Source organism: Algoriphagus locisalis (assembly GCF_900116615.1).
GTDB classification, from domain to species: Bacteria; Bacteroidota; Bacteroidia; order Cytophagales; family Cyclobacteriaceae; genus Algoriphagus; species Algoriphagus locisalis.
Genome location: NZ_FPBF01000001.1, coordinates 988,012 through 1,045,682, shown reverse-complemented (window position 1 = coordinate 1,045,682; position 57,671 = coordinate 988,012). Strand labels below are relative to the sequence as shown.

48 protein-coding genes and 2 tRNA genes (2 of these 50 only partly in view) are annotated in these 57,671 nt (G+C 39.4%); 28 read left to right on the top strand and 22 right to left on the bottom strand.

Annotation, left to right across the window (positions count from 1 at the left end):
- The 11 genes from BM386_RS04570 to BM386_RS04515 form a co-directional block, all read left to right on the top strand.
- A protein-coding gene (locus BM386_RS04570; RefSeq protein ID WP_091691846.1) for a DUF5686 and carboxypeptidase-like regulatory domain-containing protein crosses the window boundary here: on the top strand, nt 1-361 show its end. 2,117 nt of this gene lie to the left of the window's left edge; only the last 361 of its 2,478 coding nucleotides appear in the window; its start codon lies beyond the left edge, outside the window; the stop codon is at nt 359-361.
- 30 nt (nt 362-391) lie between these two features.
- Nucleotides 392-1,609, top strand: a complete 1,218-nt coding sequence (locus BM386_RS04565; protein WP_091691845.1) for a 6-bladed beta-propeller — start codon at nt 392-394, stop codon at nt 1,607-1,609.
- A gap of 118 nt (nt 1,610-1,727) precedes the next feature.
- Nucleotides 1,728-1,970, top strand: a complete 243-nt coding sequence (locus BM386_RS04560; RefSeq protein WP_091691844.1) for a hypothetical protein — start codon at nt 1,728-1,730, stop codon at nt 1,968-1,970.
- Between the two features lie 477 nt (nt 1,971-2,447).
- A complete protein-coding gene (thrS, locus tag BM386_RS04550; protein WP_091691843.1) occupies nt 2,448-4,394 on the top strand; it encodes a threonine--tRNA ligase in 1,947 nt (648 codons plus the stop codon).
- 87 nt (nt 4,395-4,481) lie between these two features.
- Nucleotides 4,482-5,036, top strand: coding sequence for a translation initiation factor IF-3 (gene infC, locus BM386_RS04545; RefSeq protein ID WP_091691842.1), 555 nt, complete (start codon nt 4,482-4,484; stop codon nt 5,034-5,036).
- A gap of 25 nt (nt 5,037-5,061) precedes the next feature.
- Nucleotides 5,062-5,256 carry a 50S ribosomal protein L35 gene (gene rpmI, locus BM386_RS04540; protein WP_091691841.1) on the top strand — a complete coding sequence of 65 codons (195 nt, stop codon included), beginning with the start codon at nt 5,062-5,064 and terminating at the stop codon, nt 5,254-5,256.
- Between the two features lie 111 nt (nt 5,257-5,367).
- Entirely contained in the window at nt 5,368-5,712 is a 345-nt protein-coding gene (gene rplT / locus BM386_RS04535) for a 50S ribosomal protein L20 (RefSeq protein WP_091691840.1), read from the top strand.
- A 142-nt stretch (nt 5,713-5,854) separates the two neighbouring features.
- On the top strand, nt 5,855-7,012 hold the full coding sequence (locus BM386_RS04530; RefSeq protein ID WP_091691839.1) for a 6-bladed beta-propeller: 1,158 nt from the start codon (nt 5,855-5,857) through the stop codon (nt 7,010-7,012).
- Nucleotides 7,013-7,119: 107 nt separating this feature from the next.
- Nucleotides 7,120-8,391, top strand: coding sequence for a carboxypeptidase-like regulatory domain-containing protein (locus BM386_RS04525; RefSeq protein ID WP_091691838.1), 1,272 nt, complete (start codon nt 7,120-7,122; stop codon nt 8,389-8,391).
- Nucleotides 8,378-9,193: a hypothetical protein gene (locus tag BM386_RS04520; RefSeq protein ID WP_091691837.1), complete on the top strand. Its 816-nt coding sequence runs from the start codon at nt 8,378-8,380 to the stop codon at nt 9,191-9,193. The genes BM386_RS04525 and BM386_RS04520 overlap by 14 nt, the downstream gene beginning before the upstream one ends.
- 24 nt (nt 9,194-9,217) lie before the next feature.
- The gene (locus BM386_RS04515) at nt 9,218-9,829 is read left to right on the top strand and encodes a TlpA family protein disulfide reductase (RefSeq protein WP_091691836.1); all 612 of its coding nucleotides are present in this window, start codon (nt 9,218-9,220) and stop codon (nt 9,827-9,829) included.
- An 89-nt stretch (nt 9,830-9,918) separates the two neighbouring features.
- On the opposite strand, the gene BM386_RS04510 is transcribed toward BM386_RS04515, so the two are convergent.
- On the bottom strand, nt 9,919-10,179 hold the full coding sequence (locus tag BM386_RS04510) for a GIY-YIG nuclease family protein (RefSeq protein ID WP_091691961.1): 261 nt from the start codon (nt 10,177-10,179) through the stop codon (nt 9,919-9,921).
- A gap of 247 nt (nt 10,180-10,426) precedes the next feature.
- A tRNA-Met gene (locus BM386_RS04505) sits at nt 10,427-10,500 on the bottom strand.
- A gap of 357 nt (nt 10,501-10,857) precedes the next feature.
- On the opposite strand from BM386_RS04505, the gene BM386_RS04500 reads away from it, so the two are divergent.
- The 8 genes from BM386_RS04500 to bshB1 all read left to right on the top strand — a co-directional run bounded on the left by BM386_RS04500 (nt 10,858) and on the right by bshB1 (nt 19,545).
- Nucleotides 10,858-11,253 carry an START-like domain-containing protein gene (locus tag BM386_RS04500; protein ID WP_091691835.1) on the top strand — a complete coding sequence of 132 codons (396 nt, stop codon included), beginning with the start codon at nt 10,858-10,860 and terminating at the stop codon, nt 11,251-11,253.
- 71 nt (nt 11,254-11,324) lie between these two features.
- The gene (locus BM386_RS04495; protein WP_091691834.1) at nt 11,325-13,124 is read left to right on the top strand and encodes an LptF/LptG family permease; all 1,800 of its coding nucleotides are present in this window, start codon (nt 11,325-11,327) and stop codon (nt 13,122-13,124) included.
- Nucleotides 13,125-13,184: 60 nt separating this feature from the next.
- On the top strand, nt 13,185-13,460 hold the full coding sequence (gene rpsO / locus BM386_RS04490; RefSeq protein WP_057936311.1) for a 30S ribosomal protein S15: 276 nt from the start codon (nt 13,185-13,187) through the stop codon (nt 13,458-13,460).
- Between the two features lie 98 nt (nt 13,461-13,558).
- Nucleotides 13,559-15,697: a polyribonucleotide nucleotidyltransferase gene (pnp, locus tag BM386_RS04485; RefSeq protein ID WP_091691833.1), complete on the top strand. Its 2,139-nt coding sequence runs from the start codon at nt 13,559-13,561 to the stop codon at nt 15,695-15,697.
- Between the two features lie 70 nt (nt 15,698-15,767).
- Nucleotides 15,768-16,631 carry a sigma-70 family RNA polymerase sigma factor gene (locus BM386_RS04480; protein WP_057936313.1) on the top strand — a complete coding sequence of 288 codons (864 nt, stop codon included), beginning with the start codon at nt 15,768-15,770 and terminating at the stop codon, nt 16,629-16,631.
- Nucleotides 16,632-16,813: 182 nt separating this feature from the next.
- Nucleotides 16,814-17,758, top strand: a complete 945-nt coding sequence (gene trxB, locus BM386_RS04475; protein ID WP_091691832.1) for a thioredoxin-disulfide reductase — start codon at nt 16,814-16,816, stop codon at nt 17,756-17,758.
- Between the two features lie 9 nt (nt 17,759-17,767).
- Nucleotides 17,768-18,811 (top strand): M23 family metallopeptidase, encoded by a 1,044-nt coding sequence (locus tag BM386_RS04470; RefSeq protein ID WP_091691831.1) that lies wholly within the window; start codon nt 17,768-17,770, stop codon nt 18,809-18,811.
- Nucleotides 18,812-18,825: 14 nt separating this feature from the next.
- Nucleotides 18,826-19,545 (top strand): bacillithiol biosynthesis deacetylase BshB1, encoded by a 720-nt coding sequence (gene bshB1, locus BM386_RS04465; RefSeq protein ID WP_091691830.1) that lies wholly within the window; start codon nt 18,826-18,828, stop codon nt 19,543-19,545.
- Here the strand turns inward: bshB1 and pdxH are convergent, their stop codons facing one another.
- Entirely contained in the window at nt 19,546-20,178 is a 633-nt protein-coding gene (gene pdxH / locus BM386_RS04460) for a pyridoxamine 5'-phosphate oxidase (RefSeq protein ID WP_091691829.1), read from the bottom strand.
- A gap of 103 nt (nt 20,179-20,281) precedes the next feature.
- Here pdxH and BM386_RS04455 point away from each other — a divergent pair, with 103 nt between their 5' ends.
- The 3 genes from BM386_RS04455 (at nt 20,282) to BM386_RS04445 (ending at nt 23,213) form a co-directional block, all read left to right on the top strand.
- Nucleotides 20,282-20,851, top strand: a complete 570-nt coding sequence (locus tag BM386_RS04455) for a YqgE/AlgH family protein (RefSeq protein ID WP_091691828.1) — start codon at nt 20,282-20,284, stop codon at nt 20,849-20,851.
- A 48-nt stretch (nt 20,852-20,899) separates the two neighbouring features.
- Complete coding sequence (locus tag BM386_RS04450; RefSeq protein WP_091691827.1) at nt 20,900-23,041, top strand: DUF349 domain-containing protein; 2,142 nt, start codon at nt 20,900-20,902, stop codon at nt 23,039-23,041.
- 99 nt (nt 23,042-23,140) lie between these two features.
- Nucleotides 23,141-23,213, top strand: a tRNA-Thr gene (locus BM386_RS04445).
- Nucleotides 23,214-23,310: 97 nt separating this feature from the next.
- Here the strand turns inward: BM386_RS04445 and BM386_RS04440 are convergent.
- The 6 genes from BM386_RS04440 to BM386_RS04410 all read right to left on the bottom strand — a co-directional run bounded on the left by BM386_RS04440 (nt 23,311) and on the right by BM386_RS04410 (nt 33,993).
- Nucleotides 23,311-23,988 carry a fibrobacter succinogenes major paralogous domain-containing protein gene (locus BM386_RS04440; RefSeq protein WP_091691826.1) on the bottom strand — a complete coding sequence of 226 codons (678 nt, stop codon included), beginning with the start codon at nt 23,986-23,988 and terminating at the stop codon, nt 23,311-23,313.
- Between the two features lie 898 nt (nt 23,989-24,886).
- Nucleotides 24,887-26,440, bottom strand: coding sequence for a SusD/RagB family nutrient-binding outer membrane lipoprotein (locus BM386_RS04430; protein ID WP_091691960.1), 1,554 nt, complete (start codon nt 26,438-26,440; stop codon nt 24,887-24,889).
- A 4-nt stretch (nt 26,441-26,444) separates the two neighbouring features.
- Nucleotides 26,445-29,708: a SusC/RagA family TonB-linked outer membrane protein gene (locus BM386_RS04425; protein WP_211482882.1), complete on the bottom strand. Its 3,264-nt coding sequence runs from the start codon at nt 29,706-29,708 to the stop codon at nt 26,445-26,447.
- Nucleotides 29,709-30,032: 324 nt separating this feature from the next.
- Nucleotides 30,033-31,553 (bottom strand): gluconokinase, encoded by a 1,521-nt coding sequence (locus BM386_RS04420; RefSeq protein WP_091691958.1) that lies wholly within the window; start codon nt 31,551-31,553, stop codon nt 30,033-30,035.
- A 13-nt stretch (nt 31,554-31,566) separates the two neighbouring features.
- Nucleotides 31,567-32,460, bottom strand: coding sequence for a helix-turn-helix domain-containing protein (locus BM386_RS04415; RefSeq protein WP_091691824.1), 894 nt, complete (start codon nt 32,458-32,460; stop codon nt 31,567-31,569).
- 483 nt (nt 32,461-32,943) lie between these two features.
- The gene (locus BM386_RS04410) at nt 32,944-33,993 is read right to left on the bottom strand and encodes a family 43 glycosylhydrolase (protein ID WP_091691823.1); all 1,050 of its coding nucleotides are present in this window, start codon (nt 33,991-33,993) and stop codon (nt 32,944-32,946) included.
- Between the two features lie 165 nt (nt 33,994-34,158).
- Between BM386_RS04410 and BM386_RS04405 the strand changes: the two genes are divergently transcribed.
- Entirely contained in the window at nt 34,159-35,031 is an 873-nt protein-coding gene (locus BM386_RS04405) for an AraC family transcriptional regulator (RefSeq protein ID WP_091691822.1), read from the top strand.
- A gap of 2 nt (nt 35,032-35,033) precedes the next feature.
- Here BM386_RS04405 and BM386_RS04400 read toward each other — a convergent pair whose 3' ends face one another.
- The 3 genes from BM386_RS04400 to BM386_RS04390 form a co-directional block, all read right to left on the bottom strand.
- Nucleotides 35,034-35,717 (bottom strand): LytR/AlgR family response regulator transcription factor, encoded by a 684-nt coding sequence (locus tag BM386_RS04400; protein ID WP_091691821.1) that lies wholly within the window; start codon nt 35,715-35,717, stop codon nt 35,034-35,036.
- Nucleotide 35,718: 1 nt separating this feature from the next.
- Complete coding sequence (locus BM386_RS04395) at nt 35,719-37,122, bottom strand: sensor histidine kinase (protein ID WP_091691820.1); 1,404 nt, start codon at nt 37,120-37,122, stop codon at nt 35,719-35,721.
- A gap of 576 nt (nt 37,123-37,698) precedes the next feature.
- Nucleotides 37,699-39,165 carry an SLC13 family permease gene (locus BM386_RS04390; protein WP_091691819.1) on the bottom strand — a complete coding sequence of 489 codons (1,467 nt, stop codon included), beginning with the start codon at nt 39,163-39,165 and terminating at the stop codon, nt 37,699-37,701.
- A 425-nt stretch (nt 39,166-39,590) separates the two neighbouring features.
- On the opposite strand from BM386_RS04390, the gene greB reads away from it, so the two are divergent.
- Nucleotides 39,591-40,106 (top strand): transcription elongation factor GreB, encoded by a 516-nt coding sequence (gene greB, locus BM386_RS04385; protein WP_091691818.1) that lies wholly within the window; start codon nt 39,591-39,593, stop codon nt 40,104-40,106.
- Between the two features lie 212 nt (nt 40,107-40,318).
- Nucleotides 40,319-40,858, top strand: coding sequence for a fasciclin domain-containing protein (locus tag BM386_RS04380; RefSeq protein ID WP_091691817.1), 540 nt, complete (start codon nt 40,319-40,321; stop codon nt 40,856-40,858).
- 166 nt (nt 40,859-41,024) lie between these two features.
- Here the strand turns inward: BM386_RS04380 and BM386_RS04375 are convergent, their stop codons facing one another.
- From BM386_RS04375 to BM386_RS04360, 4 genes are all read right to left on the bottom strand, one after another.
- Nucleotides 41,025-41,435: a response regulator gene (locus tag BM386_RS04375; RefSeq protein ID WP_091691816.1), complete on the bottom strand. Its 411-nt coding sequence runs from the start codon at nt 41,433-41,435 to the stop codon at nt 41,025-41,027.
- On the bottom strand, nt 41,425-42,990 hold the full coding sequence (locus BM386_RS04370; protein WP_170857032.1) for a GAF domain-containing sensor histidine kinase: 1,566 nt from the start codon (nt 42,988-42,990) through the stop codon (nt 41,425-41,427). The genes BM386_RS04375 and BM386_RS04370 overlap by 11 nt, the downstream gene beginning before the upstream one ends.
- A gap of 94 nt (nt 42,991-43,084) precedes the next feature.
- Nucleotides 43,085-43,483 (bottom strand): response regulator, encoded by a 399-nt coding sequence (locus BM386_RS04365; RefSeq protein ID WP_091691814.1) that lies wholly within the window; start codon nt 43,481-43,483, stop codon nt 43,085-43,087.
- Between the two features lie 13 nt (nt 43,484-43,496).
- Nucleotides 43,497-47,231 carry a PAS domain S-box protein gene (locus BM386_RS04360; protein WP_170857031.1) on the bottom strand — a complete coding sequence of 1,245 codons (3,735 nt, stop codon included), beginning with the start codon at nt 47,229-47,231 and terminating at the stop codon, nt 43,497-43,499.
- A gap of 465 nt (nt 47,232-47,696) precedes the next feature.
- On the opposite strand from BM386_RS04360, the gene BM386_RS04355 reads away from it, so the two are divergent.
- Nucleotides 47,697-48,452 carry a sulfite exporter TauE/SafE family protein gene (locus tag BM386_RS04355; protein ID WP_091691812.1) on the top strand — a complete coding sequence of 252 codons (756 nt, stop codon included), beginning with the start codon at nt 47,697-47,699 and terminating at the stop codon, nt 48,450-48,452.
- 88 nt (nt 48,453-48,540) lie between these two features.
- Nucleotides 48,541-49,206 carry a M48 family metalloprotease gene (locus BM386_RS04350; protein WP_091691811.1) on the top strand — a complete coding sequence of 222 codons (666 nt, stop codon included), beginning with the start codon at nt 48,541-48,543 and terminating at the stop codon, nt 49,204-49,206.
- Here the strand turns inward: BM386_RS04350 and BM386_RS04345 are convergent.
- The gene (locus BM386_RS04345) at nt 49,190-50,710 is read right to left on the bottom strand and encodes a GH3 family acyl-acid amido synthetase (RefSeq protein WP_091691810.1); all 1,521 of its coding nucleotides are present in this window, start codon (nt 50,708-50,710) and stop codon (nt 49,190-49,192) included. The two genes, BM386_RS04350 and BM386_RS04345, sit on opposite strands and share 17 nt — an antisense overlap.
- 376 nt (nt 50,711-51,086) lie before the next feature.
- Between BM386_RS04345 and BM386_RS04335 the strand changes: the two genes are divergently transcribed.
- Entirely contained in the window at nt 51,087-53,132 is a 2,046-nt protein-coding gene (locus tag BM386_RS04335; RefSeq protein ID WP_091691808.1) for a glutamine--tRNA ligase/YqeY domain fusion protein, read from the top strand.
- A gap of 86 nt (nt 53,133-53,218) precedes the next feature.
- On the opposite strand, the gene BM386_RS04330 is transcribed toward BM386_RS04335, so the two are convergent.
- The 5 genes from BM386_RS04330 to BM386_RS04310 all read right to left on the bottom strand — a co-directional run.
- A complete protein-coding gene (locus BM386_RS04330; RefSeq protein ID WP_091691807.1) occupies nt 53,219-53,554 on the bottom strand; it encodes a type II toxin-antitoxin system PemK/MazF family toxin in 336 nt (111 codons plus the stop codon).
- Nucleotides 53,551-53,844, bottom strand: a complete 294-nt coding sequence (locus BM386_RS04325; RefSeq protein ID WP_091691806.1) for an AbrB/MazE/SpoVT family DNA-binding domain-containing protein — start codon at nt 53,842-53,844, stop codon at nt 53,551-53,553. The genes BM386_RS04330 and BM386_RS04325 overlap by 4 nt, the downstream gene beginning before the upstream one ends.
- Before the next feature lie 210 nt (nt 53,845-54,054).
- Nucleotides 54,055-56,898 (bottom strand): M16 family metallopeptidase, encoded by a 2,844-nt coding sequence (locus BM386_RS04320; protein WP_091691805.1) that lies wholly within the window; start codon nt 56,896-56,898, stop codon nt 54,055-54,057.
- 122 nt (nt 56,899-57,020) lie between these two features.
- Entirely contained in the window at nt 57,021-57,275 is a 255-nt protein-coding gene (locus tag BM386_RS04315) for a hypothetical protein (RefSeq protein ID WP_091691804.1), read from the bottom strand.
- Between the two features lie 187 nt (nt 57,276-57,462).
- Nucleotides 57,463-57,671: the 3' end of a M13 family metallopeptidase gene (locus BM386_RS04310; RefSeq protein WP_091691803.1), read on the bottom strand. The gene runs 1,816 nt beyond the window's last position; the window shows 209 of its 2,025 coding nt (coding positions 1,817-2,025); its start codon lies off the right edge, out of view — the gene reads right to left on this strand; its stop codon occupies nt 57,463-57,465.

Sequence of the window (57,671 nt, the reverse complement as noted above, 5' to 3'; positions counted from 1 at the left end):
CAATGAATTTGCCTCAGATCAGTATGCAAGCTTGAGGTACAGGCATTATTTCGAGGGATTTCTTCTCAACAAAGTTCCGTTGCTAAAGAAGCTTAAATGGCGGGCTGTAGGAAATGCAAATATTCTATATGGATCTGTCAGCAATAAAAATATAGCTAATGCACCTACAGTGGACCCAGATGGCAATACTATAGAAACGTTTGGAAGGTTGGATCCGACCAAGCCCTATATAGAGTTGGGATATGGGATCGAGAATATTTTCAAATTCTTCAGAATAGACTTTTTCCATAGAATGACCTATTTGGATAATCCTGGAGCTAAACCGTTTGCAGTAAAAATATCAGGACAAATTATTCTTTAGTTTTTGGATTCTATTCATTAGTTTGGGTAGATGAAGAAACTACGGCTATTTTTAATTTGTTTGCTTTCCAGCTTTTTAGCATCCTGCTCATCTAGTGATGAAACGAAGTCAGAAGTATCCAGTGATGGACTTGAAATCATCAAAGTTGATCTCTCAGAAGCTAGAGAGGGAAAACTCTCCGAATTCTTTGAGCCTGAGATAGAATATATCTGGTTGAAAGATGATTCTGAAGAGGCGCAATTGGGAGGATTGAATAAGGTATTCTTCCATGAAGACAAGATAGTTACTTTGGACGTTTTTGACTGTGAATGTGTTAAGCTATTTGACAAGGCTGGAAAATATCTCTCAAAACTCGATGCTTATGGTGAAGGGCCTGGACAATATTTGGAATTTGATGATGCTATAATAGTTGGAGAGGAAATTTTGCTATTAGGTATTTATCCTCCCAAGCTGATGTGGTTTGATTTGGATGGTAAATTTCTCAGGGAAGAAAAGTTGGCTAGGCCGACTGATACTGGAGTGTTTTCCGAAGATGAAAAGCGATATTACTTTTTTAATGACACAAGAGAACCAGGTGAGCACTTTGTGGAAAGTGTATCGGAGACATTTCAGGATACAGTGAAAGTTCTACCTTATAAAAAAGAGGGATTTTACGGAAATTTCTCTACCAGGAAAGTTTTTCAAAAAACTGAAAAATGGATGTATTTCGCAATGCCCTTCAATGATACAATTTACCAGATAAATTCAAAGATTTTTAGCCCTAAACTTGTATTTGACTACGGAGATTACGCGCAAAGCATAGATGAACTAAGAAGTAATAGCGAAACTCTAGATCCATTGCAAGAGCTTGATTTTATTAACAAAAAAGCACAATTATACTTCGTGCCTAACAAATGGTTTATACATGAATCCCAGCTTTATTCGGGATTTAGCTACCAAGAAAAAAGTTATAATGTGTTTTTTGATAGACGAAGCCAAAACGTTAGCGTAATCAAGGGAAGGATTTCTGATGATCTTAATGAAGGTTTCGATCCCTATTCAATTCTTTATCAATATGAAGAAGGGAAGGTAGGTTTTACAATACCAGGAAAAACCCTTTTTCAAGAACTACAAAAAAAGAAAGCAGAACTAGGTCAGGAGGGCTTTGAAGAATATGTGAAAGGGAAGGGGAAAAACTTTGCTGAAGCAGCTTTTGCTGCTAAAGACTCTGAAAATCCTGTGCTGATTGTATATACAGTTAAAAAATAACCTCTCATTCCATATTCCAGAAAGCGTATTTGCTACTAAGTTAATTGACCAAGAACAGCTAAACCAATTTGGAATGAATCTAAAATTTTCGACCTTTAATAATAAATAAGGACTTGAAATGGCTACAGTTGATAACTTAAAAAATGGATTGATCGATAAAATACTTTCAATCAAAAACAGAGAATTTTTAGAAGCTCTTGATAAACTGATTTCCTCAAGTTCGCCTGAATTAGATAATGTGAAATTGACGGATGAGCAAAAAATGATGCTGGAAATGAGTGAGGAGGATATTAAATATGGCAAACTGATTTCCCAAGAAGCGATGGATAAAAGAAATCTTGAATGGCTAAACGCGATGTAATTTGGACGAAAACGGCAGATATCCAATTTATTGGCGTTTTAGAATATTGGGTAAATAGAAATAGGTCTGCCGCTTATTCCAAAAAGCTTGTAAAGCTAGTTTAAAAAAAACTAATCAAATCGCCCAGAAACCTTTAATATTCCAAGCAACAGATTTCAAGGGTATCAGAGTTGCTTCAATGGGCAATTTTAGCATTTATTACAAAGTAACTAACGTGCAAATTATAATTGTAGCATTTTGGGATAACCGTCAAGACCCTAAAAAACTTCTAGATACATTACTAGGCATGCAATAACTTTGCTGAAGCAGCTTTTGCAGCCCAAGACTCTGAAAATCCAGTTCTAATCGTTTATACAGTGAAGAAATAAAGATTCATTACCATATTCCCTTCCCATATATTTTTTGATTGCCTCTCTCTTGTGCATATTTGCAACTTAATCTTTATGCCTTTTTGTATGGGCAGAACTAATTTTACACATGTCACAACTTATTAAAATTACCCTTCCAGATGGCACTGTGAAGGAGTACGAAAAAGGAACTACCGGACTACAGATTGCTGCAAGTATCAGCGAGGGTTTAGCGAGAAACGTTCTAGCCGCAAAAGTAAACGGACAGGTTTGGGATGCTACCCGAGCTATCAACGAGGATTCCTCCATTCAATTATTGACTTGGAACGACGGAGAAGGCAAAAACACCTTTTGGCACTCATCCGCTCACTTGCTTGCAGAAGCATTGGAAGCACTACATCCAGGCATCAAGTTCGGAATTGGACCTCCCATCGAAACAGGTTTCTACTACGATGTAGATTTCGGTGATAAGACTCTTGACGGCTCGGAACTCGAAGCCATCGAGAAGAAAATGATCGAGTTGGCCCGTGAGAAGAATGAGTACATCCGTACTGATATTTCCAAGAAAGATGCAGTTGACTATTTCCAGAAGAAAGGTGATGAATACAAGCTGGACCTATTAGAAGGACTTGAAGATGGTTCAATCACGTTTTATCAGCAGGGAAACTTCGTCGATCTTTGTCGTGGACCACACATTCCTAACACAGGTTTTGTAAAAGCTGTTAAGCTGACTAACATCGCAGGAGCGTATTGGAGAGGGGATGAGAAACGTAAAATGCTTACCCGTATCTACGGTGTTACTTTCCCGAAAGCCAAGGAGCTTTCGGATTATCTGACATTGCTTGAAGAAGCAAAAAAACGCGATCACAGGAAACTGGGACGTGAACTTGAGCTTTTCACTTTCTCTGAAAAAGTAGGAGCGGGGCTTCCGCTTTGGCTACCAAAAGGCACCTTGCTAAGAGAGCGTCTGGTGAATTTCCTGAAAAAGGCACAGGACAAAGCAGGTTATCAGCAAGTAATCACTCCGCATATCGGTCACAAAGTCCTTTATGAGACTTCTGGTCACTACGAGAAATATGGCAAGGATTCTTTTCAGCCCATTGCGACTCCGCATGAAGGCGAGGAGTTTTTGCTAAAACCAATGAACTGTCCGCATCACTGCGAGATCTATAAGCATAAGCCACATTCATATAAGGAATTGCCGATTCGTTATGCCGAATTCGGTACCGTATATCGCTATGAGCAAAGTGGTGAGCTACACGGATTGACCCGGGTTCGAGGTTTTACTCAGGATGATGCGCATATCTTCTGTCGCCCAGATCAGGTGAAAGAGGAGTTTGTCAAGGTAATTGACTTGGTATTGTATGTGTTCAAGGCTTTAGGTTTTGAAGATTTCACCGCTCAGATTTCCTTGAGAGATCCGGAGAATCCTTCCAAGTATATTGGCGGTGATGAAAACTGGAACAAGGCAGAATCTGCGATTATCGAAGCAGCAGCAGAGAAAGGACTGGATACTGTTACTGAACTTGGCGAGGCAGCATTTTACGGGCCGAAGTTGGACTTTATGGTCAAAGATGCTTTGGGAAGAAAATGGCAGTTGGGAACTATCCAGGTAGATTATAACTTACCAGAACGATTCGAACTTGAATATATAGGTTCAGATAATCAAAAACACAGACCTGTGATGATTCACAGAGCGCCTTTTGGTTCTCTTGAGAGATTCGTAGCAGTGCTTATTGAGCACTGTGCAGGCAATTTCCCACTATGGCTTTCTCCTGAGCAGATCAATATTTTACCTATTTCTGAGAAATATGTAGAATATGCTGAAGAAATAAAATCGATCCTCGAAGAGGGGGGTATATCAGGTTCTATAGACAACAGAGATGAAAAGATCGGGCGAAAAATCCGTGACTCTGAAGTCAAAAAAGTGCCTTTTATGCTGATAGTGGGGGAAAAGGAGCAGGAAGAGCGAAAGCTTTCTGTCCGAAAGCATGGTGAAGGAGATCTAGGTAACTTCTCTCCAGAGGAGTTTATAAACTATTTTCAAGGTATTATTTCAGCATCATTGAGTAAGTAATTATACTGTATTATTTAATTCAGTTTTTCTTAATTAGAAATAATTCCGATATTTGCATCCAATTTCATAAAAACAATCAACGCAAACTTGAGAAACAACAGACAACCCTATAGAGGTAGACAAGAAGAACCTTATAAAGTAAACCAGAAAATCAGAGCTCGTGAGGTACGGGTGGTTGGTGATTTTGTAGAAGGTGGAAATGCATTACTTCCTACAGACAAAGCCATCAAACTCGCACAGGAAAATGACCTGGATCTGGTAGAGATTTCTCCTAATGTTGATCCTCCCGTTTGTAAAATTCTTGACTACGCAAAGTTTAAGTACGAGCAGAAAAAGAAGCAGAAGGAGATCAAGTCCAATGCCGCGAAGATTGTTTTGAAGGAGATCAGATTCGGACCGAATACGGATGATCATGATTACAATTTCAAATTGAAGCATGCCATCAACTTCTTGAAAGAAGGCGCAAAGGTAAAGGCTTACGTTCACTTCGTCGGCCGTAGCATTGTGTTTAAAGAAAGAGGAGAGATGCTACTTCTGAAATTTGCTCAGGCGCTGGCAGAGTACGGTGCAGTAGAGCAGCTTCCAAAAATGGAAGGTAAACGAATGAACATCTTCATCGCTCCGAAGGCAGGAAAGAAATAAATTTCAACTAAATAAATACAGCAAAATGCCAAAGGTAAAAACCAAATCCAGTGCAAAGAAGAGGTTCGCTTTAACGGGAACCGGCAAAATCAAAAGGAAACACGCTTTCAAAAGCCACATCCTGACCAAAAAATCTACTAAAAGAAAGCATAACTTGACTAAAACTGGTCTAGTACATGAGTCTGACGAGGGTAGAGTAAGAGACATGTTGAGAATCTGATTCTCCGCAGTTGCTTAAAAATCAATTAATTAAGGTTTATTTATTCACCAGACATTTTGGTAAACAAGATCTCGATCACTCGGGGCACCAACTGTCAAAAAACAAAACACTATGCCTAGATCGGTAAACGCGGTAGCGTCCAGAGCAAGAAGAAAAAAAGTGCTAAAAGCCACAAGAGGTTACTTCGGAAGAGGTAGCAACGTATGGACAGTAGCCAAAAACAAGTATGAGAAAGGTCTTCAGTATGCGTACAGAGACCGTAAAGCGAAGAAAAGAGAATTCAGAGCTTTGTGGATTCAGCGTATCAACGCAGGTGCAAGAATGCACGGCGTATCTTATTCTCAATTGATGGGATTATTGAAGAAAGGCGAAATCGAACTTAACCGTAAGGTTTTGGCAGATTTAGCCATGAATCACCCAGAAGCATTCAAAGCTGTAGTTGAAAGAGTAAAATAAGGTTGCACTGTCTTATTTTATTGGAAGCCTTCCCTCGGGAAGGCTTTTTTGGTTTATAAGTAGCAGTTAAGGCATTTTATGAGGCTGTTTTTTAAACTAATAGTATATTGCTAAACATTAGATTTTTAGCTAAAAGATCATTATGAGACCGAAAGCCCATTCTTACTCCTATGCTTTGAAGGTTGTAACTGTAGTTTTATTGTGCGTTAGTTGCAAAAAAAACATTGAAAAAGAAGTATCAGTAACTCATGAAGGTGCTTATACCATAAAACTGGATAAAGATGTTTCAGAATATGCTGAAATAAAAAAGTTTGAAATTCAGGATATAATTCAACTTGAAACCAATGCGGAATCCTTGTTAGGGAAAATTTCAAAAGTCCAGCAAATTGAAGGACAATGGTACATACATTCCATGTCAAAATTGTTTGTTTTCAATGCAAATGGCGAGTTTATCCATACGATTGGAGAAATTGGGAATGGGCCAGGGGAGATCTCTGAGGTGACCAATTTTTGGTTTGATTCTGGGCAACAGCAAATTATTGTACTTGACAACAATGGGAGAAAGATTGTGTCATTTAATCTGAATGGGGAGTTTCAGAAAGAAATAAGGATAAATTCATTCCCCCAAGGTATAGCTAAATTTAACAACGAATTTTTACTGTTTTTGAATAGATCTGCCTCTGATTTTGAATTAAATGAATCCTATGATGTTGCATCAATGGATGAAAACGGCATTGTCAAAAGAACTTACTTTCCGAGTACGCCGGAGTACAAAACTTGGTATTTGCCAAACATGATATTTTATGAATTCGATGGAAAAGTAAATTACTTCGACTATTGGCGCAATCAAATTTACACTTGGACTGAAGATGAATTTATCCCATATCTAAAAATTGATTTTGGCGATAGTAATTTTCCATATGAGTTCACTAAAAGCGCAGAGGGTTATGATGAAAAGAAAAGGGATTACAGGTTTATTCATATGGGGCTGGTAGAGTCAGAAAATTATCTGTATTTCGACATTTACGATAAAGGGGAGTTAGCTTATTTTTTTTATGATAAGCAAAACAATGAGCTCAATTTTTTGAACAAAGACAGATATAATCCTGAGAATCTTTTCATACAACCAATCGCTACGTTGTCTAACGACCGTTTTGTAAGTACTATCGAGCCTGAACACGTTAAAGTTCTACGTGAGCATAAGAGGCTCACCAATCCATTATTAATTGATTTGGCAGACGCTATGGATAAGTATGACAATCCTTCATTGCTGGTTTTTACTGTGAAATTGTCGGATTAAAATTTATTGGCAGTGAATCTTACGAAATAGTCAGGTAACGGAATCGTTACTACCATTCCAAATTAAGTAGGTGTTGAGAAATTGCATTATTTTTATTTTATTAGGTGATGCGATTTTTAGTATTCTCTTTCTTTTTCCTTTGTGCTCATTTTGTAACCGCACAAAACCGGCAAGCAAATAGCATTTCTGGTACCGTCATAGACAGCGAAGATTTGGCTCCTGTGCAGTATGCATACCTGTACTTAAAGAACTACCCTGATTTTTCTGCTTTGGCAGATGAACAAGGAGAGTTTAAGTTCTTTTTCCCCTCTCAGTTCTTGGATGAAACTGTCGTGATCTCATCTATTGGATTTGAAAAGAAGGAAGTGTCAATCTCTTCGCTAGCAAAAACTGGAAATACACTTAGGCTCCAAAGACAGCTACTTTCTTTGAATGAGGTTACGGTAATGCCAGAAGATAATTTTATCGAGGAGATGATTTCGAAAGCGATTGATAATATCCCGAATAACTATCCAGACAAGCGTCACCAGCTGAGAGGGTTTTACAGAAAAGTATCTACGAACTATGAGGAATTCACCAAGCTCGTTGAGGCAGCTGTGGTGGTAGAAGAAGTTAGCTATTTCAAAGAAGGAGTGGATATTCGGATTAAACTTGAATCACTAAGACAAAGCGACGAATTGGGTGAGGTTGATTCTTCAATGACAATACTGAAGCATCGAATTAGAGAGCATATTAAATCAACAGGAAGTACTCTCGGACCATCAAACCAAGTTATTAAAACCTATCAACATAATAATGGATTTCGAGGTGATGCTTACCATTCCAAAACTTGGTTCGGCAAAGACGGGGATCGATTTATGGGGATTCCAGAGTTGCCAACATACCGCAGATTGATGGGAGAGGAGATTGTGGGAAATGATACGATCTATCAAATAGCATTCAGTAGTAAAGATCCTCCTAATGGCAGTAGTTACTTGAAAATAAACGCTAGAAACCATGCGATTGTAGAATATCAAATAGGGTGGCTATCAGGTGAATACCAAACTTTTGCCAAGTTTAGGGAAGTCGATGGAGTCTATTATCCGGAAATGTTTCGAAATAAGGAATTAAGATTGATTAACCGAGATGTGGGCACGCACCAAATGGATATTTCTACTATTTGGTTTGATGTTCCAGTGACTGAGGATTTTAAAAAGATTCGAGTGAAAAATGCACTTGGCAGAGATGAAGAAGTCGAATCCAATAAATATGAACTTGATTCAAGTTTTTGGAAAACTTATGATTTCATCAAAAAACACCCACTGGATTCAGCAATTATCAGGAGTTTGGAAATGAATAAAAGTCTGGAACAACAATTTAAGCGCAATGCGAAAGACTAATATCAAGGTTTATTTCATATGCCTTTTTCTGGGGCTTATTGGTCTTTGTTCTTGCAATTCGGATGAAAAAGGGAAGGGAATAGGAGAAGTTACCGACTCTGATCAAATCGTTTTAGTTTTTGAAGATAGTGTAGCGCACCAGTTTTTTCGGCAGCGTAAGGCAGTATTCAAATACATGGTTGATAAAATGTTACCTGTTGAAATCTCATTGAATTCTGCGGAGTCAAGCAAAGACCTTATCATCAACACTAAAAGGGAATCTCTGGATTTAGTTTATCGAGACAATAGTCAGGTTGAGTTTACCTATTTTCTCCAAAAAGGAGACTCTATCCTGATTCAGGTGAAAGACAATAAACCATGGTTTACTTCCATCAATAAGGAAAGCTCATCCTACGCTTACAATCTGGAGCTTCAAAGGAATGCTGAGCTATTTGATAAATCCTATTCAAAATCCCAGGATTTCTATTTTTTGTGGAATGAGACCAAGGCGTTTCCATTCGAATTAGGTATGAATGAGGACTTAAAGCGAATTAAAGACGAAGCCATTCAAGGATTTCAAAAGGAGTTGAATTTGTTTGATTCCTTGGCAAATTCCCGATTAATTACAGAAAAAGTCAAAGCTTTTTATGCTGCTAAAAATAGATTGGCGCAAAAGAAATTGGAAACTTATGCTACTGAAAGTTTGGAGATCAATACCCAATTGGCTGTTAATTCAATTCTGGAAATAGATAATTCTGAGTTAGCCAACAGCGTGTATTTGGATGAGTTTTCCGAATTAATTATTGCCAATCAATCTCAGTAGGAATCCGATGGGTTATTAGATTCATTGATAGCTGGAGATGAACTGAATTCTATCGAAAAAACTCTGCTCTTTCACTATTTACAAAAGGAAATCCCAAACCTATCATTTATTGAAGCAGATGAAGTTCTGGAGCGATATAATGACAAATTAGCTAATCCAGCCCAGTTGGATTATTTGAATTCTTCGAATAAGGCTCTTCAAAAAATAGAACCGGATATAGAATTGATGGGGCTGGGCAAAAGCTTCAGTAGATTTGAAGAGCTTCTAGATCAAAAGCGAGGTAAGTATTTATACGTTGATCTTTGGGCGGCTTGGTGTATTCCTTGTATTAAAGCATTCCCGGCATCTTTGGCCTTAAATGAAGCCTATAAAAGCAAAGGAGTTGAAGTAATCTTCTTATCAGTTGACGACAATTATAAGTTTTGGGAAGAAGTTGCTGTGAAATATGACATTGCAATTCCAGACCAATCTTTTGTTGCCATGAACAAAGAGGAGTCAGAATACCTAAAAGCATTGAACGTGGCGCTGATTCCAAGGTATTTGATTTTTGATCCAGAGAGAAAATTAATTCATCCTAATGCTCCAAGGCCAGATTCTGAGGAGATTAAGATGTTTTTGGATAATCTTTTTAGATGAGAAATGTGTTTGGGTCATACGCAACACTTCAAAACTAAACTAGAATAAAAATTGGCTCCTGTCCGCCGCGGCTGATATGAATCCTGCGTTTAAAAATAATTTGGAAGGATATTTAGTCTTAACCAATTTCTACCTTTTCCTGATTTAAGTTCTTTTTCACGAATCAATGCTTCTTTTTTACTTTTAAAAAACTCCACATGAATTACAGTCCATGGTCTGTACCTTAATGTATATCCCTTAGTTGATTTGGAATTATGAAAATGAAATCTTGTAATCAAATCCGAAGTCATTCCCGTGTAGGTTTTGCCCGATGATGAGGAAAGCAGAATATATACAACGAATTCGTTCATTAGTAAAAATAAAAAAAGGCTTCCGTTTCCGAAAGCCTTTGAGTAGCGAGAGGGAGATTTGAACTCCCGTCCGCCGCGGCGGATTTGAATCCTGGCCACTAAAGACGGAAACCAAAAAAGGCTTCCGTTTCCGAAAGCCTTTGAGTAGCGAGAGGGAGATTTGAACTCCCGTCCGCCGCGGCGGATTTGAATCCTGGCCACTAAAGACGGAAACCAAAAAAGGCTTCCGTTTCCGAAAGCCTTTGAGTAGCGAGAGGGAGATTTGAACTCCCGACCTCAGGGTTATGAATCCTGCGCTCTAACCAACTGAGCTACCTCGCCATTAATAATTTATCTCAACATTTCAATCAGAGGGAGATTTGAACTCCCGTCCGCCGCGGCGGATAAGAATCCTGCTCCCGATAGCCATCGGGATACCTCGCCAAATATTAATATGAATGGTTACACTACTTCAAACAGTTTCTAAATACCCAGAAACATTTTTTGGTATTGAATTTTGAAATTAATGCCTATATTAAAGCACATTCATCAGTCAATAAGATTAGTTGACAATCGTTTATTATCAACCTGGAAAACCTCCCTTTCGAATGGGAATGCAAATATGAGGTCTTGTAATGTGAAATGCAAGTTGACGTTCTTTAAAAAAATGAATTTTTACACAGAGTAAAAGCGATTATCATGGTTAAAAATAAGTTTGTGGCTGATTATCAAATCAATGCCTCCAAAAAAATAGTTTTCCACTATTTGAGTACTGCAAGTGGATTAGAGGAGTGGTTTGCCGATGAAGTGAAAATAAACGAGGATAAGAATTATATTTTCAATTTTGATAGTGAAGACCATTATGCTCGCCTTGCTTCTCAGCGAAGTAATTCGCACGTGAAATTTGAATTTTACGATCCAAAAAATCCCGATGAGGCCGATCATGCCTTCATAGAATTCAAGTTGGAAGAAAATGATCTCACCCAAACCCTTTTTCTTAAAGTAATTGACTACTCGGATAGCTATGAAGACGATGAGCTAGCCGCTATCTGGGAAGGACTGATCGGAAGATTGAAAGATATTATTGGTGGGTAATCTCAATTCATTTTACCAAATTTGAACTTCGACTCCTAGGCTTCGTATTTGCCTTGGGAGTAGTTTGAATAATGAAGAAACTAGATAAACTTATACTTGGGTCTTTTATAGGCCCATTTTTATTGACTTTTATTGTCGTGGATTTCATCCTGTTGACGGTCAACATGCTGAAATACTTCGATGAAATTTTTGGTAAAGGCCTGAGCTTTTGGATCTATGCAGAGCTGATCGGCTATTTTGTGATCAGTATTTCACCTATGGCTTTGCCACTTGCAGTATTGCTTTCCAGTTTGATGACTTTTGGGAATCTGGGAGAACATTTCGAACTCACAGCCATCAAAAGCAGCGGAATCTCCCTTCTGCGTGCATTACGCCCCATAGGTGTATTTGTGATTATTTTATCATTTGCTGCTTATCTGTCCAATAATTACCTGGTGCCTAAGGTGAACCTTAAGACATTTAGCTTACTCTACGATATTCGGATGAAATCTCCGGCATTGGAGATAAAAGCAGGCGTGTTCTATGCAGGAATTCCAGGATACAGCATCAAGGTCAACGAGAAAATTGGAGAGCACGGACTTAAGGATATAATAATTTATAGTCACGCTGGAGGATCATCAGGCAATTTGAATATGACTTTGGCAGATTCTGGTAGGATGGAACCCTTTTTCAATGAAAATTACATGAAGCTATCCTTGTTTCATGGTACCAATTACAGTGAAGAGAGACAAACAAGAGGGATCAAGGAAAAGCCCGTTGAATTTAACCGGACCTCTTTTGATACAAATGAGATCGTATTTGACCTGAATAACACTTTCAAACTCAATAGAACGGCAGAAGAGGCTTGGTCAACCAACAGGTCTATAAAAAATATTTCCGAGATCAAACTAGGGCTAGACTCTATCAACACACTCTTGAATGATAAGATTTATCAAAATTACCAAAGTACCGAAAGTATTTACCCATTCTTCACCAGAGATAGAAAGCTAAGTCCTCCTGTTGATATTAAGGAACGAAAAGCCCTTGATGATTCAATCAGAAGGGTAAAGTTAGAACGCAAACAAACTTCGACTGACTCACTTGAAAATATTCGGAGCCAGGCTAAGAAGGATACTTCTGTTGTTTTGGCTGACCATCCAGAGTCACGTTTATTGATTAACGCTGCTAAGGATTCTGCCATTTCATCTTTAAGTTCAAGTCAAAAATCTTCTAAATCAACAGGCAGAGACTCTCTTATAGCAACTTCCGCAGGGAAAAAGCAGATTGATAATAAATCTAAGAAGGAAGATGATCAAGATACGGTCAAGAATGCTAAGTTAAAAACCGTACTAAAGCAGCCTAGAACTACACCATTAACTGATAAAGAGCGCAAACAGATCGATTCCTTAGTAGAGAATCGTGGCTACACAAGGCAGTCGGTTACTATAGCCTTGAGTAATTCAAGGAGCTTGAAAAACAATTTTTCTATCAGAAAGACAGAAATAGATAATTATAAGAGAGACTACCGAAGATTTCAGATTGCCTGGTATCAGAAATACACCCAAGCATTTGCTTGTTTTGCGATGTTTTTGATTGGAGCGCCATTGGGCGCTATCATTAAGAAAGGAGGATTGGGAATGCCAGTCCTGGTGTCTATTATTTTTTTTATAATCTATTACATGCTCACAATAACGGGTGAAAAATGGGCTAAGGAGGGAATTGCCGATCCATTATTCGGAACCTGGTTTTCAATTTTATGTCTTCTTCCCTTCGGATTGTTTTTTGTGAAACAGGCCAGAAAGGATGCCAGATTATTCGAACCGGACTTTTATCTGAGCCTTTGGAAAAGTGTACAAGACCGATTTAAAGTTCTTCGTTCAAAAGCGAATTAAGCTTTCATTTTCTTAAATTAAATCTTACCTTTGTGGTTGTTTTACAAAATTTAGCTAAACATGTATTTATCCTCAGAGATTAAAGAAGAGTTATTTAAGAATCATGGACGGTTAAAATCTGCTACTGACACAGGATCTCCTGAGTCTCAGATTGCCCTCTTTACACACAGAATCAAGCATTTGACTGAGCATTTGAAGTCAAATAAGAAGGATCACTCCTCAAGACTTGGTTTGTTGAAGCTAGTAGGTAAGAGAAGAAGCCTATTGGATTACCTTCACAAAAAAGAAATCGAGCGATACAGATCAATCATCGCCGAGCTAGGAATCAGAAAATAACCAAACTAGTAAGGTTCTCTTGAGTGAGAACCTTACTTTTTTATTTTTAAGGTTATACGAAGACTTTTATCACTAACGACGCAAACTAACAATTATTTATGTTACCGAATTTAATCACCAAGACCATCACACTAGAAGATGGCAGAGAAATTACAATAGAAACTGGTGCCTTAGCCAAGCAGGCTGACGGGTCAGTAGTAGTGAAGATGGGAAAGGCTATGCTTTTGGCTACAGTAGTATCCAAAAAAGAAGCTGGAGAAGGGGTGGATTTTTTACCTATGTCTGTTGACTACCAAGAGAAATTTGCTTCTTCGGGAAAGATCCCTGGAGGATTTTTGAAGAGAGAAGGAAGACTTTCTGATTACGAAATTTTGATTAGCCGTATTGTAGATAGAGCTATTCGTCCAATTTTCCCAGATGATTATCATGCAGACACTCAGATCGCTATCACACTTATAAGTGGTGATGAGGATGTACTACCTGATGCTTTGGCTGGTCTTGCTGCTTCTGCAGCTCTAGCTGTATCTGATATCCCTTTCAATGGCCCTATCTCTGAAGTTCGCGTTGCGAAAATCGATGGGAAGTTGAAAATCAACCCAACTCCAACTGAGTTGGAAACTGCTTCTTTGGAGTTTATCGTTGCGGGTTCACTTGACTTTATCCTGATGGTAGAAGGTGAAGCTAACGAGATCCAGGAAGAAGAAATGCTGGAAGCAATGCAGTATGCTCATGAGGAAATCAAGAGACATTGCCAGGCTCAAATCGAGCTGACTAAGCTTGTTGGCAAAGAAGTGAAAAGAGAATACAATCACGAGAAGTCAGATCCAGCACTTTTCGATAAAATGAGAGCTGAAGTTTACGACAAATTGTATGCTTCGGTAGGAAAGCAAATTGCTAACAAATCTGAGCGTTCTGCTCTTATCAAAGAAATCAAAGATGAATTCGTGGCTAGCCTTGGTGAAGAGCATGAGTTCGAAGCAAGTCTTATAGGTCCATATTTCAGCAAAATCCATAAAGAAGCTGCTAGAAATTTGACTTTGGATGAAAAGAAAAGACTTGACGGTAGAAAGCTTGACGAAGTAAGACCAATCTGGTCAGTAGTCGATTACTTGCCATCTGCTCACGGATCTGCAGTATTTACCCGAGGAGAAACTCAATCGTTGACTACCTGTACCTTGGGTACAAAGATGGACGAGATGATGGTAGATGGAGCGACTATTTCTGGCTACAACAAATTCTACCTACACTATAATTTTCCAGGGTTCTCTACAGGCGAAGTAAAGCCTAACAGAGGTCCAGGAAGAAGAGAAGTAGGACATGGTAATCTTGCCATGAGAGCTTTGAAGAAAGTTCTTCCTCCAGCTGACCAGAATCCATATACTATCCGTATCGTTTCTGATATCTTAGAATCAAATGGTTCCTCTTCAATGGCAACTGTGTGTGCTGGTTCTTTGGCATTGATGGATGCAGGTATTCCTATCAAATCAGCAGTAACAGGTATCGCAATGGGTATGATCTCTGATGCCAAAACAGGTAAATATTCTATCCTTTCGGATATTTTGGGAGACGAAGATCACCTAGGTGATATGGATTTCAAAGTGACCGGTACTGCTAAGGGTATCACAGCTTGTCAGATGGATTTGAAAGTAGAAGGTCTTGATTATTCTGTGTTGAAGGAAGCTTTGCTACAGGCAAAAGACGGAAGACTTCATATTTTGGATGAAATCACGAAGACGCTTGCTGCTCCTAAGCCAGAGTTGAAACCACATACGCCAAGATCATTTGTCATGATGATTCCTAAGGAATTGATCGGTGCGGTGATTGGACCTGGAGGTAAAGTGATCCAGGAAATCCAAAAAGATACCGGAGCTACTATTGTAATCGAAGAGATCGACAATCAGGGTAAAATCAATATTTTCTCTGCTAACCAGGATAAACTCAACGCAGCACTTTCCCGTATCAAAGCGATCGTGGCTCAGCCTGAAATAGGAGAGACTTATACAGGTAAAGTAAAAAACATTCAACCTTTTGGTGCCTTTGTGGAATTTATGCCGGGTAAGGATGGTTTACTTCATATCTCCGAGATCAAGCATGAGCGTGTAGAGACTATGGACGGTGTACTTGAGCCAGGAGAAGAAATACAGGTCAAATTGATTGATGTCGATAAGAAAACTGGCAAATTTAAGCTTTCAAGAAAGGCTTTATTGCCAAAACCTGAAAAACCAGCATCAAACTGATAAGGTTAATCGAAACAATTGATTAATTTGATTTTCATAAACTATTAAATTTCACAAATCATATTCCTGAATGAGGCAGCTAAAGATTAGCAAACAGATTACCAACAGAGAAAGTCAGTCCCTTGATAAATACCTTCAAGAGATTGGAAAAGTTGACCTGTTGACAGCAGACGAAGAGGTAGTTTTGGCCAAGAGAATTAGAGAAGGTGACCAATTGGCACTGGAGAAATTGACCAAAGCCAACCTTCGATTTGTAGTATCAGTTGCCAAGCAGTACCAAAACCAAGGACTTTCTTTGGGAGATTTGATCAATGAGGGAAACCTCGGTCTGATCAAGGCTGCACAGCGATTTGATGAAACTCGTGGATTTAAATTCATCTCTTATGCCGTATGGTGGATTAGACAATCTATCCTTCAGGCGCTTGCAGAGCAGTCTAGGATTGTTCGTCTTCCATTGAACCGAGTAGGTTCTTTGAACAAGATCAGCAAGACATTCAGCGAGCTAGAGCAGAAATTTGAGCGTGAGCCATCTCCGGAGGAATTGGCAGAGGTGCTTGAAGTCACTGCAAATGAGGTAGTAGATACAATGAAGATTTCTGGTCGTCACGTATCTATGGATGCTCCATTTGTACAAGGTGAAGAGAATAGCCTTTTGGACGTATTGGAAAATGACGGTGATGAAAAGCCAGATGATGGCTTGATGAATGATTCCCTTCGGAAAGAAGTTCAACGCGCACTTTCTACTTTGACTCAAAGAGAAGCTGATGTAATCACGCTTTACTTTGGCTTGAATGGCGAGCATGCAATGACTTTGGAAGAAATAGGTGAGAAATTCAACCTGACAAGAGAGCGAGTAAGACAAATCAAAGAAAAGGCAATACGCCGACTGAGACATACATCCCGTAGTAAGACGCTGAAACCTTACCTCGGATAAGCTAGCACACAATAACAAAGGGGGTTAATAGCCCCCTTTTTTTATTTCTTCATTTTTGCCTTAGTTTCTATTTGTGTATTGCTTTTATGACTTAAGTCAAGTGCTTAGGGAATTTTAACAAGATGCAACTTTGTTACTAGTGCAGAATTCGTAAAATTTGCCCGATTTAATATTACCTATTAATGAAACCAGAAATTGAAAAAGTAAAGGTTTTGATCATTGGATCAGGACCTGCAGGTTATACTGCAGCTATATATGCATCGAGAGCAGGCCTTTCGCCTGTACTGTACACAGGTGGACAGCCTGGCGGTCAGTTGACCATTACCAATGACGTTGAAAATTATCCTGGATATCCTAATAGTGTGACTGGGCCAGAGATGATGGAAGACTTTAGAAAGCAAGCAGAACGATTTGGTACTCAGGTACGATATGGGTTGGCGACCAGTGTGGATTTTACCACCAAGCCTCATACTGTGATCATCGATGAGCAAGTGACTATCCATGCAGATACGGTATTGATATCTACAGGTGCTTCGGCTAAATGGTTGGGGATAGAAAGTGAAACAAGGCTAAACGGAAAAGGGGTATCTGCCTGCGCTGTTTGTGATGGGTTTTTCTTCAGAGGTCAGGAAGTGGCAATCATTGGGGCAGGGGACACTGCTTGTGAAGAAGCATCTTATTTGTCTAATATCTGTAGCAAAGTTTACATGCTGATCCGTAAAGATGAAATGCGTGCATCTCAGATCATGCAAAAACGTGTAATGAATAATCCCAAGATCGAAATTCTCTGGAATACGGAGACTGATGAGATCCTTGGAGATGAAGAAGTAAACGGGGTGAGAATCTTTAACAATAAAACGGGAGAAAAATCAGAAATCGCCATTTCTGGCTTCTTTGTTGCTATTGGACATCAACCAAACACCGGCATATTCAAAGATTATATCCATATGGATGATGCCGGATATATCAAAACTATCCCGGGAAGTACCAAAACAAATGTTGAGGGCGTTTTTGCTTGTGGAGATGCTCAGGACAACATCTACCGTCAAGCTGTAACTGCTGCGGGAACCGGATGTATGGCTGCCTTGGATGCTGAGCGATATTTGGCTGAGTTCGAGAATGATTAAACCCAATAAATGAGGTATTCAATCCTATTTGTAGTCTTTTGTTTGAATCTGAGCATTGGCGCTTTAAATGCCAATGCTCAAATTTTTCCAAAGATTATCAAGAAAAATAATACAACTGAATCTACTGGGGCAGGCCAGGAGAGGAGAAATATAGAACTGAGGGGATTTGATCAGGAATCATATCTTAGGACTTTATCTTCCGTCACAGATTCCATTATTTTTGAAAACAATGTGAACCTCGGTAGAGTGAGGTCCATTATCAGTGAGGATCAGGATATCATGATTTGGGCCCCCACTAACCAGTTGATAAAAGTATCAGAGCAAATCCAAATTGATAGTATCTGGGTGACAGCCTTTGAGTATTATTCTTCTTGGGACTCTAATAAAATTGATATTTACAATTTTGACCCAAAGACATTTACTGACACAGTTAATATCCGACTCTACGATGAGTTTTTTGGATACAATTGGAAAATGCCTCTGGAAACGACTCCAGTAACCTCCGGCTATGGTTACCGATGGAGAAGATGGCATTATGGAACTGACTTGGATTTGAATACTGGTGATCCTGTTTATAGCGGTTTTGATGGAATCGTCCGAGTAAAATCTTATGATCGATACGGATACGGATATTACCTTGTGATCCGTCACAAAAATGGTTTAGAGACCCTTTACGGTCATTTATCCAAACAATTAGTAGATGTAGGACAAGAAGTAAAAGCTGGAGATTTAATTGCAAAAGGTGGAAACACTGGACGAAGCACTGGCTCTCATCTACATTATGAACTACGCTATCGGGGCTTAGCTTTTGATGCAGAGAAAGTTTATGATTTTCCAGCATACAAAATCCGGGATCAAAATTATCAAATTACTCCTGCGCTTTTTGGCAACATTGTTCAAGCAAGGACCAATGCCTACCACAAAGTAAGGAGAGGAGAAAATCTGGGATCTATCGCTAGAAAATATGGTACTTCTGTAAGTGCTTTGACCAGATTGAATGGAATTAATACACGTACAATTTTAAAAATAGGACAGAACCTGCGCGTTCGCTAGCTACTTGAATAAAAATGACAAAGCTGGATATTTTAGTTTTCGCTGCACATCCGGATGATGCAGAATTAGGATGCTCTGGAACTATAGCTTCTCATGTAGCGCGAGGGCATAAAGTCGGGATAGTTGACTTTACCCAAGGAGAAATGGGAACTCGTGGAACGCCTGAACTACGCCTACAAGAGGCAGATGCTGCGGGTAAAATCCTTCAATTATCAGCAAGAGAAAATTTGGGTTTCAAAGATGTGTATTTTCAAAACGACGAAGCGCATCAATTGAAACTCATCGAAATGATCAGAAAATATAAGCCTGAGATAGTTTTGGCAAATGCAGTAGCAGACCGTCATCCTGATCATGGCAAGGGATCAAGCCTTGCAAGCACAGCCTGTTTTATGAGTGGTCTTCGAAAAATAGAAACAGAACTTGACGGGGTTCAGCAGGAAGCTTGGAGACCTAAGTTCGTCTATCATTACATCCAGAATAATTACATAGAACCAGATTTTGTAGTGGATATTACCCCTTTTTGGCAGACTAAAATTGATAGTATCCTTGCATTCCAATCTCAGTTTTATGATCCTAAAAGTGAGGAGCCGGTAAGTTTTATCTCAGATCCGGATTTTCTGCCATTTATTGAAGCTAGGGCTCGAGAATTTGGCCACAAAATCCTGGTGAAATATGGTGAAGGGTTTACTGTAGAACGAATGATAGGCATGGATAATCTCTTTGACCTGATATAATCAGGGGGCAAGCCTGCTAATCACCCAGTTACCATCCTGAAATTCATATTTGATCCTGTCGTGGAGTCTGCTAGGTCTGCCTTGCCAAAACTCAATGGTTGACGGCATCAGCCTATATCCACCCCAATGTGGAGGTCGTGATATGGAATTTTCAGAAAATTTCTGTTCTATTTCAACTTTCTTCAGGTTTAGATCTTCCCGTGAATTGAGTTTTTGGCTCTGCTGAGATACCCATGCGCCAATTTGAGAGCCGAAAGGTCTAGAGAAAAAATAGGTATCTGATTCCTCTGCTGTAACTTTTTCTAATTTGCCACGCACTCTGACCTGCCGTTCCAATTCTGGCCAGAAAAAGGTCAAGGAGGCATGGTTTTGCCTTTCGATTTCTTTCCCTTTTTCGCTTTCATAGTTGGTAAAAAATACAAAACCACTGTCAACTCCCTTTAGCAATAAGATCCGTGCGTTTGGAGTGCCATCCAAGCCAATAGTGGACACTGTCATCGCGTTTACTTCCAAGACTTGAGCATTTATTGCTTCTTCAAACCAAGCTTTAAACTGCGTAACAGGATCTGTGTTTACATCGCTGATATCCAATGATTTAATGGTGTAGTCCTTACGTATTGCTGAGATGTCCATAGCTGGTTTTGAGTCAATAATTTCTTCGATATAAAATTACCAGAGCCATTGCATTTAAAAAATTATGATCTATATTTTTCAAGAATTTAGATTTTAGATGCGAATGACGAAAGATGAACAACGTAATCCTAAGGCCGGAGATCTTCTAATTTCCGAGCCATTTTTGCAAGACGAAAACTTTGTTCGCTCTGTAGTTTTACTTTGTGAGCATTCCGAAGAGGGTAGTTTTGGGTTAATCATTAATAAACCTTCCATACTTAAACTGGGTGAGCTAGTTGAAGCCTTGGATTTTTTGGATAAGGAAGTTTTTGTAGGTGGGCCTGTGGAGCAGAATACGCTACATTTTATTTATGTAGGTGAGAAGGCACTCGATGGTAGTATTCAATTGGGTGAAAATATTTGGTGGGGCGGAGATTACGAATCTTTAGTGGAGAAATTGAAATTGGGCTTATTTGACCCGGAGTCAGTCCGTTTTTTTCTAGGTTACAGTGGGTGGGGCTCTGAACAATTGGACGACGAATTGTCTGATGAAACCTGGATTATTTGCAGGGAAAATTTGGGAGAAAAAACGTTTGATTTTACACCCGAGGAACTCTGGAAAAACTTACTCAAGAATATGGGAGGGGAGTTTAAGGTAATAGCAAATTATCCGCTAGATCCAAGATTAAATTAGGCAAAATCCCTACTTTTGCCCATATTGCCGCCTAATAGTACTGTTTTTATGACTGATAAAAGTAATGATTTGTCCGACAAGGACAAGGTGACTCAAGCCTCCAATTCAGAAGAGGTAAAGGGTATCGAAAAGGAAACTAATTCTGAGGCTATCGAAGAAAACGTAGCTGAGGAGACTGAAGACTCTGAATCTATAGTTGAACCTACTGAAGAGAAGGCAGACGCAGCGAGTTCTTCTGAGGTAATTGAAGAGATTCCCGAAGAAAAGAATCCAGCTATTTCTGAAGAAACTATTGCAGATCCTGAAGTAGTATCATCGGATGAAGCTGAAAAATCCTCGTCTTCAACTGAAGCAGTCGAAGAAAATGCTCCTGAAGTAAATGTTGAGCCTACCGAAGCGACAACTTCTGCAAAGACTCAAGCAAACAACTCTGAAGACGAAGACTCAGAAGAGGAGGACGAGGACGAAGAGCATCATGACGAGGAGATTGATGTAAGCACGCTTACCAAAATAGAACTAGTAGCCCTCCTCAAAAGCAAAGTCAAGCAGGAAAATATCTATAGAATCGATAAGTTGGTTCATGAGATAAAGGCAGCTTTTGATGAATTTACCCATAAAGAGAAAGAAGAAGCTTTAGAGAAATTTAAAGCTGAGGGTGGAACTGAAGATGATTTTGACTTCCGTCCAAGTGATGAGGAGAAAGAGTTCAACACATATTATTACGAGTACCGCCATCAGCTAGGTGCGCTTCGCAAAGAAGCTGAAAAGAAAAAAGAGGCCAATTTGGCAGCAAAAACAGAGTTGCTGAATAAACTTCGCAAGCTGGTAGATGGTGAAGAAACCACCTTGAGTATGGCGACTATCAAAGCTTTACAAGAGGAATGGAAAAGCATTGGGCAAGTACCGTCATCGCAGAATAGAAGCCTTTGGGCCAGTTATAATGCATTAATGGATCGCTTCTATGACAATAGAAGTATCTATTTTGAGCTGAAAGAACTTGATCGTAAGAAAAACCTTGAGAGTAAGCTTGAGCTTGTAGAGAAAGCTATTGCATTGAAAGATGTAAAAGATCTTAAAGATGCCATCAAGTCCCTTAACGAGCTTCATGAGGAGTTTAAGCATATTGGTCCAGTTCCTAGAGATGAGCAAGAGGCACTTTGGCAGAAATTTAAAGCTGCATCTGATGCTGTTTACGATCGTAGAAAGGATTTCTATGAAGGTCAAAAAGAAGTTTTTAAAGCAAATCAAGATCTTAAAGAGGCATTAATTGAAGCCTTGAAACCCTTTGCAGATTTCAAAGCAGATAGAATTCGTGAATGGAATATCAAGACCAAGGAGATTTTGGAAATCCAGAAAAACTGGGAGAAAATAGGTCCTGTACCAAGAGAGTCAGGTAAAGAAATTAACAAGGCTTTTTGGGCTTCTTTCAAGCAGTTCTTTCATAATAAGAATTTATTCTTCAAAGAGCTGGATGAAATTAGGGCTACAAACCAAGCCAAAGCTGAAGAGTTAATTACAAAAGCTGAAGAATTAAAAGATAATACAGATTGGCAGAATACGGCTAATGCACTTGTGAAACTTCAGCAAGATTGGAAGAAGCTTGGCCCAACTCCCGAAAAAAACCGTGACAGTCTTTACAAGCGTTTTAAGCTTGCCTGTGATACTTTCTTTGACAATAGAAGAGATTCCAATAAGCAATCCAACGAGGAGTTTGAAGAGAACTTAGTAAGTAAGCAGGCGATTTGTAAGCAAATCACTGATGCAGCAAAAAGCGGAGAGGTTTCTGAGGATGAATTGACCAAACTGGTCGGTGAATTTAATGATTTGGGATTTGTGCCTAGAAAGTCCATGAAGGAGATACAGGCTCAATTCAAAACTGCTGTTGACCTGTATTTAGAGAAATTAAGTCCTGAGGGAGCTGGTAGAGAAGAATTCCTGTTCAGATTAAATCTGAACAGACTTCAGTCTGATCCAAACGCTGTAAAAACACTCAACAAAAAAGAACACGGCATACGTAAGCAAATTTCTGAGTTGGAGAATAACATTACGTTATGGAAGAACAATTTGGAATTCTTTGCTGCCTCTAAGACCGCAGATAAATTGAAAGATCAGTTTGATCTGAAGATTCAAAAAGCCGAAGAGGAGATTGAAAAATTGAAGGGCAAGCTGTCAATATTAAGAGAGTTTTAAATTTTTCTCACTCAGAATAAGGAAGATAGGATTTTTCTTTTCTGGGGGTTTGGAGCAAATAAAGTGAACCCCTATATTTGCATCACAATAAGGGAATAAGCCTCCTTAGCTCAGCTGGTAGAGCAACTGACTTGTAATCAGTAGGTCATTGGTTCGATCCCGATAGGAGGCTCAAAAAGGGAAACAGAGATGTTTCCCTTTTTGCATTTTTTGCACCTAAGCTCTTTTTCCATGTTCGTTTACTTGATAATTGATTTTTAAAAGAAGTACTATTCTCTGATACATCTCAAATAAAAGCCAGGGAGTTCCTGGGATGGTGAAAAATAAGCTGAATTAGAAGTTGAAAGGTATATTTTAGAATCCTCAGAAATATCTGAAATTCCTATTGTCACTATATCTCCATTTTTCTCAATACTTGATGTCCAAAAGGAAGCGATTAAACCCTTTGATCTAAAAAAACCACCAATGTACCGTTCTCCTCCAGGAAGTGCGGTAAATCCGCTGCTATTGGTGCCTGTATTATAGATCCAGTATTGATCGCTTTTAAGCATTCTGCCAGCATTAGGAGTGCCTCCATGAAAATTAAAAAGCATATTCCAATCCGAGACTGTTGGAATCTTCCAATCCCGGGGAGCTAAGCCTCGGGGATCTACAATCGCGTAGTAGTTATAAATTAGACCATATAGCTGCCCATTTTCTTCTAAATCATCATAATAGGACCATGCTGGTATTTTATCAATGTATGCCTTTTCCCATTCTGCTTGATTGGATGCGTGGAAGATCTCTTCACCGTTTTTGAATGCTTTTGCCTCTAAATTCTTTTTCATCCATACCTGACTACCTATTTCTATACCATCTTCTGGGATTTGTAGCGTACCTGGTTCTTCCACTTCCTTGCAGGAAAGTAAGACTAGGAACAAGAAGAAAAGTACAGGGTTGTTGGTCACGGCGCAGCCTATAGTTGAAGATGATTTATTTGAAAAGATTATGGCTAATTTGAATAAGCTTAATAATTGAATAAGGTACCGAATTACTCATTAAAAAGTTAATGGTCAGTACATTGTTTTAAAAATTTCAGATATTTAAAAGATAAATAACTATCATTTGAAATAATAGTACCCATATTAAGAAGTATAGTCTTTACATTAACCATAAGCTTTGCACAAGCAGTTTCCTTTTCCTCACCAGAATTTTTTGAAGGCACGTAGTATGTATTAATTTAAGGAACTCTTGATGGCTGTGCTACTCTTTCTAAGAGACTAGTAACAGTTGACGGGAAAATCACAGGCTATTTTCTTGAAGAGAGATAAATGAGTACAGTTAGTGTCCATGGAGAAGTTATCAAAACTTCTTTTAACTTTAGTGACTATGATGTTAGCTTAATACCGAAAAAAGAGAACATGGATATACGGAATGATACCAGTAACAAATATTTTTTTGCTCACCTGGTCAGAAGACCGATGACCGAAGTGGCCTCAATTCTAAAGTTTAACATATGCTATATTGCTTTAGCCTCCTTACTGGCAGAAAAGCGGATATACGTAAAAGAGAATATGGATACTGCCAAAGGTGACCTTGTGGGCATGTTTGATACTTTAAAGTACCAGAGTATAAAAATTACATAAATTAACCCAATCAGTCTAAACTAAAAAAAAGGTGACCGAACGCTCGGTCACCTTTTTATTGAAGTCCCCATTCAAACCATATTTTATAACTAGTTCAGTCGATTACTATGGGTCACAGGATATGGATAATGAAAAACTTATACTACTAAATTTTCTCTCCGTCTTCTCTATTATAAAGCGAAACTATGGCTACTAACAGAATTTTTGATTTTCCCTTTTTTTAAGGAATATCCCAGAATACCCGGGAGAGTAAATTATCACCTCCCATTGCAGCCGAAGCTGCAGTATAATTTTCTGTGTTTGTAGAGCCTTCATAGTCTGGATAGGAGAGCCTTCTCGCAAAACCTCCCTGAAGATTGTTATTGGACAAATTTGGACTTAGAGCGGGAAAGCCACTTCTCCTGAAATTAGCAAATGCTTCTGTTCCATTTCTGAAATTTGCTATCCAATACTGCGTATTAATAAGCTCCAAGGCATTGCTTGCCTCGAATGCAACACCCGGCTGTGACACGTACGATTCCATCTCTGAATCAGAAATAGGCTCGGTTTGAGGATACAAATCATACACCATCAAGTCGGCTTTGACACCATCTTCGTAGTAAGCTTGAGCTGAACCACTAATCCATCCTCTTTGGGCAGCCTCAGCCAAAAGGAGGGAAGTCTGAGCATACGTCACCCAAAAATAAGGAGCTGCCGGAGATGCAACCGAATAGATATTTATTTGGGAATAGTTCAGACCGCCACCACGTGCTCCTCTATAAGGCCCATTAGGGTCGGCCAGTTCAGTGCTGATCACTCCAATAGGCACTCCAAACTGGTTGGCTAAATCTGTGTTAGGATTGAGGTCGTTTGCCACTGCGGCAGGATCCTCATAGATAGCTAAAATGTATTTGCCACGGGGATCATTTGTTGATTTCAATTGTGTCACAAATGGTTCAGCAGCATAGTTGAAATAGGAGAAATCCCTTAGTCCACTATTATCACCTTGAGTATAAAGGGTACCGTCGTATTTGACATAGGCATTGTCTGCATTGGAGGTCATTACTCCGTTGTTAAATGCCTGGGAGACGATGGCTTGCGCCTTTGAGGCATCTACTTTTGAGTAGCGCATTCCCAATCGCAGCAGCAGGGAGTTACCGAGTTTCCTCCATTGTTCTACTTGGGCAGAGGCACTTCCAGCAGGATTTTCACTGTTGTTTCCATAAAATAGATCTTCCGGTACATAGTCAGCGCTAGGATTAAGTGCAGCTACGGCTTCCGTCAACTCCTTTTGCAAGTCTTCGTAGATCAAAGCATCATCATCGTAAGCTGGAAAGAATATTCCTTCAGTGACGGCCTTTCCTGCGTCAAAGTAGGGTACATCTCCATATGAATCAACTAACCCTAAAAATATTTGAGCTTTCCAGATCCGAATCATGTTGTATAAATTTGTACGGTCTGTTTCTTCTCCCAATATTGACATCGCTTGCATCAGGTTCTTGATAGAGCCAGGGTAGGATTGATCCCACTTAGGATTGCTGACCCCGTCAATATCCTCGTTGAAATTAAAACCTAAGGTAGCTCCTTGGTTGTATGGATTTACAAATTGCTGGACAATGGTATGCTCCGCTGTCCAGTTTCCCAGATGAGTTCTTTGTGCCCCGGCAAATAGAAGCGCAGGGTTTATTTCGGTTACAGCATAAGGATTTGTATTTATTTCTATAAAATCCTTATCACAGCCTGCTAGTAGTACTAAGGCTGATAGGATCAGTAAATAGTGCTTTATTGATTTCATGATCTTAGAATTTAACATTTAGGCTGACATTGAAATTTCGAGTAGTAGGCAAAGAGGAGTTTTCGTATCCTGCTCTAAAATCCCCCGAAGACTGTACTGCTTCAGGATCCAATCCAGGCAAATCTTTGTACAGTATTGCCAGATTTCTGGCTGCAGCTGAAATTGAAAGCCCTTTCACAAATTTCATAAAGGACAACTTGCTGATGTCCTGAGTTAGGTTATAGGAGATGGATACGTTCCTCAGTTTGACAAAATCAGATTTGAAAACAAATGGATCTCCGATCTGTTGATTTCTGTAGTCTGCATAAAAGCTCTGTAGGTTTGTAACCACGGTAGTATTCGGTTCTCCATTGTCGTAAACACCCGGAAAAATGAGACCTTCTTCTCCCTCTCTTCGTCCTTGCAGCGAAAGCTTAGAATGTCCCTGACGCAGCATATTCAAATGAGTGGACGACATGACCATCCCTCCAAACTTGTAATCTATATGTACGGCTAGACTAAGTTTTTTATAGCTAAAGGTGTTTGTCCATCCACCCGTGTGCTTGGGAATAGAGCTTCCAATTGGGAGAAAACCATTTGTTTCTTCACCACCTGGGGTACTGGAGTTTGTGGAGCGTAAACGCCCTTGGTCGGTTACGAGTATATCTCCATTGGCATTTCTCAGGTAAGTTCTGGTATATAACTGATTCATGGGAAGTCCCTCTGTGTACCTGAGCTGTCCTAAGAATTCGTTCCCCGTATCGTTGAAAGACACCACCAGCATTGTACCACTGTTATTACCTACATCCAAAACCTCCGTTGTTAGGTATGCACTATTCCAGGAACTGGTCCATCTGAAATTACTTGTCTCAATAGGAGAATACTCAATCAAAAACTCAAGCCCACTATTTTTAAGGGATGCAGTATTTTGTTTTGAATCTGTGTAGCCTGATGTATTGGAAAGTTTTACATCCAATATTTGATCTGTAGTTACTTTTTCAAAAGCGCCTACATCCACCAAGAGTCTGTTGTCGAATAATCTTAGTTCTACTCCGATCTCCTTTTCCGTTACGGTAAAAGGCTGCAGGTTAGTATTTGGAGCAAAGTTTCCACTTACACCAGCTAGCGTTTGCCCATTAAATTGGTTTTGATTTATACCGTAGGTCAGGAGTCCTTCGTAGGTTCCTACTCCGTTTGTACTACCAACTTCTGCCCAGGATCCACGTAGTTTAGCATATGAAAGCCAAGTGACATTGGTCATCAATTCTGAGAAAATAAAACTACCCGAAATCGATGGGTAAAACTTGGAGTTGTTGTTTGGGTTAAGTACTGAGAACCAGTCGTTTCTCCCGGTAAAATTTAAATACAACATGCCATTGTAACCAAATTCGGCCAATCCATAAAGTGAATTAACGCGGCTCTCAGAATAGCCATATCCTTGATTTCTAATGGTACCATTGGCTATGGAATAGAGGTCAGCAACTACAAAATTGCTGGAGTTCTGAGTCAAATTTTGCCATGTTGGTCTCCAGGTATTGCCTCCAAAGCTGGCATCTATGGAAAACTTGTTAAATACCTTATTTGCACCAATCAGAAAATCTGCGTTAATATCTGTGGTGGTAGTTTGAGCTAGGTTGTACGTGCCCCGGTAGGTTCGGTCATCTTGAAACAGCGTAGTGCTACCTGTACCATTCAAGCGATTCCATTCAGAGAACGCAGTTCCATAATCGTAATTAAAACGGCCTTGGGCATACAGCCAGTCGGTAATAGCATACCTAACCGTGGCCGTTCCCAAAAGTCTATTTCTTCGCTCCTTAAAGTATTGGTTTCCTTGGATGGGATAAAATGGGTTGTTAATAGTACCCAAAAAACCATTAGTTCTCAATTCTGCTCCCGTAGTAGGATCTACTGCACTTTCTCTATAAGCATCAATGGGTGTGGATATTCCCATTCTGTTGAAGAAGTTGATGGCTCCATCACCCTGAGTACCTATTTGAGGAGGATTGAGGTTATACTCATTAGCGTAATTAATATTTAGCTGAACCGTGAGCTTTTCTGATAGATTATGATTTATACCTACATTGAAAATCCGTTTTGTGTATTCATTCATAGGCTGAATACCAGAGGCATCAACATTGGAAAATGAAACTCTGAAACTTCCATTCCCTGTGCTTCCTGATAATCCTAGAGTATTTGTGAAATTTGATCCATTTCTTAAAAAATCATAGAGTTGATAAGGATAGGCAGAGTATGGCCTCATTTGACCATCAAAGTTTATCGTAGGTGCTCCGTCTAGTCTATCACCAAAACCAAACTGGCCGAAGGACTGGGCATCTCCTTGAGTTTGGGGCCTTACTCCGCCTGTGCCTATTCCATACTCTGTCTGGGAAAGTTCATCCATAAAATTAAGAGGCTGGGAAGTAGTAAAACTTGAGGTGAAGTCCACTCCAATTCCCTGACCTGCTTTACCTGATTTAGTAGTTATGATGATGGCACCATTGGCAGCCCTGGCTCCGTAAATGGCCGCTGCGGTTGCACCTTTTAGAACCGTCATACTTTCAATATCATCTGGATTTATATTTTGAAGATTATCGCCCCGGTCTCTTTGTTCCCCGGCACCGTTTACTCCTCTGGCACCTTGATCCATCGGAAGACCGTTGATAACGATCAGGGGAGCATTGTTAGCCCCAGCAAATGCTGATTGTCCTCGGAGTCTTATTTGGGTGCTGGAACCTGCTCCTGCGGCGGGAGGTGTAATATTGAGACCAGCGACTTTACCTTCCAAGGATTCCATGACATTGGTGGTTCGGTTTGTGACCAGCTCCTCCGTATTTACAGAGGTAGCAGAGTACCCTAGTTTTTTGGATTCTTTCTTTATGCCTAGAGCAGTCACCACTACTTCTTCTAGTGATTTCTCGTCCAGGGCCATTGTGATGTTCAGGACAGACATTCCGCCAACAGCTACCTCTTGGGTGACAAAACCGATAAAGGAAAAGACTAAAGTGCTGTTTGGATCGTCAAATTCGAGGCTATAATCTCCATCGATATTGGTAGTAGTTCCTACCGTCGTTCCTTTCACAAGGACTGTAACCCCGGGAATGGGTTCACCATCTACATCGGTCACCTTGCCGGATATTTGGGCAGCTACTTCATCTGATAGGTTTGAGAGCAGGTGTAGCGGAGGTGATACATTAATTTCTTTAGGGGATGCCAGCGACTCGGTAATCGGAGTGAAAGCACCGAACTGTACTAGCATAGCTATGCCGTACAAAAGGTAAGTTTGTTTCATTTTTAATGGGTTTTATTGTTAAAGAATAACTCAAAATATCCATTAAAACAGTGTCCAAATTTAGCTTTATTGACAAACCAAAAATAGGCGAATAATCAATTAACTAAGATTGAAATATAATTCTAATAGATACTTTAACTCAAGCTAAAAATTACTCTATATAGAATCTACCAATAAAAACCACCGTAGAATTTTGTACAAAATAATTCTAAGTTTTAAAAATATTTTTGTTTTCAAATAAATACTGGTTTCCAAAAGTTTAAGGTCTTGATTAAGCCTCTCATTTTAGTAAAAAATCAAGCTACTTATTTTGATCAAAGTTGCTTATATATCACTCTGCAAACGAGCTATATCAGCAAACTCATCTTGTAGTTTATTACTTAATCTTTCGAACAATCCAAAGTACTTCATATAGATAGGGTTGGTTTGCTTGTTAGGGTCAAAAGTAGTAGCCATTTTCACTGATTTGGCAGCAGTGGAGATACTATCAAAAATTCCCAAGTTGGTAGCTGCCAGCAAATAGGCACCCTGCGCTATGCTATCGGGGTTTTTTCCGATACTTATGGGCTTGTTGAATATATCCGCCAACAGCTGTGTACAGAATGGAATTGAAGCAAAACTTCCATTTGCCGTGAGGGAACTGATCGTTTTGTGAGACTCCAGCGTTTTGCCAATGCTATAAATTTCGTAGAGAATTCCTTCTATAGTGGCCCTGATAAAATGTCGCTTTTCATGCATAATATTTATCCCAAAAAATGTCCCACGGGCATTTGCATTCCAAATTGGTGCCCGTTCACCCAAGAGATAAGGCAAAAATAGTAACCCATCCGACCCAGCTCTGGATTTTGTGGCTTCCTGCACTAATTGCTGCATTACTTGATCCACATCATACAGGCTCTTGAAATCACCAAACTGCTTTGCAAACCACTCAAAAGCCACGCCTCCATTATTTGTAGGACCTCCTGAGATGTAGTACTTATCTGTGAGAAGGTAATTAAAAAGACGTTGTTTACTGTCTTTGAGCACTTCTTTACTTACTACTCTTACTGCTCCACTATCTTCTATAGTGATGGTTGCCATATCTTTTTCCCAAACTCCTCCTCCCAAAGTAGCCAAACAGCCGTCGCTGGAACCGATCAGGATTTTCACTCCTTCGGAGAGGCCAAGGGATTTTTGGTATTCGGGCCGTAGCTTGTTAAGTTTCTGAAAAACAGGAACTAAATCTGGAAGGCGACTAGCTGCTATCCCTGCGTATTCTAGTGCATCAGTGTCCCATTCTCTGCTATGGATATTTAGAAGTCCAGTAGCAGAAGCAAGGCTATAGTCTAATAAGTAATCTTTGGTGAGTTGTTGGATGATGTAAGTTTTGATTGTGATAAACTTGGCAGCCTTGTTAAATCGATCGCGATCGTTTCTATTGAGCCATGCTATTTTAATAAGCGGTGACATGGGGTGAATAGGCGTGCCTGTAGAATCATAGATCGAGTTGCCGACAGAGGAATTTTTTAGCTCCTCTGCCTCATTTTTTCCTCGATTATCGGCCCAGGTAAATGCGTTTCCTAATGCTACACCATGCTTGTCTATGGGCAAAACACTGTGCATAGAAGCGCTGAAGCAAATGGAAATCACCTCATGATGAAATGGGTGAATCCGTTCATTCAGAAGATTTTTCATCACATAGAGCATCGTAATAAACATCTGATCAGGGTCTTGCTCGCTATAGTCGGGAGCCACATGAAAAGTAGGGTAGGATCCTTTGGAGCTTCCAATTACATTTCCTGTCAGGTCAAATGCTATTATTCTAACTGCATTCGTGCCTATTTCGATAGTGATGATACATTCCATATTCTTAGCTAGTTTACTCGGTGGTGGTATTTCGTTTCCTAAATTCATTGGGGGTATGCCCAGTAAGTTTTTTGAAGGTGGTAGAAAAATGCTGAGAGGAATAAAAGCCGGTTTTTAAGGCAATATCCGTAATATTTGTTTCCTTTAACTTTAATAGTTTGATCGCTTCAGAAATCCTGATATTAATCAAGTAATGCAAGGGTGGAAAGCCAGTATATGCTTTTACTTTTTCATTAAAAGCGGTAGTACCCAGCCCCATCATTGCCGCCATTTCTTCAACCGTCCATTTATGTGATAAATTTTGCCGGAGATTCTTTTCGAGATTTGTGAAGGTCTGGGGAAAATCCCGTCGGGCTCCTGCTTGTCTAGTAATCTGCCTGCAAATTAAGATCAATAGCGTGTCAAGTATATGATTAACCCGAGTCACAAAGCCTAATTCCTGATCTCTAATTTCCGCACAAGCCTCCTGAAAAAGAGGAGGTAAATATGAACATTTTATAACTGGACAATCATTTAGCTTGAGTATTTGCCAGATGACCAGTCGTTCACTTTTAGATAATTTGCTCCATTTTCCCAGTACGATTCTGCCATCATTATCTATTTTCTCAATCCGCAATTGAAGCCTGACAAGCGTCCCGATATCCTGATGGCCATGAAGTCCCCCAAATTCTTGCCCTGGCAAAATCACTGCGGTATCTCCTGGATAGAGTACTTCGTGTTTGGAATTGATAATCCAATTAAACCTTCCATCTAGGACAAGATACATCTGTAGATTCTTTACCGGTAAACAAGGAAAAGAATTTAGTTTGATTGAATTTACTACTTCCAGTCCAATATCAATTACGTGGGGAAAAGGAATCAATTCCTTTGCATTTTCTCCCAGTAATTTAAAAGGACTGTGTGGCATTTTGGGCTAATTAAAGTAAATGACAACTAAAAACTCTAATTTAATCTAAGAATATGTTTAGCTAACAACCCTGCTTCTTTAAAGGTAGGCTAAACGTATCTTAGTCTATTATATATTTTGGATTCATATGCTCTTATGATCTCAAAATTTATTCTTTTTAGAGTAAAATACCACATAGAGGTATTCTATTTAAATTCCTATTTATATCCTTGCAAAATAACGATAGGACACTATTGATTTTTTAATAATATATATTACACTTGCAAAATATAAAATAAATAATTTCTTATTTAATACACAATCTATAAAAAGATTATCTAGAGATAAATTAGAATAAAATTTTAACCAATAGTTTGGTTATTATTAAATGAATTGACTCTTAACTCAATCTAAACGGTGATAATAATGAATAATTATTTAAGACTATTTATATATTTAACTTTAGCTTAGTTTGTAATTGATGAACAATTAATTCTATAGTATTTAGACAGCAATAACTGGCCAGTCATTTTCATCCCAAATAATTTCCTTGATGACTAATTTTGATTTTCCTTCATCATGCTTGTCATATCCATGAGCTACAAAAATTGTCTTTCCGTCAAAATCATAAACGGCACAATGACCAATTCCTGCGTAATCTTCTGTTTCTGCAGCTAGGATGGTACCTCCTCCGGCATACATTGCTTTTCCTTCTTGGTCGAGGTATGGGCCTCTGATATCTTTTGACCTTCCAACTATCGTTTTATAGGTACTCTCCAATCCTTTACAGCATGAGTCAATAGAAGCAAACAGATAATAATATCCATTATTCTGATAAATAAAAGGTGCCTCTATGGCTCCATTGCCTGCATTACTGTCAGGTCTCCCAAAAGTTCGTTCGCGTTGTGCAATTCCATACCATTCCTGCGGCTCTGCTAAGGAGATCATGTCAGGGGCAAGCTTCACAAGTTTCAAGCCGCCCCAAAATGAGCCAAAAGACAACCAGCCTATGGTCTCTCCATTTTCACCTTTTTCATAAATCACATTTGCATCTATTGCATTCCAAAAGTCGCGACCTGGAACGGACTGAACCACCATTCCTTTATCTTCCCACACATAGTCAGGACTAGTTTGATCCAGCGTTTTGTTGGTCATTACTCCTATGGCGGAGGTGTTTTTACCGAATGCTGAAACGGAATAATACAGGAAATATAGTCCATCAAAGAATTGAATATCCGGTGCCCAATACCCTCTTCTATACCCGGGAACGATGTCATCATTGACCCAGTCAAAAGCTGTGGATATCCGCTCTATTCTTGTCCAAGTTTCTAAATCCCTGCTTTTAGCAACACCTCCATGAGTCATAAAGAGGTAGTAAATACTATCCTGTTTGATCATCACAGGATCATGAGCGATAAGCCCTTTACTGTCATCCACAGCCCGCTGGGCATCAGCTGGGGATAAGCTTATCAAAATCAGAAAGCAGGTCAGCAAGCCGATTATAGCTTTATCTAAACCACCTCTGAATAAACAGGGGGCAAAAGTAAAGGTCATTTCATTTTGGGTTTTTGGTCGAATAAATCTTTTAAGATTTATTTAACTACTAAATCTGCAAAGAATATTAAATCAAATCTTCCTGTTTTAGCTTGAAAAATAACTGGATTATGATTAATTCTGCTTCCAGACTCTTATAATAGTAGAATAAATCAGATAGAAATAATGAAGAAGCCATTACAGAAATCAAAAATTCCAGCTAACAAAGTATTCGTTATCAAGGAATTGCGTGAGCCATATCTGGATAAATTCTGGCATTCTCATGAAGAATTTCAATTGAACGTAGTTTTGAAGGGTAGGGGAACCCGCTACATCGGTGATCACATGAAGCCTTTTAAAGAAGGGGATATGGTATTAACGGGTCCAAATCTTCCTCATGTGTGGAGAAGTGACAACATCTTTTTTGATGTAGAAAACAAAATGGAGACCCATGATATTGTCATCTATTTTCCTCGGAATTTCCTCGGAGCAGATGCTTTTATCAAGGAAGAGTTTGAGGAAATCGAAAAGCTACTGTCTAGGGCTGATCGGGGCTTGGAGATTACGGGGCCTACAAACAAGCAGGTGACCAAAATGATGAAAGAGTTGCTAGAAAAGCAAGGGGCTTCGAGGATCATTGGTTTATTGCAGATTTTGGATTTACTGGCTCATTCGCCGGATTTGGCTCCGATCACACAGATCGACTATAAAAATAATTATACCGCACATGAAAAAGATAAGATTTCCGAAATCCTGGAATATGTCTTGAAAAACTTCAAAGAAAAAATTACCCTAAGCGATGTGGCTTCGATGGCAAATATGTCTGAAAGCGCCTTTAGTAGATATTTCAAATCCAGAGTCAATAAATCTTTCACGGATTTTCTGGGTGATGTGCGAATCAGCAATGCCCGCAAATTACTGCATGATGAAGATTTGAACATCAGTCAGGTATGTTTCGAGAGTGGATTTCCTACACTTTCCAATTTCAATAAGCAGTTTAAAGACAGAACCGGGAAAACTCCGCTCGCCTATAAAAAGGATTACATCGAGCCATTTTGAGATTATCTGTTGGAATCAAAGTGTGCAGCTACCTGGTCCATGTAGGACAAGCTGATCGGGAAGTTTTGGTTTTCTGAAAGCAGCTGATGCCTTTCTACCTTATCCACCAGCTCGGTATTGACAATATAGGAGCGATGGGTTCTGATAAAAGAGGAGGGAAGTGACTTTTCTATTTCAGCAAGAGTCATCCGGCTCAGAATCTTCTCGGTCCGTAGGTGGAAGGTTACGTAATTCCCCGTTGCTTCGCAGCAGAAAAGATCAATGAATTTTACCTTAACCTGTCCATCCGAGGTTTTGATATAAAGGTAATGTTGTCTATTGGCAGGCTTCAGTTCCATCCATTCCTGAGCCTTTTGGCAGGCTTTAAGAAATCTAACCAAGCTAAATGGCTTGAGCAAATAATCAATGGCATCGAGCTCAAATCCTTGTACGGCATAATCAGAGTACGCCGTAGTGAAGATCACCTGGGTGTCTTTTGGCAAAAGTGCTGCAAGCTCAACGCCCGAGATATCCGGCATGTTGATATCCAGAAAGACCAACTCCACTGGATTGCTTTTCAGATATTCCAAGCTTTGCACAGCATCGGTGAAGGTGGCCGCAAGTTCCAAAAAAGGGACTTTGGAAGCGTGAGATTTAATCACTTCCAAAGCCATATTTTCATCGTCTATTGCTATTGCATTTATCATTTTAAGAGAGTTGGACCGAAAGGTGGACAAAATGTTCTGAATCGTTTGCCACGATGGTCAAGTTATGCTTTTGTGGGTAAAAATGTGCCAATCTACTTTTTACATTTTCCAGACCAATCCCTGATTCATCGCGCGGATCTTCGGTTTGCTTTTTGGGATGAATGCTATTCACCACATCCAAATGAACAGAACCTTGCAGACATCTCAGGTTAATCTTGATCCAGGATTTGCTTTTGGTACTGATGCCGTGTTTGAACGCATTTTCCACGTAAGGAATCAGCAGCATGGGGGAAATATTTCCCTCACAGATTTCATCCGATAATTTGATTTCCACATCAAGGTTTGTCTCGTTTTTGAAACGAAGCATTTGTAGGTCCAAGTAATTTTTAAGGTAGTCAATTTCTCTGGTCAGCGGGATTTTGTCCATCTGGTTTTCGTGAAGCATGAAGCGCATCATATCACCCAACTTCTGGATTCCATCGGAAGTCTTTTCTGCATTTTCCATCAGCGCAGCCCCATACAGGGTGTTAAGGGCGTTGAAAAGAAAATGTGGGTTGATCTGGGACCGGAGAAAGCTAAGGTTTGCCGAACTCTGATTTACCTGAACGGAAAGTGTGTCAATTTTGCCCACGTAATCTTCATATTTTGCAAAAATCAAATTGGAAATAGGAAATACAACGAAGATCAAAAGTGCGATCATCCCAAGTCCAAGCAGCATGATTTCCGGTACATTACTTTCCGCAGAAATGATGACAAAAACAATGAAAATGACCGTCATCAGCCCCCAAAGAAAGCCACGGTATGCAGTTAGATTTCCAGCTAGTTTGTTTCTATAGAGTAGGAAATAATTGTAAAGAATAAAAAATGTTATTCCCGGCACAATCATTAGGAAAATGATCAACACTGCTTCATTCACAAAAAGCTGCGATACAAAAAGAAATAAGCTGATAAAAAGGAAAATCATAAACAGACGCGTGCCGTTATAAAGCTGAAAATCCTTAAACATAGGCGGTAAAAACATCCGCTTCAGTAAATTGGCAATGACCTGATAGACTGCGTAAAGTAAAATTAAACTGAAATAAAAGCGGAAAAACCGCTCTGCATCTACATCATTGACACCTGCGCAGGCACCTGACAATCCACCAGTAATAACGATTGTCAGGAGACTGTAGAGAATCAGTTCAAATGTATTTTTATCCTTTAGGTATTTTGGTATAATCACGAGATGCATCACATAATAGCCGATATAAATCACAATGGGGAACACAACTATCCCAAAGAATTTTTCCATAGGATAAGTCCGGGAAGACATCGCCACCACGATGTTGGTCAGCACAATGATCAGAAATACGAAGGTGACTATCCACCATTCAACATCTCTAAATACCAATCTTTTTGATTTCATAAACCGCTAGTTAAAAGTGTGTTATATTACTTTGTCTCAATTGGATTTGAATTACTGCCCAAGGTTGTCGTTGTTTCCTGGTTTATGTTTTCGGGATCCCCAGAAAACATCAGCACCAAATTGTAAATAAGGGCTAAAAGGATTAGCAAATAAAAGACTTTCTTGGTGTTCATTAATTCTCTGCCTAATTGATAGGACAAGAATACTGGTGCATGACTTTGTGTACAAAAGATTGTGATGAAATAAGTATATATAGGGACGGAATTTGCTATTTAAGAAATACGAATGACGATTTACGAGATCGTAGCAAAGTTGGTGTGCTTTTATAATTTTGGGATTTTCTGTTTTCTCACATAAGCATTTATACTTAAAGAAAGATTGCCACGTCCAAATCAATTCCCTTTGGTCATTAATTTCTCATCGCAATAACGAGCCCCAGATAATGAATAAAGTGGCGCTTAGCGGAACAAAGAATTTACAAAGATTCGAAAATGCCGTAAATCGTACTTCGTAAATCGAAAATGAGCCAATAATGATTTGAGAATCTATGATGATGAATATCGAAGTAAGTCTTTGCTAAAAAGGATTGCTCAATAAATCAATCCCCCACATCAGTGGAAGCACAAAATAAACCATCAAAGTCACCAATAGAATTGAAATGACATTTAGCCAAAACCCAGCGCTGACCATGTCCTTCATTTTGAGATAGCCCGATCCAAATACCACCGCATTGGGTGGAGTGGCTACTGGAAGCATAAAAGCACAGCTGGCTGCCAAAGTAGCACCAATCATAAGCCCAAATGGATGCAAATCAAGTTTTAGAGCGACTGAAGCCAGAATTGGCAACAGCATAGAAGCTGTGGCGACATTGGAAGTTACCTCTGTTAGGAAATTGACAGAGGCGATGATAATCAAAAGCAATAAGAAAAAGCTTATTCCTTCGAGCAAAGTAAACTTTTGTCCGATCCATTCCGCTAGTCCTGTACTTTGAAATCCCTCTGCCAAAGCCAATCCACCTCCAAAAAGAATCAAAATTCCCCAGGGAATGCGCTCAGCTGTTTTCCAGTCCAAAATCTGATCTTTGCCAGAAGAGGAGGGAAGTACAAACAAAAGCACTACTCCGATCAAAACAATAATGGTGTCATTCAAGAGTGGGATGAGTTGTTGCAAAACACTTTCACGTAGTATCCAAGCTATACAAACCAATCCAAATACAATCAGCACATTCCATTCTTCATACGAAGTTCTTCCTAAATCACTTAGCTGTTTTCCGATTATGCTTTTTTCATCTGCCAATCGAAATTTCTTCGGAAGGGGGTTGGCAGTGGAAACCAAGTAGTACCAGCAGATAATCAGCATCACACTAGCCAAGGGCAGTCCAAACATAAACCATTCATTGAAGCCTATGGTGTAGTTGTATAATTCTTCGATTACAGCAACCATTATCGCATTTGTGGGTGTCCCGATAAGCGTGGCCACACCGCCGATGGAAGCACTGTACGCAATTCCAAGCATGATATTCTTGCCCAAACGATCTGCTATGCTGCTATTTGATTCACCCAACTGAGCCTTGAACTGGCTGACTACTGCGAGACCAATCGGAAGCATCATGAGGGATGTGGCGGAATTTGATATCCACATCGATAAAATCCCTGTAGCGAGAATAAATCCTAAAACAATCCTTCGCAGATCAGTTCCTAACAGATTTATAATATTCAGTGCGATTCTACGGTGCAGATTCCATTTCTCTATTCCAGTGGCTAATAGAAATCCGCCCATGTAAAGAAGCACGGTAGGATGCATGTAGTTTGCAGAGACATCCCCAATAGGAAGAATTCCTAGGAGTGGCATCAGAATCAAAGGTAGAATAGCTGTTGCAGCAATGGGGATCGCTTCGGTAATCCACCAGATAGCCATCCAAGCTGCCAGAGCAAGCATGGATTGCGCAGCAGGATTTAGCCCGGAAAACTCCACCAAAAAATTAACGGTAATAAAAGCTACAGGGCCTAGGTACAGCCCAAAAGTGTTTAAACTGATTTTCATGTAGTTCCAAAGCTAAAACTTTTCAAATCATTTTGCAGTGATACGCTTCATGAGTTGGAGAAATTGTGAATTTTCTGAATTTATGAAATACCCATACGTTTTTTGATCTCAGCTTCTATGGAAGCAGAAAGTTTAACCCCCCAGGCTATCAGGTCCCCCCAAACCTGATGGTGAGTTAAGCTGTGCTTACATAGATACAATTCCCGGGTTTGGTATAGGGGTAGTAGTGGAGAACCAGAAGTTGGAGATACAATACCAAGAATATAGAAAATGTTAAGTGTTCAAACTTTTTATTTAACATAATATAAATTATGTAACAAATTGTGGTTTATTACCGCCGAGCTGTACTGTCGGACTCTAATTGCAAAAAGATAAACTATCGCCATTATATTATCTTTGGAACGTTTTCAAATAAAGATTTGCTCGTGAGAAGAAAAATTCCGGAATCAACGCTACCCAAACTCGATCGTTCACAACTGATTACTTCTGAAGGCTTGCAAAAGTTAAAGGAAGAACATGATCAGTTGTGGCGAGTGGAACGTCCAGATGTTACCGCTAAGGTCGCTTGGGCGGCAAGTTTGGGAGATCGTTCAGAAAATGCCGATTACCATTACAACAAAAAACGTCTTCGGGAAATTGATAATCGCCTACGCTATTTGCGGAAGTGTATCGATGATTTTAAGGTGATTGATTACCACCCCAACCAAGAAGGGAAAGTGAATTTTGGTGCTTGGGTAGAAATTAAAAACGAAAAGAAAGGTCTTCAAAACCGTTTTCGTATTGTGGGTTACGAAGAACTAATCGGTAATAAGGATTACATCTCCATGGACTCCCCTATGGCCAAATCACTTCTCGGTAAAGCCGTTGGAGATGAGGTGATAGTAAAAACCAAATTGGGTGATTTTGTATGGAAAATCCTTACAATAGAATACCAAAAGTAAGATGACCAAAATAAACTGAGTTTTATAAGTTTAATTTGACATCTCCTGGTTCATAATTTTGGAGCAGCAGGATCTTTATTCACCGCTTTTATCCGCACAGCTCGCCCTATTTACCACCTGTCAGATTAACTTGATGGATAGCAATTAAATCGCTGAATATCTGAACAAGGACACGCTCAGCTGGTTATGCTATTAAACTAAAACCATTAACTATGAAAACTTTGAATTATCTATTCGCAGTAGCGCTATTATTTACAGTGGCCTGTAGTGGCGAAAAAACAACGAACGAAGAAGAAACGATGGAGGTCGTTGAAGTTGAGGAAGTTGTAGAAGAGCAGCCGAAAGACATTGTGACTTTAGCGCTTGAAACTGAATCTTTGTCAACGCTAGTAGCTGCGCTCAAAGCCGCTGATCTTGTGAGTACTCTTCAAGGCGCAGGTCCTTTTACCGTCTTTGCCCCTACTGATGATGCTTTTGCAGCCTTACCAGAAGGCACCCTAGAGGAATTATTGAAGCCAGAAAATAAGGATAAATTAATTGCTATTTTGACTTACCACGTGGTACCTGGTAAAGTTATCTCTACAGATTTAACAGATGGCATGAAAGCTGCAACTGTAAATGGTGAAGAAGTAACCATCACTACCGCTGACGGTGCAAAAGTGAATGGAGCAAATGTGGTAATGGCTGACGTGGAAGCTTCTAATGGAGTGGTACACGTGATCGATGCTGTGATTTTGCCACCTGCGATGTAATCATTTCCTAATTCGAAATTAAACTAAAAGCCCTGTAATAGGGCTTTTTCTATTTTTGTCAAATACTTTTATCTTAAAAACAAGAATAGAAAATATTTTGAAATGGCCATGAACGAAATTTATCAGCTTACTTTAGTGCGTTTTTTCGTTTTGAAACCAACAAATTCTAGATATCCTTTTCCTGTACTAACGCATTAAATTTTTCGCACTTCTCCTGGGACATTGGTTTAGTGAAATACCCGAAGACTGATGAATAGGATTTTGCTTTGTCTCGGTCAACTTCACTAATCGATGAAGTAAGCATCACAATTTTTACCAAGTGGTTGAGTTCGTTACGTCCCATTTCATCCAAAAAATCCCAACCGTTCATGCCGGGCATATTTACATCCAATAGTATCCAGAAAATAGCTTGTTCCTGAGTGTTTTTTGCTTCGATCAGAAGGTTTAATGCTTCTTCTGCCTTGGTGAACAGTGTGAGGTCATCTACAAGATCATGGATTCCCTGACCCACTAAGTATTTTTTGGTAATCAGCAGCGATACTTGATCATCGTCTATTAGTAATACTTTAATTTTCATAGTTCAGTAACTCTAAAGATACTATAGTGCCCTTTTCATGCTCGCTTTCGATATCTACTCTACCACCAAGAGCTTCTATCTGTTTTTTTGCCAAATAGAGACCTATACCTTTTGCTTCCTTGATGTCATTTAGAGGACTTTGTATCTTAAACAAACTATCTCCATACTTAGCCAGGTCAATGCCTTTGCCATTATCCCGTACTGTAATTTGAAGAATTGTATTGGAAATCTGAAGGGCATTCACTATTATTTTCATTTCCCGTTCGTTAGAAGTAAACTTTAGGGAATTAGAAATCACGTTTAAGAAAACATTTTCCAAGTATTCTCTGACTGAAAATAAAATTAAGTTTTCAGGAATTTTATTTACATAAGAAAAGACCAAATCAGGCTTGGTTCTCACCACGAGATCAAATACGTATTCTATCAAATGATAAAGTGAAACAGGCTCTTTACTTTCCTCAAAGTCCACATTTGCGGAGGTCATCCGGTCCATGGCTACTATGGTGATATCTGTTTCCTTGATTTCCTTCTTCAGAAGCTTAAAATATTGCCGGTATTCATTCTCATCAGTAATGATATCCAAGAGACTCAGAATACCGTTTGCATTGGCCACGTGAGAGCGGATGTCATGAGATACGAAGGTATTGTACTCTAGGATTTTCTTATTTTGAAATGCAGTATAATCTGCAAGCAACTGGATCTGGGCTCGGTTTTCCTCGAGCTCTGTAATATCATAACCCAAACATAAAATCTCAACAATCTCATTAGCTGGATTTTTCACCGCGATGAAATCCCAGAGGTTGGTGACTATATTTTGGTCTTTTGCAGTTTCTTTCAGTAAGACTCGAAGTTTTGATTCTGATCCAGATGCTACAGCTTGAAATGCCTCGGTGGCTGCTTTTAGGTACTCAAGTGTGATAGAATTAAAAATATGGGTTTCCGGATGAGTTGTGATATCGACATTCAACTCTCTGGAATAAAAATCATTGCAATAAATCAGCTTCCCTTTGAGATCTGTTTTACAAATATAAAATGTGGAATTATTTGCAATGGAGTTGTAATAATTGGCAGCTTGTGAGCTGTCCCCTACCTGCTTTTCCTGCCTTTCCGTAGCGATGGCGAGTTGGTGACTGAGCCTTTGAGATTCTACTAAAACCATGGTTTGCTCTGCCATTGCCTGCAGAAATTCCAATTGAAGCTCATCCAGGGTCTGCGGAGAATAGCCTAAGACACAAAAACTTCCTATAATTTGATTACTGTTGCTTAGTAGAGGAAACCCGGCATAAAACCTAATCCCATTTTCCTTGAATGCATAATGCTCCTTAAAAGTATCGTCTTGACTTAAGTCAGGAATAGTGAGGTGCGTAAGGTTATTTTTCACCAAATAATGGCAAATAGATTCGGAAAGCTGAAATTCTGATGTTTCCATCCCGATATTCGATTTTAACCACTGCCGGTCATTATCAAAAAAGGAAATATAGCCAATATCAGCTTTACAAATTTTGACAGCTAGCCGAGTCAATTTATCCAATTGCTCTGATGGCTTTGTATCCATAAAATGAAAAATAGAACTATCGGACATATTATTACTCTGTCAAATGCTGGTCATTAATTAAAAATTATGGCTATATAATTTAACCAGAAACTACTTACTTTTTTTCATTCAGTGATTTCAAAAACTTAATTGTCAATGGTTTTTCCAAAAAGCCAACAATATTCTTGTTGAGCCTGGATCTTTGCAGGTCCAAAGGTTCTACTGAGGAAGATAACATATAAATTTTCAGAAGATCAAAATTGATTGATTCGTTCTCTTCCAATTTCTTCATAAAATCCCAACCTGACATTTCCGGCATGTTGATATCCAAAAAAAGAATTGTTTTTGCCAGTGACTGGCTGCTCATATATTCAATAACAAAATCGAACCCCTCAATGGGATTTAAGAATATATACACCTCAGAATCTGGAAATGCCACGCTGATCATTTTTTTGTTGATCAAATTGTTTACATGGTCATTGTCTATCAGTATGAAGGACAGTGTGTTATGCATGGTTTTTTCTCTGTTAATTTTCAAATTCTATTGTTACTTCTGTCCCTACATTCACCTTACTCTGAATGGATATTTTACCCCCTAAAGCTTCTAGTTGGTTTTTGACCATATACAAGCCCATGCCCTTGCCCTCGGTATGAAAGTGGAACCGCTTGTATAACCCAAACACCTGGTCACTTTTTTTCTCCAAATCTATCCCTAATCCATTGTCTATGAATACGATTTTAAAGCCATTTTTCTGAATATGACTTTTGATTTCGATCACAGGGTCTCTTTCTGGATGTCTATATTTGATGCTATTTGTGATCAGATTGTAAAAAATACTAAACACATAGCTTTTAATTGTGACCATTTCTTCCAGTGGTGAAAAATCACTGATTAAAGTGACATTTTCCTGCTCTATCCAACTAGCTATACTTGCTTTGATTCCGCTGATTATCTCTGAGAATTTAACGCAAACTTTCTTTTCGTTGACTTCTCGTTTCTTTTGTAGAATATAATTCAAATCCTTGATCACAATATCCAAGCCCACTGCTGATTGTGCTAATCCTGATACTAACTCCTTCTCTGTAGAGATTAAATCCAAACTCTGGATTAAGCTACTGATCCCCAATATATTGGCTGCTGGTGCTCTCAGATTGTGGGATACAATGTAGGAGAATTGTTCCAAGTCGCGGTTTCTTTGTACTAGGTCATCGATGACTTTATTGCGTTCGTTTTCTAGTTTCTTTCTAGAGGTGATATCACGCATTATTTTCGAAGAGCCAATGACTTGATTGGATTCATTTAAAATAGGTGAAATGGTGAGGGAAACATCAATAATGCTCCCATCCTTTCTTATCCGCTGGGTTTCAAGGTATTTTATTGGCTTGGCTTTTAGGGTAGTATCTGAAATCCTTCTTTCTTCTTCATGAAGATCTGGAGGAATGAGGAGGTAAATGGATTGCCCAATGATCTCCTCAGCCGTATATCCGAATATACTTTCAGCTCCATGGTTCCAAGAATTTATAATATTGTCGCTGGTCTTACTGAAAATGGCATCTTCAGAAGAATTTACAATCAATGAAGCCAATGCTAGCTCTTCTTCTACCTTTATTCGATCCGAAACATCCCTGAAACTCATCACTATTGCCCCTATGCTAGGGTTGTCCAGAAGGTTGACTATAGAACCTTCTACCCACAGCCAATGACCTTGCTTATGGAGAATCCGAACCTTGAAATTACTGCTACTATTTGGAACGCTATATACTTCCTGGAAATGTAAGAGGCTTTTAGTCAGGTCTTCTTTATGAACTAGACTGGATACATCTATATTCAAAAAGTCATCCGAGGTATAGCCGGTAATTTTATAGTTTGCCGGACTTCGGTAAAGTAAATTAAACTCCTTATCTACAAGAATTATGGCATCGGTGATGTTCTCGGTGATAGCCCGGTATTTTTCTTCGCTTTCTTTAAGTTCTTTCTCCGCTTGTTTTTGACTGGTGATATCAGTCCCAAAAATCATGACTTGGTTGATTTCTCCATCGATCACCATAGGGACAAAGCGAGATCTTACCCATCTACCAAAACCTACCGTGTGTTCAATTTCATACCTCTTTCCTGTTTCAAAGCATTTCTTGAGGGTTTGCTCTGTGATAGATTTGCTCTCTTCTGGAAGAAAATCCAAACAATACTTTCCGATAAACTCCTCTGTCAGGTGAGTAAAGCCTCGGTTGATTGACTCCACTATCAATTCTTTGTTGACCACCAAAATGATATCGGGAGCATTTTCAAACTGGTATTTGATCAATTCAGAAACTTTTTTCCGCTCGGTAATATCACGTCCGATGGAGTAGATTCTATTATTGGACTTATCCGGGGTGACACTCCACTCTATCCATATGATTTCTCCATTTTTTTTGCTGTGCCTTACTTGAAAGTTCTGAGTTTTTCCATGGGTTGAAAGCATTTCCACTTCATTGATCACTGTGCCTACATCATCCGGATGGAGCACTTCATAGTAGAGCTTGCCGAGTAATTCTTTTTCAGAATATCCCAACGTCTTGACCATCCGCTTATTCACAATCTCAAAAAATCCTTCGGTGTTGGATATATTCAGGAAGTCATTGCTATTCTGGAAAAAATGCTTGTACTCTACCAACTTATTTTCAGAAATTTTTTGAGCTGTGATGTCCTTGTTGATACCGATCATTCGGTAAGGTTCACCCTGCTCGTTTCTAAGTACTATTGCATCTGCCTTGATATATGCGATCTCACCATCACTTTTCACTATCCTGTAGCTGCTGTGTAGGTTTTCCAGACTATCAATGGAATTCTTCAGTTTAGCTATTACTTTTTCCTTATCTTCTGCATGAAGAGAATTTACCCATACTTCATACTTGTCTCCTTCGAAATTCTTTTCCAATCCATGTATTTCATCCATGATAGAATTCCATACAACCTCATTCTTTAGAAAATTCCAGTCCCAAACTCCTAGCTGAGCAGCATCCACTGCAAGCTTTAGACGATATTCGTTTTCAATTATCTTACGCTTTGAACTGCTCAGCTCAAGCTCTATCATTTTTCGCTCAGTGATATCCTGACAGGAACCAAAGATGCGGACAGGCTCACCCTCCTTATTTTTATGAACTTTCCAGCGTTCTTCCACATATTTCAAATTCCCCTTCCCAGTGATGATGCGATGCTCTATGCTATGGTAAGCCCTGGAATTGAATGAATTTACAAAAGCGCTATTTACAGTTTCTTTGTCTTCTTCATGAACGTATTCTAAAAAGGATTCATGAGAAGGATTAAATACGCTAGAATCTAATTCAAAAATTGAGAATGTCTCTGCGGACCATACCACGTTGAGGTTGGAAAGCTCGGTTTCCCAGCTCCCGATCTTGGCGGCATATTGAGCTTCTACCAGTCGGGATTCATTGAGTTGCAATTTCTCTTTGGCTTGCCTCAAAAGTTCGTTTTGAGCGCTGAGTTTTTCATTCATTTTTTTGAATAACTCCTCTTTGGTTTTGCGCTCGGTGATATCCTCGGTAAACATGATGATCCCACCTATTTTGTCTGGTTCAGTGTACCAAGGCTGAACTTCCCATTTTATCCATTCTACACTTCCATCATTTCGTGTAAAAAAATCTTCATCTTTTTTTTCAATACTTCCATTCAGACAACGCTGGTGGATTATTTTCCATTCTTTTCTGATATCCGGTACTACTTCATAGTGACTTTTGCCTACTAGGTCTTTTCCCTCAAGTTTATTATCACTGAGCCATTTGTTGCTCACCGCTACATACCTCATCTCGGTATCAAACATGGCTGTGGCAGCAGGGCTATTTTCAATAAATACAGAAAGTTGCTTGACTTGATCTAAGACGACCTTTTTTGGTTCTTTAGGTTTGTCATCCTCCTGAATCTGTACTAGAATAATATCAGGCTGTACATAAATGTGCTTGATAGTTATATAATTGGTTTGGCCTGAGTTACCTCCTCCATAAGCTAACACTCTCTCTATACAGCTTTTTTCTCTGTAAGATTTCTTAAGATCAATAAGAATATTAGGCTCATTTTCATAAAATGAACTGGCTTTGATTGATTTGCATTTCTTTAGCTTATCACCTAAAAAGCCAACTGCGGCCTCATTATAATCTATTAACTCAAAATCACCTTCTTCAGCCTGCCATACAAGGGTAGGCAAGGGAAGTGCTTGAAAAATTGAATTGAGCCTCTCCCAATCATATTTCGTTTCAGTGCTCATCATTTTTCTATTATAGCAGAGTAAATAGAATGTTTTTTAGCCGTGATACAAAAGTATTCAGCGTTTTTTACTCGCCTAGTTCTATGTGTTATTTTCTGCCTTCAACAAAGCTATTGAGTAGCCTGGGAAGTAAGGTTTCTTAAAATAACCATTTAATTGATTTATATATAGCAGGAAAAGCTTTTTGTATGAAATCCTGTCTTCTTAGTCATTATTTTACTGTTAAAAATGGAAGTAGCAAAAAGGGTGAAAATTCCCTACATGGCTCGCCTTTTCTTAAGCGGCTTGAATTTGAGCAAAGAAATTTGACTGCCGTTTGCAATCCTAAAGACCTTGCATTGTCCTTAAAACAGCTAGCCTAGCGAATCCTATCTTTAGGATTTGAAATTCCGGTAAAATTCCTTTTGCAGAATTTTATAAGTTTGGGTTTTACTACTAATCCAACCCTTCCCTTTTCATCACACCATGCCTTTCGCCTTTGTCTCAGAGATCAGTACTACTTCTTGGATTCTCAGTTTTTTAGCCACTTTTGTGATTGGATTGTCCAAAGCCGGTATTAAAGGAATAGCCATCATCAATGTCACTTTTATGGCGATTGCCTTCGAAGCAAGGCAGTCCACCGGGATTGTATTGCCCCTTTTGGTGGTGGCAGATGTGATGGCCGTGATCTATTACAACAGGCATACGCAGTGGTCTTATGTAGCTAAATTTCTTCCTTGGATGATTTTTGGTATTCTGCTCGGAAGTTGGGTTGGGATGGATCTTCCCGAGCAGGTTTTCAAAATCTTTATGGTCATTTTAATTTTTCTGATCTTAGCTTTTATCGTTTGGTGGGATCAGAAGAAAGTGAAAAATGTACCCACTCACTGGGCATTTGCAAGTGGAGTGGGAACCTTGGCAGGTTTCACGACCATGGTTGGTAACTTGGCCGGTCCCTTATCGAATATTTACTTTTTAGCCATGCGCCTGCCCAAAAATCAATTTATCGGTACTGCTGCTTGGCTTTTCCTGATTATTAATGTGTTCAAACTACCCTTTCATTTTTTAGTCTGGAATACTATTTCCGCCGAAACCCTCCTACTCGATTTGAAATTGATTCCCGGAATTCTTCTGGGTTTTGTTTTGGGAATCAAACTCGTGAAAATGATTAATGAGGATTTTTTCAGAAAAATGATCCTGGTTTTGACCGCACTGGGGGCAGTGGTTATTTTGTTTAAGTGAAGGCGTTTCCGGCTAAAAAACTTTGCTCATCTGCCTGATACCATAAATTCCTCCTTTCCTTGGTATATTCTTTGCACTTTTATCGCTAATGCAACAGAAATATAAAATTTTAGCAGGTACTGCAGCGCTGATAATACTAGGTGCCATCACATTCAAATCTATTCAGACTTCTCCAGTTCCTTCAAAATCCCCAAACTTTTCCCCAGGCATTCATGCCAACATTCGTCGTGCTTTTCAAGAGGTTTGGGAGGAATACAAAGAGTTGCATTCTTATGGTTTTGATGTGATCCAAAGTAATTTGAGCTCGTCCACCATGCAGGCTCAGCCTGTGATTGAACTCAGTGATATATTTGGAAAAAATAGAACGTATAAGTTAGATGTAGCAGAAAAAGTACTGGATTCAGAGGAGCTTTTCATTGCTGATTTGCCTGAAAATGTCTTACGAGGCTGGTTTGCACATGAACTTGGGCATATCGTGGATTATGAAAACCACTCGAACTTTGGGATGATCACATACGGAATCAGATATGTACTCTCAGATAAATTCAAGCGGGAGCGGGAACATGAAGCGGATAGTATTGCGATACGCCATGGCTTTCGAACTGACGTGATTGCGGCAAAAAAATACATTCTTGAAAATGATTTTATTTCCCCAGACTATCAGGAGCAGATCAAAAGATATTACATGTCCATCCGTGGTGCAGAACTCTGCCCGGATGAGCGAGTGCCGGTATTGCCTAAGGTTGAGATATAAACTCCAATAAAGTTTTCATTTTTTCTTCTTTCATCACTTTAGGTGTTTTAGTTTGCCCGCCTTTCTTATTGTTTTGTGCCAAAAAAGCGGTGTACTGATCTTTGCTGATGACTTTCACATCAATTCCCTTTAATGCCTTTGAACGGGCAACTGCATAGTTTTTATTGGCGGACTTGAGCAATTCATCTAGTTTTGAGTCTAAGTCAGAAGTATTCAGTTCAGTGACTAAAACCCATTGGTGAATGTATTCACCGTCCTGATTTTTCACCGCAGCTACCATGTATTCATTTATCGTTGCCCCATTTATTTCTGCCAATTCCAAAATAGCCTTATCCATTTTTTCTTCAGAAAGCTGGGAGCCTACCACATTGAGGAAGAATTTGGTTCTTCCGGTGATCTTGACTTGTGGTGGTTCCAAAGATTCAAAGCGGATCACATCTCCTATCGCATAGCGCCAAGCGCCCGCACAGGAACTAAGGATCAACACATACTCCTGTCCTACTTCCACTTCCTCAATTCCAAGCACCATCGGTTTGCTAAGCAAATCTCCCGTCTCACTTACTCCTCGCTCATCAAACGGAATAAATTCGAAGTAATAACCATGGCTGAGAGCTAGTTTCATATCCATGGTGTCTGGCCTACAGGTATAGGCTATAAATCCTTCTGAAGCCAGATAAGTATCCATCACTGTAATCGGCTTTTTGCATACTTTTTCAAAATCTTCGCGGTACGTCTCAAAAGCTACACCTCCCGAAGCAAACACCTGGAAGTTTGGCCAGATCTCATGGATATCATTCAATTGATGTCGTTCTATTATGCGCTGAAGCATCAGAAGTACCCAAGAAGGAATGCCAGCAATCGCTCCAATATTCCACTCAGGAGCCTGCTCTGCGATGGCATTTACCCGCTCGTCCCAGTCGGAGATAGCGGCAATCTCTTTTCCCGGTCTGTAGAACATATCGTACCATCCGGGGAAATTACTCACATTGATACCAGAGATTTCTCCTTCTCGGAATCCTTGTTCATTTTCATCCAAATTTGCCGAGCTACTCAACATCAATATCTCAGATTCAAACAGTGATTCTGGAAAATCGAAGTCATGAAGAGAATTGATCATCGAAGTACCTACGGATTTCATTGTGGCGAGAAAATCGTCAGTTATTGGAATTCTTTTGCTGCTTTTACCGGTAGTTCCGCTACTTCTGGCAAAAAAGTCCGGCTTGCCAGGCCAGGTGATATCAGGGAATCGCTCTTGTCTAGACCACCACAGGGAGTGCATTTGCTCATAATTGAAGATCGGTACTTCCTTTCGAAAAGTGTCAATTGGATCATCAGATTTCAGGATTTCTTCAAAACCATAATACTTTCCAAATGCTGTGTTTTTAGCTTGACTTAAAAGTTCTTTCAATTGTTTTTCTTGCGAATGCTGCGGGGTATCATCTGCTGATGTCAGCTTGGAAGTAATGTCTAATCCTGCTTTTACTAACTTTCCTATTATGGCCATATAAAGTATTTTTAAGGGAAACTAGACAAAGGGTGTGCCGTGGAACTACCTAGTTGTTTTTCTGCCTTAAATGAATCTTGTTTAAATAATTGCCGATTTACGAAGTACGATTTACAGCATTTAGGTTGGAGGAGACCTCATTTGCTATCATTAATTTTTTGTGGGTAAAGGGATAAAAGAGAGAAAAATGATCAATGGCATGATTAATTTCCATCAAGGAAATGAACTCGTAAATCGTACCTCGTATTTCGTAAATAAAATGAGCTGCCAATTTTCCAATCTTAAAATCTTGCAGTTTTTTAATCCTCACTTCAATACTTCACCTCTAATTGCATTTCAAGTCATTTGCCTTAATTTTGATTTTCAATTTTGATCTATGACTGAAGAATCCGTATCACTTAATTTTATTGAACAAATTATTGCCGACGACTTGGCAGCTGGCTTTGATCCGAAAAAACTCCGGTTCAGATTTCCACCCGAGCCAAATGGCTATTTACATATAGGGCACGCAGCTTCTATTTGCCTAAATTTCGGTTTGGGTGAGATGCATAATGCGCCAGTAAATCTGCGCTTTGACGATACTAATCCAAGTAAGGAAGAGCAGGAATACGTGGATGCCATCAAGCATGATATCCAGTGGCTAGGCTTCAAATGGGCTCAGGAATGCTATTCCTCGGACTATTTCCAGCAGATGTACGATTGGGCGGTGCAATTGATCAAAGAAGGTAAAGCCTACGTGGATGAGCAGTCAGCTGCTGCCATGGCAGAGCAAAAAGGAACGCCTACAACTCCGGGAGTAGCCAGTCCATTCCGCGATAGATCAGTGGAAGAAAACCTTGATTTATTCGGGCGCATGAAAGCCGGTGAATTCGAGCAGGGAAGCTATGTGCTTCGTGCCAAAATAGATATGGCTTCTCCGAATATGCTGATGCGTGATCCGCTGCTTTATAGGATTGTAAGAAAGGCCCATCACCGTACCGGGACAGAATGGTGTATTTACCCTATGTACGATTGGGCTCATGGTGAGTCAGATTACTTAGAGCAGGTTTCGCATTCACTTTGTACGTTGGAATTCAAAATGCATCGGGAGTTATACGATTGGTTTTTGGATCAGATCTATGACCCGGCCTTGCTTAGACCGAAGCAAAGAGAATTTGCCAGAAGAAACCTTTCTTACACAGTGATGAGCAAGCGTAAGCTACTGGAGTTGGTGCAAAGCAAAACTGTTTCGGGTTGGAATGATCCACGGATGCCTACCATTTCAGGCCTACGCAGAAGAGGTTATACGCCAGATTCTATCCGCAAATTTTCCGATTTGTCTGGGATATCCAAGCGTGATTCGGTGACAGATGTTTCTTTATTGGAATACTGTATCCGAGAAGATTTGAATAAAACCGCTACACGGGTTATGGGGGTTTTGGATCCGGTAAAATTGGTGATTACCAACTATCCAGCGGGAAAAACGGAGATTCTTTCCGCAGAAAACAATACAGAAGATCCAAACTCAGGAACTCATGACTTACCATTCAGTGGTGAATTGTACATAGAAAGAGAAGACTTCAAAGAGGAAGCTGGAAACAAGTTTTTCCGACTGACTTTGGGTAATGAAGTGCGTTTGAAAAGTGCATACATTATCAAAGGAGAATCAGTGAAGAAAGATGCTGCAGGAAATATTACTGAGATCCATTGTACTGCTGACTTGGATTCAAGATCTGGGTCTGGCACTGAAGCCAGCACCAGAAAGGTGAAAGGAACACTTCACTGGGTTTCTATTCAGCATGCGATAAAAGCTGAAGTGAGAGAGTATGACAGACTATTCCTTGACGAAGCTCCGGATAGTCATGAGGATAAGAACTTTATGGAATTTGTAAATCCTGATTCCTTAAAAGTGATCAAAGAGGCATATTTGGAGCCTTTCTTGAAGGAAGCTACACTAGATGATAAGTTCCAGTTCCAGCGGCTTGGATATTTCACATTGGATAAAGATTCTACCACTGATAAATTAGTATTCAATAAAACTGTTGGCTTGCGTGATTCTTGGGCGAAGCAAAACCCTGCGCCTGCACCACAAAGTAACCAAGTAACTAAACCACAAAACCAAGGTGGTGGACAGCCTCAAGGTCAGCGCTCTGCAATCAATGAGATTCAAAAGATCGCTAAGAAATACACGAACCTTTCTGGTGATAAATTGGCTGCTGCGAAGGCAGACATTGCTAAATTGGCTGAGGAGGTAACTTATGATGAATTGTCTCCCCTATTCAATACTGCTGCTAAAAAGGTAGGAACCCGAATCGGTGTGATGATCGCTTTAGGAGTTTTGTTGAACCAAGGTCAGGAAAGAAATGCTGAAATTGATGCCTTTATCGAAGCTGGACTGGCTGATGAAAATGAGGAGTTGGTGAAGGAAGCTTCGAGTATTTGATATTAGAAGTTTGAAATTTGAGATTTTCGCTCGTTGGAATTTTCAACGGGCGAATTTTCCTTTCTAATCAGAAAATTCTTAAAAGCTTACAATAAGTCCAAAACCTTCATTAATCCCAGTTTTACTAAATTCATTTCATTTTCAGAAAGGATACCCATTTTTTTAACGAATCTTTCCTTAGAGATGGATTTTACTTGGAAACAATCAGCGGCACTAAGCTTAGATAACCCATTTCCAGAATTAGGTGAAAGTTCTATATGCCAATCTTTTAGAACTTTACCTGCATCAGTAATAGGAACAACTACCTTTAATTGCAGAACTCCCATACTGTCGTGATTCACAATTATTGCAGGTCGTTTTTTATCGATTTCTTGACCAATTTTTGGAGCAAAATCAACTAACCATACTTCTCCTTTCCTCATTCTTCGACGATGTCTAGATCAATATCTGAAAGGTTATTTGTTGAGTTCTTGTAGTAGGCAATAGTATCTGGCTCGTTAGCTTGAGATTCAATTCTTTCATAAATCTCTGTTTTGTATAGGCGCAAATCATCTACAGCCTTTTGAAAGCTAGATATATCTTTAGCTGAACGTATTAATATTCCTTCAGCTTTTTCCTCTAAAATCACTTCATCCAAGCCGTATTTTTTGATCAATTCTGCAGGAATAATCAAAGCTTTACTATTACCGAGTTTTGTAAGTGTCTTAACCATAATCAAATATAGTAGATTGTACTAACATTGTTAGAACATTAAGCTCGTCCTGATGAATGTTTATTACAAACAATAGCATTAAAAAGACTTTCATGTCAAGAATCCAAATCTGGTGGATTTAATATATAATGGATCTTTGCAAAACAGTAAAAACTGGTTATTCTACGTAAAAACCGAAACAAGTAACTAAAAACTAAGCATTCTACTTAATTACTTATCTACATCCATTGATACCTTTTCTTGATTGATCAGAATTGGCTTTCCAAAACCTAGCTTTTCCAAGCCCTGCAATTGCGTTTTCGCATCTCCTACTACTACCCAAATCATCTTGTTTGGATCAAGGTAATTTCCTGACAATTCCTGTATTCTTTCCACAGTCATCTCATTCACTATTTTTTCCCTATCCTTCATGTAGTCTGGATCCCAACCGAATTCACTGATGTTCTCCAACATGGTCAACTTAGCTCCAGCCGTTTCAAAAGCCCGGGCATTACTCTTAATCATAAAACTTTTCGTAGTTTCTAGATCCTGAGGAGTATAGGTGGAAGGGTAGTTGGTAAGTATATCCTTCACTAATTGTGCAGATTCATAGGTCACATTACTTCTCACACCACTACTTATGGTGAAAGGTGCGGCTACTTTTCCTCCTGCAAATGATGAGCGAATTCCGTAGGTATATCCCTTACCTTCCCGCAATTCCTGAGTTAGTCTAGAAGCAAAACCTCCTCCGCCCAAGATGTAATTCATGACCACCGCAGGATAGTAATCAGGGCTATTCGATGTCATGGCTGGATATCCAAACTGTAACATGGACTGTTTCGCATTCGGAATGTCATAAAAATACACTTTAGCGGTATCAGGTCTGGAAGGCGCATCATAGGCAGGAATACTCACATCCTTACTTTCCCAGTCGGTGATCAGGTTTTGCAAAGACGCAATGATATTCACTTTACCCAAATCACCTACCACATGCATTCTAGTGACAGAAGGAGAAATATACTTATCGTAATAGTTTTTCAAGTCATCCAGTGAGATTGCTTCCACGGACTTGATGCTTCCCAAGATGTTCTGAGAACGTATATTTCCTTCTCCATAGATCAGCTTATTAAACTCATTTTGAGCTACACTGTTAGGGCTGGCTTCCAACTGACGGATGCGACTGATGGTAGATTGCTTGGCTAATTCAAATTCAACAGAATCCCATCTTGGCTCAAGAATGATTTCTTTTACCAAAGTCATCACTTCGTCATAGTTTCTACTCAATGTATTAACAGCTATCGTTGTGCTTTCAGTTGTAGCATACACATTCACAGAAGCTCCCAACTGATCTATCGCATCTTCCAATTCGGCAGTAGTTTTGGTTTTGGTGCCCTTTGTCATTAGCTGAGCGAGAAGATTTGCTACTCCAACTTTCCCTGGATCATCCAGCAACTGTCCACCGTCAATTACCATATTGAATTGTACCAAAGGAACTTCGTGGTTTTCTATGCCATACACTTGTAAGCCATTTGCAAGGGAATCTTCCCAAACAGCAGGAATAGTCACTTCGGGAGTTTTACCATTCGGCGGCTCTACAGATCTGTCAAAAGTGGAAGGAGCTTTTTCATATTCAGCTTGAATAGAGGCATCGAAGCTTTCTTCTGCTCCTTGCACAATTTGCTCCTCTACTACTTCAGCTTTTTCTGAGTCTTCCAGTGCAGCAATCACATTTCCCTTAGGCACAAAACTGGTTGCTATGTAGTTCTTTTTGTAAATGTATTGCTTGAAAACCCGCATCACATCTTCAGTAGTCACTCCCAGCATATTTTGAATGTCCTGATTGATAAAACCAGGGTCGTGAGCGAAAATATTATATTCCGTCAGTTGAACTCCTTTCCCTAGTACACTGGAAAGCGTATTATAAAAACGAGTTTCCTGTCCTGCTTTAATGCGGGATAAATCTTTATCAGAGATGCCTTCTAATTCAAATTTGGCAAAAGCTTCTTCAATAGCTGCTGCGACCTCATCCAAATCTTTATCAGCATAGGCGCGAACAGCTAATTGTGCCTGACCTGCCAACTCTGAAGTTCTATTATACATTCTGACATTGGAAGTGAGCTGTTTATTATCGATCAATAACACATTCAAAGGTGCATTTTTGCCACTGGAAAGGTAATCGGTCAGCACATCCAACGAGTAAGAATCAGGATGGAACTGCTCCACTGTAGGCCAGGTCATCGTCAGTTCTGGTAGTCTTGCGAAGTTATCTTCATGATATAACTTCTTAATTTCGGCTACTTTACCAGGTCTTGGTGTAAGTGGTTTTATAGGTTCCCCAGCTGCTATTTCGTTAAAATATTTCTCTACCCATTCTTTTGCTTGCTTAGCATCGAAATCTCCTGCGATAGTCAATGTGACATTGTTTGGCACATACCAACGCGTAAAAAACTCCTTAACATCCGCAAGTGTAGCATTTTGTAGATCATCCAAAGAACCGATCACCTGCCAATTGTAGGGGTGGTCATTGGGATATAAATTCTTATCAATTACATAGGAAGTATGGCCATAAGGCTGATTGTCAACGCCCTGTCGCTTTTCATTTTTTACTACCTGCTTTTCCTTTGCTAAAACAGGATCAGTCACCGTATTGATAAACCAACCCAACTTGTCAGCTTCTGCCCAGATCATCTTCTCCAATGCATCATTAGGAACAGTCTGGAGGTAATTTGTTCTATCGCGACTTGTAGAACCATTAGCACCAGACCCTCCTATTCTTGCGGTCATTTTATCCAGACCACCTTTTCCAAGGTTTTCTGATTCGAGAAATAACAAATGCTCAAAAAGGTGCGCAAAACCAGTTCTACCCTCTTTTTCACGAGCTGAACCTACATGCGCAGTCAGTGAAACTGCCACCACCGGATCTGATCGATCGATATGAAAAACAACTTCTAGACCATTGTCCAGTTTGAATTTTTCAAATTCTACATTGAACTCCTGCGGAGCAGGTTCAGTTTGTTTGCCGCATGATGTGGCAAGGATCACAAGGAGGACAAGTGATGTGAATCTCTTTAGCATACTATTCGGGTTTTCTTACCACTAATTAATGGAAATATTTATTCGAATCCACTAGAATTTGGTTGATTGGAAAGGTAGAAATTAAAGAGAAAGTGTATATCTCAGAGAAATAGCCTATAAGCTCATAGACTAATTCTGCTTTCGGAATAGAGATCATATACAGCAATCAAGGCTTCCGAACCTCTCGCATCCGGATATAACTCATAATTTTCAATTTCCTCCCGGGATTCAGCATAGACGGGATTGTACTTTTCGTCATATACATTCCAGACAATAAGTAAAAAATGATAGCTGATTTTACTATCCCGACCTTCGGCTAACCAGGATTCAAAAAGTTCTTCGGTGATGGATTTGGGATAATCAGGTCCTTCAAACATGTTTATAGGGTAGTAAGTTGATTCAAATATATGAAATCAAGCATGACCATAAGCGACACACAGAGGGATGATTATAATTCATGCGAAGATTCCATGTGACCTTAAAAAAAAAATTATAAACACATGAAATAGCCTGAAGACCGAAGATTTGCAACTTCTGTCTTCAGGTTTCCATCTTCCATCTTTTCTACCAAATCTTGATTCTCTCCTCCTCTGACTTATAATTAGCATCTCCTGGCTGAATGTTGAACGCGGTATAGAATGGATCAAAGTTCATCAACGGGCCATTCACTCTCCAAACTGCAGGCGAATGAGAGTTAGTATTTACATAAGTTCTAAGGAACTCATCCCTGGTTTTTACTCTCCAGATCCGTGCTATGGATAAGCAAAAGCGCT

Bases quoted from the DNA above. Each gene is read 5' to 3' on its own strand.
- BM386_RS04495 (WP_091691834.1), top strand. From the start codon at position 11,325: ATGAAGAAACTAGATAAACTTATACTTGGGTCTTTTATAGGCCCATTT.
- rpsO (WP_057936311.1), top strand. From the start codon at position 13,185: ATGTATTTATCCTCAGAGATTAAAGAAGAGTTATTTAAGAATCATGGA.
- BM386_RS04350 (WP_091691811.1), top strand. From the start codon at position 48,541: ATGCAACAGAAATATAAAATTTTAGCAGGTACTGCAGCGCTGATAATA.
- BM386_RS04330 (WP_091691807.1), bottom strand. From the start codon at position 53,554: ATGAGGAAAGGAGAAGTATGGTTAGTTGATTTTGCTCCAAAAATTGGT.
- BM386_RS04510 (WP_091691961.1), bottom strand. From the start codon at position 10,179: ATGAACGAATTCGTTGTATATATTCTGCTTTCCTCATCATCGGGCAAA.
- thrS (WP_091691843.1), top strand. From the start codon at position 2,448: ATGTCACAACTTATTAAAATTACCCTTCCAGATGGCACTGTGAAGGAG.
- BM386_RS04400 (WP_091691821.1), bottom strand. From the start codon at position 35,717: ATGATAAATGCAATAGCAATAGACGATGAAAATATGGCTTTGGAAGTG.
- BM386_RS04375 (WP_091691816.1), bottom strand. From the start codon at position 41,435: ATGAAAATTAAAGTATTACTAATAGACGATGATCAAGTATCGCTGCTG.
- trxB (WP_091691832.1), top strand. From the start codon at position 16,814: ATGAAACCAGAAATTGAAAAAGTAAAGGTTTTGATCATTGGATCAGGA.
- BM386_RS04415 (WP_091691824.1), bottom strand. From the start codon at position 32,460: ATGCCACACAGTCCTTTTAAATTACTGGGAGAAAATGCAAAGGAATTG.
- rpmI (WP_091691841.1), top strand. From the start codon at position 5,062: ATGCCAAAGGTAAAAACCAAATCCAGTGCAAAGAAGAGGTTCGCTTTA.
- BM386_RS04355 (WP_091691812.1), top strand. From the start codon at position 47,697: ATGCCTTTCGCCTTTGTCTCAGAGATCAGTACTACTTCTTGGATTCTC.
- BM386_RS04410 (WP_091691823.1), bottom strand. From the start codon at position 33,993: ATGACCTTTACTTTTGCCCCCTGTTTATTCAGAGGTGGTTTAGATAAA.
- BM386_RS04470 (WP_091691831.1), top strand. From the start codon at position 17,768: ATGAGGTATTCAATCCTATTTGTAGTCTTTTGTTTGAATCTGAGCATT.
- BM386_RS04370 (WP_170857032.1), bottom strand. From the start codon at position 42,990: ATGGATACAAAGCCATCAGAGCAATTGGATAAATTGACTCGGCTAGCT.
- BM386_RS04335 (WP_091691808.1), top strand. From the start codon at position 51,087: ATGACTGAAGAATCCGTATCACTTAATTTTATTGAACAAATTATTGCC.
- BM386_RS04345 (WP_091691810.1), bottom strand. From the start codon at position 50,710: ATGGCCATAATAGGAAAGTTAGTAAAAGCAGGATTAGACATTACTTCC.
- BM386_RS04380 (WP_091691817.1), top strand. From the start codon at position 40,319: ATGAAAACTTTGAATTATCTATTCGCAGTAGCGCTATTATTTACAGTG.
- BM386_RS04320 (WP_091691805.1), bottom strand. From the start codon at position 56,898: ATGCTAAAGAGATTCACATCACTTGTCCTCCTTGTGATCCTTGCCACA.
- BM386_RS04455 (WP_091691828.1), top strand. From the start codon at position 20,282: ATGACGAAAGATGAACAACGTAATCCTAAGGCCGGAGATCTTCTAATT.
- BM386_RS04530 (WP_091691839.1), top strand. From the start codon at position 5,855: ATGAGACCGAAAGCCCATTCTTACTCCTATGCTTTGAAGGTTGTAACT.
- BM386_RS04450 (WP_091691827.1), top strand. From the start codon at position 20,900: ATGACTGATAAAAGTAATGATTTGTCCGACAAGGACAAGGTGACTCAA.
- BM386_RS04520 (WP_091691837.1), top strand. From the start codon at position 8,378: ATGCGAAAGACTAATATCAAGGTTTATTTCATATGCCTTTTTCTGGGG.
- BM386_RS04560 (WP_091691844.1), top strand. From the start codon at position 1,728: ATGGCTACAGTTGATAACTTAAAAAATGGATTGATCGATAAAATACTT.
- BM386_RS04390 (WP_091691819.1), bottom strand. From the start codon at position 39,165: ATGAAAATCAGTTTAAACACTTTTGGGCTGTACCTAGGCCCTGTAGCT.
- pdxH (WP_091691829.1), bottom strand. From the start codon at position 20,178: ATGGACATCTCAGCAATACGTAAGGACTACACCATTAAATCATTGGAT.
- pnp (WP_091691833.1), top strand. From the start codon at position 13,559: ATGTTACCGAATTTAATCACCAAGACCATCACACTAGAAGATGGCAGA.
- BM386_RS04425 (WP_211482882.1), bottom strand. From the start codon at position 29,708: ATGAAACAAACTTACCTTTTGTACGGCATAGCTATGCTAGTACAGTTC.
- BM386_RS04365 (WP_091691814.1), bottom strand. From the start codon at position 43,483: ATGCATAACACACTGTCCTTCATACTGATAGACAATGACCATGTAAAC.
- BM386_RS04525 (WP_091691838.1), top strand. From the start codon at position 7,120: ATGCGATTTTTAGTATTCTCTTTCTTTTTCCTTTGTGCTCATTTTGTA.
- BM386_RS04565 (WP_091691845.1), top strand. From the start codon at position 392: ATGAAGAAACTACGGCTATTTTTAATTTGTTTGCTTTCCAGCTTTTTA.
- BM386_RS04480 (WP_057936313.1), top strand. From the start codon at position 15,768: ATGAGGCAGCTAAAGATTAGCAAACAGATTACCAACAGAGAAAGTCAG.
- BM386_RS04500 (WP_091691835.1), top strand. From the start codon at position 10,858: ATGGTTAAAAATAAGTTTGTGGCTGATTATCAAATCAATGCCTCCAAA.
- BM386_RS04315 (WP_091691804.1), bottom strand. From the start codon at position 57,275: ATGTTTGAAGGACCTGATTATCCCAAATCCATCACCGAAGAACTTTTT.
- BM386_RS04430 (WP_091691960.1), bottom strand. From the start codon at position 26,440: ATGAAATCAATAAAGCACTATTTACTGATCCTATCAGCCTTAGTACTA.
- bshB1 (WP_091691830.1), top strand. From the start codon at position 18,826: ATGACAAAGCTGGATATTTTAGTTTTCGCTGCACATCCGGATGATGCA.
- rplT (WP_091691840.1), top strand. From the start codon at position 5,368: ATGCCTAGATCGGTAAACGCGGTAGCGTCCAGAGCAAGAAGAAAAAAA.
- BM386_RS04360 (WP_170857031.1), bottom strand. From the start codon at position 47,231: ATGAGCACTGAAACGAAATATGATTGGGAGAGGCTCAATTCAATTTTT.
- BM386_RS04325 (WP_091691806.1), bottom strand. From the start codon at position 53,844: ATGGTTAAGACACTTACAAAACTCGGTAATAGTAAAGCTTTGATTATT.
- BM386_RS04395 (WP_091691820.1), bottom strand. From the start codon at position 37,122: ATGAAATCAAAAAGATTGGTATTTAGAGATGTTGAATGGTGGATAGTC.
- BM386_RS04420 (WP_091691958.1), bottom strand. From the start codon at position 31,553: ATGGAATGTATCATCACTATCGAAATAGGCACGAATGCAGTTAGAATA.
- BM386_RS04405 (WP_091691822.1), top strand. From the start codon at position 34,159: ATGAAGAAGCCATTACAGAAATCAAAAATTCCAGCTAACAAAGTATTC.